Origin of the sequence: Halomonas nitroreducens (assembly GCF_003966155.1) — a bacterium.
In the GTDB taxonomy this organism is placed as follows: Bacteria; Pseudomonadota; Gammaproteobacteria; order Pseudomonadales; family Halomonadaceae; genus Halomonas; species Halomonas nitroreducens.
Genome location: NZ_RXNS01000004.1, coordinates 111,635 through 165,468, shown reverse-complemented (window position 1 = coordinate 165,468; position 53,834 = coordinate 111,635). Strand labels below are relative to the sequence as shown.

Annotated in this window: 57 protein-coding genes (2 of these 57 running past the window's edge); 29 read left to right on the top strand and 28 right to left on the bottom strand. The window is 69.4% G+C overall.

Annotation, left to right across the window (positions count from 1 at the left end):
• The 3 genes from EKG36_RS05850 to gpmI form a co-directional block, all read right to left on the bottom strand.
• On the bottom strand, positions 1–985 hold the 5' portion of the coding sequence (locus EKG36_RS05850) for a S41 family peptidase (RefSeq protein ID WP_126481981.1). The gene continues 323 nt to the left of window position 1, outside the view; 985 of the gene's 1,308 nt are visible here — the first part of the coding sequence; its start codon is at positions 983–985; its stop codon lies beyond the left edge, outside the window.
• A 72-nt stretch (positions 986–1,057) separates the two neighbouring features.
• Positions 1,058–2,218, bottom strand: a complete 1,161-nt coding sequence (locus EKG36_RS05845; RefSeq protein ID WP_246007443.1) for a murein hydrolase activator EnvC family protein — start codon at positions 2,216–2,218, stop codon at positions 1,058–1,060.
• Positions 2,215–3,789 (bottom strand): 2,3-bisphosphoglycerate-independent phosphoglycerate mutase, encoded by a 1,575-nt coding sequence (gpmI, locus tag EKG36_RS05840; RefSeq protein ID WP_126481979.1) that lies wholly within the window; start codon positions 3,787–3,789, stop codon positions 2,215–2,217. The genes EKG36_RS05845 and gpmI overlap by 4 nt, the downstream gene beginning before the upstream one ends.
• 214 nt (positions 3,790–4,003) lie before the next feature.
• Here gpmI and EKG36_RS05835 point away from each other — a divergent pair, with 214 nt between their 5' ends.
• From EKG36_RS05835 to ruvX, 8 genes are all read left to right on the top strand, one after another.
• On the top strand, positions 4,004–4,426 hold the full coding sequence (locus EKG36_RS05835; RefSeq protein WP_126481977.1) for a rhodanese-like domain-containing protein: 423 nt from the start codon (positions 4,004–4,006) through the stop codon (positions 4,424–4,426).
• A gap of 45 nt (positions 4,427–4,471) precedes the next feature.
• Positions 4,472–4,987: a protein-export chaperone SecB gene (secB, locus tag EKG36_RS05830; RefSeq protein WP_126481975.1), complete on the top strand. Its 516-nt coding sequence runs from the start codon at positions 4,472–4,474 to the stop codon at positions 4,985–4,987.
• 10 nt (positions 4,988–4,997) lie between these two features.
• Positions 4,998–5,723, top strand: coding sequence for a 16S rRNA (uracil(1498)-N(3))-methyltransferase (locus tag EKG36_RS05825; RefSeq protein ID WP_126481973.1), 726 nt, complete (start codon positions 4,998–5,000; stop codon positions 5,721–5,723).
• 66 nt (positions 5,724–5,789) lie between these two features.
• Positions 5,790–6,521 carry a CvfB family protein gene (locus tag EKG36_RS05820; protein WP_425459577.1) on the top strand — a complete coding sequence of 244 codons (732 nt, stop codon included), beginning with the start codon at positions 5,790–5,792 and terminating at the stop codon, positions 6,519–6,521.
• 305 nt (positions 6,522–6,826) lie between these two features.
• Positions 6,827–7,783, top strand: a complete 957-nt coding sequence (gene gshB / locus EKG36_RS05815) for a glutathione synthase (RefSeq protein WP_126481971.1) — start codon at positions 6,827–6,829, stop codon at positions 7,781–7,783.
• Positions 7,784–7,801: 18 nt separating this feature from the next.
• Positions 7,802–8,725, top strand: a complete 924-nt coding sequence (locus tag EKG36_RS05810; protein WP_126481969.1) for an energy transducer TonB — start codon at positions 7,802–7,804, stop codon at positions 8,723–8,725.
• A 17-nt stretch (positions 8,726–8,742) separates the two neighbouring features.
• Positions 8,743–9,300 (top strand): YqgE/AlgH family protein, encoded by a 558-nt coding sequence (locus EKG36_RS05805; protein WP_126481967.1) that lies wholly within the window; start codon positions 8,743–8,745, stop codon positions 9,298–9,300.
• On the top strand, positions 9,300–9,746 hold the full coding sequence (gene ruvX / locus EKG36_RS05800) for a Holliday junction resolvase RuvX (RefSeq protein ID WP_126481965.1): 447 nt from the start codon (positions 9,300–9,302) through the stop codon (positions 9,744–9,746). Before EKG36_RS05805 ends, ruvX begins: the two co-directional genes overlap by 1 nt.
• Positions 9,747–9,814: 68 nt before the next feature.
• Here the strand turns inward: ruvX and pyrB are convergent, their stop codons facing one another.
• From pyrB to EKG36_RS05785, 3 genes are all read right to left on the bottom strand, one after another.
• A complete protein-coding gene (gene pyrB / locus EKG36_RS05795; protein ID WP_126481962.1) occupies positions 9,815–10,843 on the bottom strand; it encodes an aspartate carbamoyltransferase in 1,029 nt (342 codons plus the stop codon).
• 159 nt (positions 10,844–11,002) lie between these two features.
• A complete protein-coding gene (gene bhcR, locus EKG36_RS05790; RefSeq protein ID WP_126481961.1) occupies positions 11,003–11,839 on the bottom strand; it encodes an HTH-type transcriptional regulator BhcR in 837 nt (278 codons plus the stop codon).
• 106 nt (positions 11,840–11,945) lie between these two features.
• Positions 11,946–12,734, bottom strand: coding sequence for an enoyl-CoA hydratase (locus EKG36_RS05785; protein WP_126481959.1), 789 nt, complete (start codon positions 12,732–12,734; stop codon positions 11,946–11,948).
• 92 nt (positions 12,735–12,826) lie between these two features.
• On the opposite strand from EKG36_RS05785, the gene EKG36_RS05780 reads away from it, so the two are divergent.
• The gene (locus EKG36_RS05780) at positions 12,827–14,044 is read left to right on the top strand and encodes an amino acid deaminase (RefSeq protein WP_126481957.1); all 1,218 of its coding nucleotides are present in this window, start codon (positions 12,827–12,829) and stop codon (positions 14,042–14,044) included.
• A gap of 30 nt (positions 14,045–14,074) precedes the next feature.
• Here the strand turns inward: EKG36_RS05780 and EKG36_RS05775 are convergent, their stop codons facing one another.
• The 4 genes from EKG36_RS05775 to serA form a co-directional block, all read right to left on the bottom strand.
• Entirely contained in the window at positions 14,075–15,421 is a 1,347-nt protein-coding gene (locus EKG36_RS05775) for a uracil-xanthine permease family protein (RefSeq protein ID WP_126481955.1), read from the bottom strand.
• Positions 15,422–15,474: 53 nt separating this feature from the next.
• Entirely contained in the window at positions 15,475–16,830 is a 1,356-nt protein-coding gene (locus EKG36_RS05770; RefSeq protein ID WP_126481953.1) for an 8-oxoguanine deaminase, read from the bottom strand.
• Between the two features lie 211 nt (positions 16,831–17,041).
• Positions 17,042–17,932, bottom strand: a complete 891-nt coding sequence (locus tag EKG36_RS05765; protein ID WP_126481951.1) for a DMT family transporter — start codon at positions 17,930–17,932, stop codon at positions 17,042–17,044.
• 121 nt (positions 17,933–18,053) lie between these two features.
• Positions 18,054–19,304 carry a phosphoglycerate dehydrogenase gene (serA, locus tag EKG36_RS05760; RefSeq protein WP_126481949.1) on the bottom strand — a complete coding sequence of 417 codons (1,251 nt, stop codon included), beginning with the start codon at positions 19,302–19,304 and terminating at the stop codon, positions 18,054–18,056.
• A gap of 284 nt (positions 19,305–19,588) precedes the next feature.
• Between serA and EKG36_RS05755 the strand changes: the two genes are divergently transcribed.
• From EKG36_RS05755 to EKG36_RS05735, 5 genes are all read left to right on the top strand, one after another.
• Complete coding sequence (locus EKG36_RS05755) at positions 19,589–19,873, top strand: exodeoxyribonuclease VII small subunit (RefSeq protein WP_126481947.1); 285 nt, start codon at positions 19,589–19,591, stop codon at positions 19,871–19,873.
• A gap of 1 nt (position 19,874) precedes the next feature.
• Positions 19,875–20,747: a farnesyl diphosphate synthase gene (locus tag EKG36_RS05750; RefSeq protein ID WP_126482186.1), complete on the top strand. Its 873-nt coding sequence runs from the start codon at positions 19,875–19,877 to the stop codon at positions 20,745–20,747.
• A gap of 51 nt (positions 20,748–20,798) precedes the next feature.
• Positions 20,799–22,715: a 1-deoxy-D-xylulose-5-phosphate synthase gene (gene dxs / locus EKG36_RS05745; RefSeq protein WP_126481945.1), complete on the top strand. Its 1,917-nt coding sequence runs from the start codon at positions 20,799–20,801 to the stop codon at positions 22,713–22,715.
• A gap of 25 nt (positions 22,716–22,740) precedes the next feature.
• Positions 22,741–23,502 (top strand): co-chaperone DjlA, encoded by a 762-nt coding sequence (djlA, locus tag EKG36_RS05740; RefSeq protein ID WP_126481943.1) that lies wholly within the window; start codon positions 22,741–22,743, stop codon positions 23,500–23,502.
• A 256-nt stretch (positions 23,503–23,758) separates the two neighbouring features.
• Positions 23,759–25,312, top strand: coding sequence for a Na+/H+ antiporter NhaC family protein (locus EKG36_RS05735; protein WP_126481941.1), 1,554 nt, complete (start codon positions 23,759–23,761; stop codon positions 25,310–25,312).
• 77 nt (positions 25,313–25,389) lie between these two features.
• On the opposite strand, the gene trhA is transcribed toward EKG36_RS05735, so the two are convergent.
• Entirely contained in the window at positions 25,390–26,064 is a 675-nt protein-coding gene (trhA, locus tag EKG36_RS05730) for a PAQR family membrane homeostasis protein TrhA (protein ID WP_126481939.1), read from the bottom strand.
• A 59-nt stretch (positions 26,065–26,123) separates the two neighbouring features.
• Positions 26,124–26,759 (bottom strand): GTP cyclohydrolase II, encoded by a 636-nt coding sequence (ribA, locus tag EKG36_RS05725; protein WP_126481937.1) that lies wholly within the window; start codon positions 26,757–26,759, stop codon positions 26,124–26,126.
• Between the two features lie 140 nt (positions 26,760–26,899).
• Between ribA and hemE the strand changes: the two genes are divergently transcribed.
• The 3 genes from hemE to speE all read left to right on the top strand — a co-directional run bounded on the left by hemE (position 26,900) and on the right by speE (position 29,280).
• Positions 26,900–27,976 carry a uroporphyrinogen decarboxylase gene (gene hemE, locus EKG36_RS05720; protein WP_126481935.1) on the top strand — a complete coding sequence of 359 codons (1,077 nt, stop codon included), beginning with the start codon at positions 26,900–26,902 and terminating at the stop codon, positions 27,974–27,976.
• Positions 27,969–28,349, top strand: coding sequence for a VanZ family protein (locus EKG36_RS05715; RefSeq protein ID WP_126481933.1), 381 nt, complete (start codon positions 27,969–27,971; stop codon positions 28,347–28,349). The genes hemE and EKG36_RS05715 overlap by 8 nt, the downstream gene beginning before the upstream one ends.
• A 67-nt stretch (positions 28,350–28,416) precedes the next feature.
• Positions 28,417–29,280: a polyamine aminopropyltransferase gene (gene speE / locus EKG36_RS05710; protein ID WP_126481931.1), complete on the top strand. Its 864-nt coding sequence runs from the start codon at positions 28,417–28,419 to the stop codon at positions 29,278–29,280.
• Positions 29,281–29,345: 65 nt separating this feature from the next.
• On the opposite strand, the gene EKG36_RS05705 is transcribed toward speE, so the two are convergent.
• A complete protein-coding gene (locus EKG36_RS05705) occupies positions 29,346–29,837 on the bottom strand; it encodes a hypothetical protein (RefSeq protein WP_126481929.1) in 492 nt (163 codons plus the stop codon).
• A gap of 225 nt (positions 29,838–30,062) precedes the next feature.
• Here EKG36_RS05705 and EKG36_RS05700 point away from each other — a divergent pair, with 225 nt between their 5' ends.
• On the top strand, positions 30,063–30,491 hold the full coding sequence (locus EKG36_RS05700) for a host attachment protein (RefSeq protein ID WP_126481927.1): 429 nt from the start codon (positions 30,063–30,065) through the stop codon (positions 30,489–30,491).
• Positions 30,492–30,556: 65 nt separating this feature from the next.
• Here EKG36_RS05700 and EKG36_RS05695 read toward each other — a convergent pair whose 3' ends face one another.
• Positions 30,557–31,483, bottom strand: coding sequence for a LysR family transcriptional regulator (locus EKG36_RS05695; protein WP_126481925.1), 927 nt, complete (start codon positions 31,481–31,483; stop codon positions 30,557–30,559).
• Between the two features lie 144 nt (positions 31,484–31,627).
• Between EKG36_RS05695 and EKG36_RS05690 the strand changes: the two genes are divergently transcribed.
• Positions 31,628–32,404 carry a ferredoxin--NADP reductase gene (locus EKG36_RS05690; protein WP_126481923.1) on the top strand — a complete coding sequence of 259 codons (777 nt, stop codon included), beginning with the start codon at positions 31,628–31,630 and terminating at the stop codon, positions 32,402–32,404.
• A 190-nt stretch (positions 32,405–32,594) separates the two neighbouring features.
• Here EKG36_RS05690 and glnK read toward each other — a convergent pair whose 3' ends face one another.
• The 3 genes from glnK to EKG36_RS05675 form a co-directional block, all read right to left on the bottom strand.
• Positions 32,595–32,933, bottom strand: a complete 339-nt coding sequence (glnK, locus tag EKG36_RS05685) for a P-II family nitrogen regulator (RefSeq protein WP_126481921.1) — start codon at positions 32,931–32,933, stop codon at positions 32,595–32,597.
• 136 nt (positions 32,934–33,069) lie between these two features.
• Entirely contained in the window at positions 33,070–34,392 is a 1,323-nt protein-coding gene (locus tag EKG36_RS05680; RefSeq protein WP_126481919.1) for an ammonium transporter, read from the bottom strand.
• Between the two features lie 40 nt (positions 34,393–34,432).
• Positions 34,433–34,771, bottom strand: coding sequence for a P-II family nitrogen regulator (locus EKG36_RS05675; protein ID WP_126481917.1), 339 nt, complete (start codon positions 34,769–34,771; stop codon positions 34,433–34,435).
• Between the two features lie 294 nt (positions 34,772–35,065).
• Between EKG36_RS05675 and EKG36_RS05670 the strand changes: the two genes are divergently transcribed.
• Together EKG36_RS05670 and EKG36_RS05665 are read left to right on the top strand one after the other, a co-directional pair.
• Positions 35,066–35,419, top strand: a complete 354-nt coding sequence (locus EKG36_RS05670) for an accessory factor UbiK family protein (RefSeq protein WP_126481915.1) — start codon at positions 35,066–35,068, stop codon at positions 35,417–35,419.
• Positions 35,420–35,483: 64 nt separating this feature from the next.
• A complete protein-coding gene (locus EKG36_RS05665) occupies positions 35,484–36,989 on the top strand; it encodes a YifB family Mg chelatase-like AAA ATPase (RefSeq protein WP_126481913.1) in 1,506 nt (501 codons plus the stop codon).
• A 20-nt stretch (positions 36,990–37,009) separates the two neighbouring features.
• Here EKG36_RS05665 and EKG36_RS05660 read toward each other — a convergent pair whose 3' ends face one another.
• Together EKG36_RS05660 and EKG36_RS05655 are read right to left on the bottom strand one after the other, a co-directional pair.
• On the bottom strand, positions 37,010–37,495 hold the full coding sequence (locus EKG36_RS05660) for a hypothetical protein (RefSeq protein WP_126481911.1): 486 nt from the start codon (positions 37,493–37,495) through the stop codon (positions 37,010–37,012).
• A complete protein-coding gene (locus tag EKG36_RS05655) occupies positions 37,492–38,484 on the bottom strand; it encodes an alpha/beta hydrolase (protein WP_126481909.1) in 993 nt (330 codons plus the stop codon). The genes EKG36_RS05660 and EKG36_RS05655 overlap by 4 nt, the downstream gene beginning before the upstream one ends.
• Before the next feature lie 240 nt (positions 38,485–38,724).
• Here EKG36_RS05655 and EKG36_RS05650 point away from each other — a divergent pair, with 240 nt between their 5' ends.
• Positions 38,725–40,899, top strand: coding sequence for a malate synthase G (locus tag EKG36_RS05650; protein ID WP_126481907.1), 2,175 nt, complete (start codon positions 38,725–38,727; stop codon positions 40,897–40,899).
• A gap of 146 nt (positions 40,900–41,045) precedes the next feature.
• Positions 41,046–41,459: a PaaI family thioesterase gene (locus EKG36_RS05645; protein WP_126481905.1), complete on the top strand. Its 414-nt coding sequence runs from the start codon at positions 41,046–41,048 to the stop codon at positions 41,457–41,459.
• A gap of 215 nt (positions 41,460–41,674) precedes the next feature.
• On the opposite strand, the gene EKG36_RS05640 is transcribed toward EKG36_RS05645, so the two are convergent.
• Complete coding sequence (locus tag EKG36_RS05640; protein ID WP_126481903.1) at positions 41,675–42,070, bottom strand: DUF423 domain-containing protein; 396 nt, start codon at positions 42,068–42,070, stop codon at positions 41,675–41,677.
• A 96-nt stretch (positions 42,071–42,166) separates the two neighbouring features.
• Between EKG36_RS05640 and thiS the strand changes: the two genes are divergently transcribed.
• The 3 genes from thiS to trmB are packed head-to-tail and all read left to right on the top strand — an operon-like array spanning position 42,167 to position 43,997.
• Positions 42,167–42,367: a sulfur carrier protein ThiS gene (gene thiS, locus EKG36_RS05635; protein ID WP_126481901.1), complete on the top strand. Its 201-nt coding sequence runs from the start codon at positions 42,167–42,169 to the stop codon at positions 42,365–42,367.
• A gap of 48 nt (positions 42,368–42,415) precedes the next feature.
• Positions 42,416–43,213 carry a thiazole synthase gene (locus EKG36_RS05630; protein WP_126481899.1) on the top strand — a complete coding sequence of 266 codons (798 nt, stop codon included), beginning with the start codon at positions 42,416–42,418 and terminating at the stop codon, positions 43,211–43,213.
• A 28-nt stretch (positions 43,214–43,241) separates the two neighbouring features.
• The gene (gene trmB / locus EKG36_RS05625; RefSeq protein WP_246007442.1) at positions 43,242–43,997 is read left to right on the top strand and encodes a tRNA (guanosine(46)-N7)-methyltransferase TrmB; all 756 of its coding nucleotides are present in this window, start codon (positions 43,242–43,244) and stop codon (positions 43,995–43,997) included.
• On the opposite strand, the gene EKG36_RS05620 is transcribed toward trmB, so the two are convergent.
• Entirely contained in the window at positions 43,924–44,985 is a 1,062-nt protein-coding gene (locus EKG36_RS05620) for a DMT family transporter (protein ID WP_126481897.1), read from the bottom strand. The two genes, trmB and EKG36_RS05620, sit on opposite strands and share 74 nt — an antisense overlap.
• A 93-nt stretch (positions 44,986–45,078) precedes the next feature.
• Between EKG36_RS05620 and EKG36_RS05615 the strand changes: the two genes are divergently transcribed.
• Positions 45,079–45,963 carry a LysR substrate-binding domain-containing protein gene (locus EKG36_RS05615; protein ID WP_126481894.1) on the top strand — a complete coding sequence of 295 codons (885 nt, stop codon included), beginning with the start codon at positions 45,079–45,081 and terminating at the stop codon, positions 45,961–45,963.
• Positions 45,964–46,145: 182 nt separating this feature from the next.
• On the opposite strand, the gene EKG36_RS05610 is transcribed toward EKG36_RS05615, so the two are convergent.
• Positions 46,146–47,060 carry an AEC family transporter gene (locus EKG36_RS05610; RefSeq protein ID WP_126481892.1) on the bottom strand — a complete coding sequence of 305 codons (915 nt, stop codon included), beginning with the start codon at positions 47,058–47,060 and terminating at the stop codon, positions 46,146–46,148.
• Between the two features lie 110 nt (positions 47,061–47,170).
• Between EKG36_RS05610 and EKG36_RS05605 the strand changes: the two genes are divergently transcribed.
• Positions 47,171–47,677, top strand: a complete 507-nt coding sequence (locus EKG36_RS05605) for a hypothetical protein (RefSeq protein WP_126481890.1) — start codon at positions 47,171–47,173, stop codon at positions 47,675–47,677.
• Entirely contained in the window at positions 47,674–48,270 is a 597-nt protein-coding gene (locus tag EKG36_RS05600; RefSeq protein ID WP_126481888.1) for an SCO family protein, read from the top strand. The genes EKG36_RS05605 and EKG36_RS05600 overlap by 4 nt, the downstream gene beginning before the upstream one ends.
• A gap of 14 nt (positions 48,271–48,284) precedes the next feature.
• Here EKG36_RS05600 and EKG36_RS05595 read toward each other — a convergent pair whose 3' ends face one another.
• The 6 genes from EKG36_RS05595 to EKG36_RS05570 form a co-directional block, all read right to left on the bottom strand.
• On the bottom strand, positions 48,285–49,334 hold the full coding sequence (locus EKG36_RS05595; protein ID WP_126481886.1) for an alpha/beta hydrolase family protein: 1,050 nt from the start codon (positions 49,332–49,334) through the stop codon (positions 48,285–48,287).
• 6 nt (positions 49,335–49,340) lie between these two features.
• Positions 49,341–50,039: a BamJ family beta-barrel-assembly machinery protein gene (gene bamJ / locus EKG36_RS05590; protein WP_126481884.1), complete on the bottom strand. Its 699-nt coding sequence runs from the start codon at positions 50,037–50,039 to the stop codon at positions 49,341–49,343.
• A 138-nt stretch (positions 50,040–50,177) separates the two neighbouring features.
• Positions 50,178–50,621 (bottom strand): universal stress protein, encoded by a 444-nt coding sequence (locus EKG36_RS05585; RefSeq protein WP_126481882.1) that lies wholly within the window; start codon positions 50,619–50,621, stop codon positions 50,178–50,180.
• A gap of 166 nt (positions 50,622–50,787) precedes the next feature.
• Positions 50,788–52,071, bottom strand: a complete 1,284-nt coding sequence (locus tag EKG36_RS05580) for a TRAP transporter large permease (protein WP_126481880.1) — start codon at positions 52,069–52,071, stop codon at positions 50,788–50,790.
• A gap of 30 nt (positions 52,072–52,101) precedes the next feature.
• Positions 52,102–52,680 (bottom strand): TRAP transporter small permease, encoded by a 579-nt coding sequence (locus EKG36_RS05575; protein ID WP_126481878.1) that lies wholly within the window; start codon positions 52,678–52,680, stop codon positions 52,102–52,104.
• A 184-nt stretch (positions 52,681–52,864) separates the two neighbouring features.
• Positions 52,865–53,834: the 3' portion of a TRAP transporter substrate-binding protein gene (locus EKG36_RS05570; protein WP_126482182.1), read on the bottom strand. Its footprint extends 56 nt past the window's final position; only the last 970 of its 1,026 coding nucleotides appear in the window; its start codon lies off the right edge, out of view — the gene reads right to left on this strand; it ends in the stop codon at positions 52,865–52,867.

Below are 53,834 nucleotides of genomic sequence, written 5' to 3'. Positions count from 1 at the left end.
GCACCGAGCCCTTGCCGAAGCTCTCGGTGCCCATCACCACGCCTCGCCGCTGGTCCTGGAGGGCGCCGGCGACGATCTCCGCCGCCGAGGCGCTGCCGCCATTGATCAGCACCACCAGGGGCACCTCGGGCGCGGCGGTCTGGCGACCGGCGGAGAAGCGCATCGCGCTGTCGGCAAGGCGACCCTCGGTGTAGACGATCAGGCCGCTGTCGAGGAAGGCATCGGCCACGTCCACGGCAGCCTGGAGGACGCCCCCGGGGTTGTTGCGCAGATCCAGCACCAGGCCCTCCAGCGGGCCGTCCTCGTCCAGCGCCTCGAGGGCCTCGACGACCTGTTCGCCGGTGCGGGACTGGAACTGGCTGATGCGCAGGTAGCCGTAGCCGGGCGCCAGCCGTTCGTGGCGCACGCTCTGGGTGCGGATGATCTCGCGCTCGATCTCGACGTTGCGCGGCGCATCCTCGCCCTGGCGCATGATGGTCATGCGGATGGCGGTGCCCGGCTCGCCGCGCATCAGCTCCACGGCGTCCTGTAGCGACAGTCCCTCGGTAGGGGTGTCGTCGATGCGCAGGATCATGTCCTGGGCCTGGAGGCCGGCGCGGGAGGCCGGGGTGTCGTCGATGGGGGTGATCACGGTCAGCTGGCCGTCACGCTTGCCCACCTCGATGCCCACGCCGCCGAACTCGCCTTCGGTGGACTCGCGCAGGCTCTGGTAGGCCTCCGCATCCAAGTAGGTGGAGTGGGGGTCCAGTTCGCTGAGCATGCCGCGGGTAGCGTTACGCAGCAGGGTCGCGTCGTCGACCTCCTCCACATAGGCTCGCTTGATGCGCTCGAAGACCTCGGCGAAGGACTGGATCTCGGCCACCGGCAGCTCGTCCTCGGGGGCCGCGGTGGCGGGCAGTGACAGGGACAGCAGGGTGACGACGGGGACCAGCACCGAACTCAGGCGCCGCAGCGGGGCGGTCAGGCCGGCGGGAGGTAAGGGCATGCAGGCTCTCGCAGTTCCGGTATGGGAGCGTCCAGCATAGCGTGGCCGCGCCCGGCAATGGAATAGCGGGGCCTAGCGCCGGGCGACCCAGCCGCTGGGGTCGATGGGGTCACCGTTGCGGCGTACCTCGAAGTAGAGGCCTGGAGTGGACTGGCCGCCGGAAGCCCCCACGGCGCCCAGGGCGTCGCCCCGGGACACCGCCTGGCCCACCTGGACGGCGAAGTGCTGCAGGTGGGCGTGCAGGGTCATGACCCGGTCGCCGTGGTCGATGATCAGCAGGTTGCCGAAGCCGCGCATCCAGTCGGCGAACACCACCCGGCCGGCGTGTACCGCCGCGACCGGCGTGCCCTCGGCGGCCCGGATCAGCAGGCCGTTGCGATGCACGCCGCGGCCGCCGCCGAAGCCGGACACCACCTTGCCCTGCACCGGCCAGGGCAGTTCGCCCCGGGTGGCGGCGATGGCCGTCGACGGCGGCGGCTGCTGCAGCCGTGCCAGGCGCTCCTGCACCTGACGCAGCACGCGCGCGGCATGGGCCCGGTCCTGGTCGAGGGCTGCCAGGCGTGCCTCCTCGGAGGCGTAGCGGGCCTCGAGCTCGGCCACCAGGGTCTGGCGCTCGTCGATGCGCGTGGCCAGTTCGGCACTGCGCCGCTCCAACTCGCCGGCCAGGGCATCGAGCCGCTCGCCGCGGGTCTCCAGCGCCCGGCGGTTATCGGCCAGCGCCGCCTCCAGCCGGGCAATCTCGTCCAGCCGCGCATGGCGGGCCTCGGCGAGATGGTTGAGGTAGCGCTGCAGGCGGTCCAGACGGGCCGGGTCGTCCTGGTTGAGCAGCAGCTTGAGCTGGGGGGTGAGGCCCAGGCGATAGAGGGCGTCGAGCTGGTCGCCGAGGGCGGCCAGCTGATCGTCGTGCTCCGCCTGGAGCGTCTCGCGGCGCGCCTCCAGGGCTGCGACCTCGTGGTTGAGGTCGCGTCGCTCGGCCTGCAGGGCATCCAGCTGGCGATGGGTCTCGGCCAGGGCGGTCTCGACCTCGCGCAGTGCCTCGCTGGCCTCGCTGCGGGCTCGGCCAGTGGCGGACAGCTCCCGGGTGGCGGACTGGATCTGCTCGCCGATGGCATCCAGCCGCGCCCGGGCCTCCTGCTCCCCGGTCGGCGCGGCCAGGGCCGGGGCCAGGCCCAGCCACAGCAGCAGGGACAGCCAGCGGGCGGCCCCGGCGCCCGGGCGCAACACCGCTCTCACGCGTCGTCGATCAGCACCCGGCCCGTCATCTCCTCGGGGACCGGCTGGTTCATCAGGGTCAGCAGGGTGGGGGCGATATCGCACAGCCGGCCGTCGTCGTGCAGCCGCACGGGGCGGGGCCCGACATAGATCAGCGGCACGTCGAAGGTGGTATGGGCGGTCTGGGCGACACCGGTCTCGGGATGGACCATCTGCTCGGCGTTGCCGTGGTCGGCGGTGATCAGGCAGGCGCCGCCGACCGTCTCGATGGCCTCGACCACGCGGCCGACGCAGGCATCCACGGCCTCGATGGCCGCCACGGCGGCAGCGAAGTCGCCGGTATGGCCGACCATGTCGCCGTTGGCGTAGTTGCACACGATGAGGTCGTGGGCACCGGACTCGATAGCCTGCACCAGGCGGTCGGTGACCTCCACGGCGCTCATCTCGGGCTTCTCGTCGTAGGTCTTCACGTCCTGGGGGGAGGGCACCAGGATGCGCGTCTCGCCCCGGTATTCCGCCTCGCGGCCGCCGGAGAAGAAGAAGGTCACGTGGGCATACTTCTCGGTCTCGGCGATGCGCAGCTGGGTGAGGCCGCGGCGTTCCATCACCTCGCCCAGGGTGTTGGGCAGGTCGGCCGGCGGGAAGGCGGCCGGCGCGGGGATGTCGGCGGCGTACTGGGTCATGGTCACCAGGCTGCCGCCGGCGAGCCGTGGCTGCTCCCGGCGTGTGAAGCCGGCGAAGTCGTCCTCGACGAAGGCGCGGGTCAGCTCACGGGCGCGGTCGGCACGGAAGTTCATGAACAGCACGGCGTCGCCGTCCGCGACCGTCACCGGCCGACCATCGACGGTGACGGCGGTGGCACTGACGAATTCGTCGGTCTCGTCCCGGGCATAGGCCTGCTGCAGGCCCTGCTCGGCGCAGGCGGCAGTGTAGTCGCCCTCACCCTCGGTGATCAGCCGGTAGGCCTTCTCCACCCGGTCCCAGCGGTTGTCGCGGTCCATGGCATAGTAGCGGCCGATGATCGAGGCCACGCAGCCGTTGTCGGGGCCGACCAGCTCGGCGAGCCGTGCGTTGGTGCGCTCCAGGGAGGCCAGGGCGCTCTTGGGGGGAGTATCGCGGCCATCGAGAAAGCCATGCACGTAGATGCGCTGGGCACCGCGGCGCGCGGCCAGCTCGGCCATGGCCAGGATATGGTCCTCATGGCTGTGGACGCCGCCCGGCGACAGCAGGCCCATCAGATGCACGGCCTTGCCCGCGGTGGCGGCGGCATCGAGGGCGTCGGTGAGGATCGCATTGCGCTCCAGGTCGCCGTCCTCGATGGCCTTGGTGATGCGGGTGAAGTCCTGATAGACGATGCGTCCGGCCCCGAGGTTCATGTGGCCGACCTCCGAGTTGCCCATCTGGCCGTCGGGCAGGCCCACGTAACGGCCGTCGGTGTGCACCAGGGCATGGGGCTGCTGCGCCCACAGCCGGTCCATCACCGGGGTCCGCGCCGCCTGGATCGCGTTGTCGGCGGCGTCGGGGTTGTAGCCGTAGCCATCGAGGATGATCAGTGCCACCGGGCGGGGCGTCGGGGTCGGAGCGTCGGTCATGGGGTCTGGGCCTCTTGATTGGGCGCGACGCCGCGACGACCTGGCGGCCGTCGACGGGGTCGCGACTTGCATCAGCTTGCGGCATCATATCGCACGGCCCCACCGGGCGTCATTTTGGCCGTCCTCGAAGGCCGCGGGCTTCATGTATACTGGCCGCCCGTCGGCGGCCGCCGGCCCCGTTCACCGTGCACCCGACAAAGAGTTACCCCAAGCCATGATCGATCAGCTGTTCGAATTCGTGCAGAACCACCCGCTGCTGGTGGGCGCCTTCCTGCTGGTGCTGGTTGCCTGGATCCTCTACGAGGTTCGCAACAGCACTGCCAGTGGCGTGTCCGCCAGCGAGGCCACCCAGCTGGTCAATCGGGAGGATGCCGTGGTGCTCGATATCCGCGAATCCAGCGACTTCAAGGCCGGCCACATCGCTGGCGCCCGCAACATTCCCCAGAGCCGGCTCGACGAGCGCCTGGGCGAGCTCGACAAGTTCAAGAGCAAGCCGATCATCGTGGTCTGCAAGCATGGACAGAGCTCCGGCGTTGCCCTGGCCAAGCTGACCAAGGCCGGCTTCGAGCGCGTCTTCAAGCTCCGGGGCGGCATGACCCAGTGGCAGGCGGACAGCCTGCCGGTGGTCAAGAAGTAACCACCGCCTTCACCCTCTCATCACCGACCCAAAGGACCCTTTACCATGGCGGAAGACAACAACCAGAGCGGCGGCGCCAACGGCCAGGCCGCCGGCCAGCAGGACAAGCCCCAGGTGCAGTTCGCCCTGCAGCGTATCTATGTCAAGGACCTTTCCTTCGAGGCGCCGAACTCCCCGGCGGTGTTCCAGCAGCCGTTCAAGCCGAAGGTCGGCCTGGACCTGAACACCACCCACCAGCAGGTCGGCGAGGAACTGTACGAGGTGGTGATCAAGGTCACCGCCCAGGTGACTCACAGCGAGGAAGGCACTACCTCCTTCCTGGCCGAGATCGAGCAGGCCGGGCTGTTCCGCATCGGCGGCATCGAGGGCGCGCAGCTGGATCACACCCTGGGCGCCTTCTGCCCCAACGTGCTGTTCCCCTATGCTCGCGAGTGCATCGACAACCTGGTCAACCGTGGCGGCTTCCCCCCGCTGATGCTGGCGCCGGTGAACTTCGAGGCGATCTACGCCCAGAAGAAGCAGCGCGAGGCCCAGCAGCAGGGCGAGCAGGCCACCCAGTAAGCGCCCGCTCATGAAGGCTCCGCGTATCCACGTCGCCGCCGCGCTTGACGCCGGCGGCGACGTCGTCCTGCCCGAGGGGGCCGCGCGCCACGTCGCCCGGGTGCTGCGGCTCGGCGAGGGCGCGCTGCTGGTGCTGTTCGACGGCGCCGGCGTCGAGGCCGAGGCGGTGCTGGTCGAGGCCGGCCGCAAGCGCGTGGTGGCCCGGGTCGAGGCGCTGTACCAGGGCCGCAGCGAGTCGCCGCTGGCGGTCCACCTTGGCCAGGCCATCTCCAAGGGCGACCGCATGGATTACGCCATCCAGAAGGCCGTGGAGCTGGGGGTGACCGCCATCACGCCGCTGTATACCGAGCATGGCGACGTGCGCCTCAAGGGCGACCGCGAGACCCGGAAACTGGCCCACTGGCAGGCGGTAGCCGCCAGCGCCTGCGAGCAGTGCGGCCGGGCCACCCTGCCGCCGGTGCACCCGCCCCTGGCGCTGGCCGACTGGCTGGCCGGGCGCGAGGAGGCCCTGCGCCTGGTGCTGCATCCCGGGACGCCCGGCGCCCTCGATCGTCAGGCGGCGCCCCCCTCGGCGGCGCTGCTGATCGGCCCCGAGGGCGGTCTGTCGCCGGGGGAGGTGGAGACCGCCACTGCCGCCGGCTTCGCGCCCCTCTCCCTGGGCCCGCGCATCCTGCGTACCGAAACCGCCCCGGTGGTCGCGCTGACCCTGCTGCAGGATCGCTTCGGCGACCTGTGATCGACGCTTTTCCCGCCCAAGGCCCGCGCCCATAATGGCGGGATACTTCCCTATGGAACCCGCTCCATGTCCGACTCTCGTGATCGTCGCGCCGGCACGCCCCGCCGGGACCCCATGCGCCGCCCCCGTGAACCCAAGGCTCGCGTCGGCGAGGTGGCCTATCTGCCGGTGGTAACGGTCAACGACACCGGCGCCTTCCTCGACTGGGGGCATGCCCGGGACCTGCTGCTGCCCTATGGCGAGCAGCGCTTCCGGCCAGCGGTGGGCAAGCGGGTGCTGGTGATGGTCCGCGAGGACGACCGTGGTCGGCCGGTCGCCACCCAGCGCCTGGACCGCCATCTCGCCGACCAGGCCACGGGGCTTGCCGCCGGGGATGCCGTGGACCTGGTCATCGCCGAGGCGACCGACCTGGGCTTCAAGGCGGTGGTCGACCACCGCTTCTGGGGGCTGCTGTACCGCGACGACGTGACCCGGCCACTGCGCCGCGGCCAGCGTCTTCGGGGGTACGTCAAGCGCCTGCGCGAGGATGGCCGGCTGGACCTGTCGCTGCTGCCGCCGGGGCCGGCGCGCCTCGACGTGGTGGGCGAGGCGGTGCTCAAGGCGCTGCGCGAGAGCGGCGGCTACCTGCCGCTGTCCGACGCCAGCCCGGCCGCCGAGATCAAGTCGCGCCTCGGGGTCAGCAAGAACGCCTTCAAGCAGGCCATCGGCCGGCTCTACAAGAAGCGCGTGATCACCATCGAGGCCGGCGGTATCCGCTTTTCTCCCGGTGGCGACCAGGACTCACACGGCGCCTCATAGCGAAGAGCGCCGGGGGCAGGCCGTAAAGGAGGTCCTACGCCAGGGGTGAGGAGGATTCCTCCGAACGGGCTGGCCATGGATGGCCAGCACCGGCCCTGCAAGCGGAGCAGGATGCGAGAGCGCCGCAGGGCGTCGGTAGCGCCCAGGGATGGGTTTACAGCACCTCCTTGATGGTCCGGCACCCCGGGGCCTGCCGACGGATCAGCGCTTCGCGACATTGATCGCCTTGGAGTCCGTTGCGGCCCTGCGGCATACTGCAGGCCTCCATTCCTTGCCGAGCATGCCCGGCGCAGACGAGTAGACCGATGAGCGAACGCCCCCTCAGGGTCGGTGTGGTGATGGACCCCATCGCCGACCTCAGCTACAAGAAGGACACCAGCCTGGCCATGCTGTGGGCCGCCCAGGATCGGGGCTGGTCGCTGCACTACATGGAGCAGGAAGATCTCTTCCTGCGCGATGGCCGGGCCCATGCCCGCCTCAGCGCGTTGGAGGTGTTCCGCGATGCCGAGCGCTGGTATGCGCTGGGCGAGGCCGAGGCGCGTCCGCTGGCCGAGCTGGACGTCATCCTCATGCGCAAGGATCCGCCGGTGGACGGCCACTTCCTGAATGCCGTGCACCTGCTGGGCTTCGCCGAGCGCGAGGGCGTGCTGGTGGTCAACCCGACCCGTGCCCTGCTCGAATGCAACGAGAAGCTCTTCGCCCAGCAGTTCCCCCAGTGCTGTGCCCCGACCCTGGTCTCCTGCCGAGAGGCCGAGCTGCGGGCCTTCCATGGCGAGCATGGCGACGTCATCCTCAAGCCGCTGGACGGCATGGGCGGCAGCGGCGTCTTCCACGTCCTCCCCGACGGCCGCAACCTGGGGGCGATCATCGAGACCCTCACCGAGCGGGGCACCCGACAGGTCATGGCCCAGCGCTACCTGCCGGAAATCAAGGATGGCGACACCCGTATCCTGCTGGTGGACGGCGAGCCGGTGCCCTACGGCCTGGCCCGGGTGCCCATGGCCGGCGAGACCCGCGGCAACCTGGCGGCCGGCGGCCAGGGCAACAGTCGTGAGCTGACCGACCGCGACCACTGGCTGATCGCCCAGGTACAGCCGATGATCCGCGAGAAGGGCCTGATGTTCGTCGGCCTGGACGTCATCGGCAACTACATCACCGAGATCAACGTCACCAGCCCGACCTGCGTGCGCGAGATCGACGACCAGCGCGGCACCGACATCGCCGGCCAGCTGATGGACGCCGTCGCGCGCCGTCGGCACTGACCCGGGAGGCCGGCCGCCATGGCAGCCCCCCTCAGCGACCCCATCCGCTACGCGCCGGTCACCCGCCCCCACCGGCGCTGGCTGGCGGTGTCGGTATCGCTGCTGCTGCACCTGGTGATCATCGGCGTGGTGGCGAGTCGCCAGTTCGCGCCGTCGCCGCCGGAGCGCAGCAGTCTCGACGTGGTACTGGTGAGCCGTGCCACCGAGGCTCCGGTGGCGGCCGAGGCGCTGGCCGAGGCCGCCCAGCAGGCCGCCGGCGAGGTCACCGAGACACCGCCGGCCGAGGCCCGGGCCGCGCCGATGGAGACCCTGCCCGACCACCAGGCGGCGGAGCGGGCCGTGGATCCCGCCACCCCGGCCGAAGCCGAGGTCCCGGCCCGCCAGGCCGACGAGGCGCCCCCCGAGGAGACCGCGCCTCCCACCGCCGAGCGGCCCAGCGAGGACCAGGTCACCCCCGACCCGCGGGAGAGTGCGCCCCAGCCTGCCGAGACCCCCGCCACGCCCTCGGCCACGGCGCCTTCCGCCTCAGGACGCGACCTGCTGGCCCAGGCCACCTCCAGCATCCGCGAGCAGGGCCTGTCCGCCGACCATGCCGGGGAGGCCGCCGGGCGGCCGCGGCCGGCTGCCCAGCAGGCCGCCGAGGCCCGCTATATCGACGACTGGACCCGGCGGGTGGAGGACTACGGCAATCGAGTGCACCCCGCCCCCCGCGAGCTCGATGGTCAGCTGCGGATTCGCGTGGTGATCGGCCGCGACGGTCAGGTTCGCCGGGCAGAGGTGATACAATCCTCGGGACATGCCGAGCTCGACCAGGCCGCCCTGGACACCATCCACGGCGCCGCGCCCTATCGTCCCTTCGATGCGGGCATGGGCGATCTGGACAGCCTGTCCATCACCCGTGTCTGGCGGTTCGGCGAAGGCAACCACTACGGCGTGCACTAGCTCCGCCGGGGAGTCCCATGCAAAGCTTGAAAAACCACTTCCTGATGGCGATGCCGCACCTGGAAGACCCCAATTTCGCCGGCACCCTCAGCTATCTCTGCGACCATGACGACAACGGCACCATGGGCGTGATCGTCAATCGTCCCCTGGAGCTGACCCTGGATGCCCTGTTCGAGCAGCTCGAGCTGGAGGCCGCCCAGAGCCCCCACCTCAACGCCCCGGTCTACTACGGCGGCCCGGTGCACAAGGACCGCGGCTTCATCCTCCACCGCGGCGACAGCGAAGCCTGGGACTCCAGCCTCCAGGTGGCCGAGGACATCGCCCTGACCACCTCCATGGACATTCTCCAGGCGCTGGCCGCCGGCGGCGGTCCCGAGCAGTTCCTGGTCTGCCTTGGCTGCGCCGGCTGGGAGTCCGGCCAGCTCGAGGTCGAGCTCAAGGACAACGCCTGGCTGACCGTGGAGGGGCGCCCCGACATCCTCTTCGACGTGCCGCCGGAGCAGCGCCTGGGTGCCAGCGCCAACCTGCTGGGCATCGACCTGAACCTGATGACCCGTGAGGCGGGCCACAGTTAATGGCGGAAACGGGCCAGCGTCTGATCCTGGGCTTCGACTTCGGCACGCGGCGCATCGGCGTGGCGGTGGGCAACGAGCTGACCCGCAGCGCCCGGGCCCTCGAGCCCCTGCCGGCCCGCGATGGCATCCCCGACTGGACGCGGGTGGCACGGCTGGTGGAAGAGTGGCAGCCGGACCTCTTCGTGGTCGGCCTGCCGGTCAACATGGACGGCAGCGAGAGCGTGATGAGCACCCGGGCGCGCAAGTTCGGCAAGCGCCTGTTCGGCCGCTACGGCATCCCCTGCGAGATGGCCGACGAGCGCGGCTCCACCCGCGAGGCCAAGGCCATCGCCCGCGAGGCCGGCCACCGTGGCAACTACCGCGAGGACAGCGTCGACGGCCTGGCAGCGGTGCTGATCCTCGAGGCCTGGCTGGCCCGGACCGAGGGGTTGCCGCCCCGCCCCTGAACGACGTCGGGCCGGCGTTCGCCGGCCCGCTTCCTTCTGGCCCTGCTGACGTTCGCTACAGGCGCCGCTCAGTCCCGGGCGTCGTCCACGCCGAAGGTCCCGGGCACGAACCAGCGCACGTCGCGCAGGTCCTGCTCCACCAGGTCCTCCACCTGCAGCAGGGTGGCGAAGATCGCCATGCGCACGGGAATGCCGTTGTCGGTCTGGCGGAAGATCGCCAGGCGTGGGTCGCCGTTGAGGTCGACGTCCAGGTCGTTGGCGTCGGCCCGGCTGTCCCGAGGCAGCGGGTGCATGACGATGGTGTGGTCATTGCAGCGGCCGTCGAGGAAGGCCTTGTCCACGGTGTAGTCCCGCGACAGGCTGAACCCCTCGCTCATCTCGGCGGTGAAGCGCTCCTTCTGGATGCGGGTGGTGTAGACCACGTCGACGTCGCCGAAGTCGCTGGCCAGACTCTCGCGGACCTGTACCTCCAGGCCCTGGCGAGCCACCCGCTCGATCAGCTGGTGCGGCATCTCCAGGCCCGGCGGGGCCACCAGAGTGACGCGCATGGGGCCGTAGAGGGCCAGCAGCTTGATCAGCGAGTGCACCGTGCGGCCGTACTTGAGGTCGCCGGTCATCAGCACATGGGCCCCTTGCAACGTCTTGCCCTGGCGGGCGAACTCCTTGTCGATGGTGTAGATATCGAGCAGCGCCTGGCTGGGGTGTTCGCCGGGGCCGTCGCCGCCGTTGATCACCGGCACGTTGGTGGCCTGGGCGAACTCGGCCACCGAACCCTGCTCCGGGTGGCGCATGACGATGGCGTCGCAATAGCCGCTCATCACCCTGCTGGTGTCGTAGAGCGACTCGCCCTTGGCCATGGACGAGAAGGTGAAGCCGGTAGTGTCGCAGACGGTGCCGCCCAGCCGGCAGAAGGCCGCGTTGAAGCTGACCCGGGTACGGGTGCTGGCCTCGAAGAACAGGTTGCCGAGCACCGCGCCCTCCAGCACCCGGGTGACCTTGCGGCGACTGGCGATCGGTTCCATGCGCGCCGCGACGCGCATCAGGTGATCGATATCATCGCGTGACAGGGAATCGATGGAGAGCAGGTGGGAACTCATCGCGGGCCTCGGCTGGCGGCTGGTGGACGGCCGCTAGTGTACCTCCCGCGGCCGCCGGCTTCAGCCTCCGTGTCGGCGCCGCGATTCACGGCCGAGGTCGCCATGGTGCGTGGCAGTTCGGCCGGGCCGGCCTTCGGCAAGGGGGCGCGGGGCGCCGGTTCAGGCCGGTAGTTCGTCCGCCAGGGGGATGCGGCCGCCCAGGCGGGCGGTGATTTCGGCGGCCGCCTCACACACCAGCTCGCCGAGCTCGGTGAGCCGTTCCTCGGGAATCCGCGCCACCGGGCCGGAGACGGAGATTGCCGCCAGCGGGACGCCATGCTCGTCGTGGATGCAGGCCGCCACGCAGTGCAGGCCGATGGCATGCTCCTCGCGGTCGCAGGCATAGCCCTGGCGGCGGATCTCGGCCAGGCTTGCGTCCAGGGCCGCGGGGTCGTGCAGGGTATTGGTGGTGACCCGGGCCAGGCCGCGTTCTTCCAGCACCCGTGCCAGCTCGTCGTCGGGCAGCCAGGCCATCAGGGCCTTGCCCACGCCGGAGGCGTGCAACGGTGCCCGGGAGCCCAGGCGGGTGATCATGCGCATCATCTGCGGCGACTCGCTCTGGGCCAGGAAGACCGCGGTGCTGCCGTCGCGCACGCCGAGATTGGCGGTCTCCCCGGTCAGCGCGGTCAGCCGGCGCAGGAAGGGACGGCTGGTGCCGACGAAATCCCGGGCCTCGAGAAAGCTGTTGCCGATACGGAAGGTCTTGACGTCGATCTTCCACACGCCGAGCTCGTTGTCCTGGGTGACATAGCCCTGACTCTGCAGGGCCTGGAGCAGGCGGTGGGTAGTCGAGGGGGCGAGCTCGGACTGCTCGGCGATCTCGGACAGGGCCAGGCCGCCGGGGCTGCCCGCCAGGCGCTCGAGCAGGTTGAGACCGCGCACCAAGGACTGGCTGTGGCCACCACTGCTCTTTCCCGATGCCGGGCGTCCCGCCGTTCTGCGCTTGCCTTCACTCACTGCCTGCTCTCCCGCGTCGATGACTCCCAAACCCCCAGCATACCCTGTCAGGGAGCGACTGTCTTGCCTTCGGAAATGGTTTCCATAGCAGCCTGGCGGGCGCGCCTCACCGGTGCCGCCACTGCGGGCGGCGCTTGGCCAGAAAGGCCGCGATGCCTTCGTCGACATCCTCGGCCATCATGTTGGTCGCCATCATCTCGCCGGCGTAGTCATAGGCGCGGGACAGCGGCATCTCCTGCTGGCGCTGGAACATGGCCTTGCCGGTGCGCAGCGCCACGGCGCTCTTGGCGCAGAGGGTCGCGGTCAGTGACGCGAGGACCTCGTCGAGCCGGGCGTCGTCGGCAACCCGGTTGACCAGCCCCCAGTCCCGGGCCTGGTCGGCGTCGATGAACTCCCCGGTGAACAGCATTTCCAGGGCCCGCTTGCGGCCGATATCGCGGCTCAGGGCCACCGCCGGCGTGGAGCAGAACAGCCCGACCTCGATGCCGGAGACGGCAAAGCGGGCGCTGCGTGCCGCCACCGCCAGGTCGCAGCTGGCCACCAGCTGGCAGCCCGCGGCGGTGGCCAGGCCCTGTACCCGGGCGATGACCGGGACCGGCAGGGCGACGATGGCCTGCATCAGCGCTCCGCAACGACTGAAGAGGTCGCGGTAGTAGGCCTCGTCGGGCCGCGCGCGCATCTGGCGCAGGTCGTGACCGGCACAGAAGGCCCGGCCCCGGGCGGCGATCACTACGCAGCGCAGCGACGGATCGTCGGCCAGGGAAGCCAGGGCATCGGTCAGGGCCTCGAGCATCTCCTCGGAGAGGATGTTGAAGCGCTCGGGCCGGTTCAGGGTAAGGGTGGCCACGCCGTCGGCGTCGTGGCGCAGCACCGGGGCATCGTCCGCGTGTTGCATGGTCGGGTTCCTTGGGGGCAAAACCCTCAGCCTAGCGCCCGCTGCCCCGGCCCGGTTAGGCTTGCGACCAAAGATGACCTTCGGAGAGTGCCATGACCGTCGCCGACCTTTCGCTGGACAAGGGACAGCCCGAGACCGGTAAGCGGCTGCTGCAGGACGTCAGCCTCCCCGCTGCAGTGCTCCACGAGGCGCCCCTGGCCCACAATCTGGCCTGGATGCAGGCCTTCTGTGCCGCCCACGGTGCCAGCCTGGCGCCCCACGGCAAGACCACCATGGCGCCGGCGCTGTTCCAGCGACAGCTCGCCGCCGGCGCCTGGGCCATCACCCTGGCCACCGCCCCCCAGTGCCGGGCGGCCTTCGCCCATGGCGCCAGGCGGTTGCTGATGGCCAACCAGCTGGTGGGACAGGCGAACATGGCGATCGCCGCCGGACTGATCGAGGCCGGCGCCGAGCTCTACGTGCTGGTGGATTCCGCGGCCAATGTGCGCCAGCTGGATGCCTTCTTCGGGGCGCGGGGGCTGCGGCTGCCGGTGCTGGTCGAGCTCGGCGTGCCCGGCGGGCGCTGCGGTTGCCGCGACCGCGGCGAGGTGATGGCGCTGGCCGAGGCGGTGGCCCAGGCGCAGGCGCTGGAACTGGCCGGCCTGGAGGGTTACGAGGGGGTAGTGCGGGCCGAGGGGGACGACGACCCGGCGGCGGCGGTGGCCGCCTACGCCGGGACCCTGGTGGCCACGCTCGAGGCCCTGGATGCCGCGGGCAGGCTGCCGGTGGCCCGCCCGCTGGTCACCGCCTCCGGCTCGGCCTGGCACGACTTGATCGCCGAGGCCTTCCGCGATGCGGGCCTGGACGAGCGGGTGCATCGGGTGATGCGCCCGGGCTGCTACCTGACCCACGACCATGGCCTCTACGCCGAGGCCCAGGCCCGCCTGCTGGCGAGGCGTCACGATATCGGTGCGGGGCTGCGTCCGGCCCTGGAGGTCTTCGCCCAGGTCCAGTCGCTGCCCGAGCCGGGGCTCGCCATCGTCGCCATGGGGCGGCGCGACGTCGGCGGCGACCGCCCGCCGCTGGCGCTGCGTCGCTACCGGGAAGGCGGGACGGCCCGGGCGACCCTGGCGGTGGACGGCTGGCGGGTCGAGAAGCTGATGGACCAGCATGCCTTCGTGGCCCTGCCGGCGGCGTCGGATGACGTGGCGGTGGGGGATGTGGTGGCGTTCGGCATCTCCCACCCCTGCCTGACCTTCGACAAGTGGCGGCGGTTGTGCCGGGTGGACCAGGACCTCGCGGTGCTCGAGACCCTGGCCACCTGCTTCTGACCGCCCCGGGCGGGGCGGTCGGCGGGCGCTTCAGATGTCGTCGCGGAAGGTGCGGTCCTGCTTGGGCAGCACCAGGTTGAGGAGGATGGCGCACAGTGCCCCGGGGATCAGGCCGGACTCGATGATCGCCTGGACGTTCTCGGCGAGCCCGGCGTAGAGGCCCTCCTGGGCCGGCAGGCCCACCGCCGCCGACAGCGAGACGCCGATGATCACCATGTTGCGCTTGTTGAAGTCGATGTGGGACAGCATCTTGATGCCGGCGCTGGCGATCATGCCGAACATGATCAGCACCGCCCCGCCCAGCACCGCGTTGGGGATGCTCGAGATCACGGCGCCGAGCTTGGGCAGCAGACCGGCCAGCAGCAGGAAGACGCCGCCGATGGCCACCACGAAGCGGCTGACCACGCCGGTCAGGGCCACCATGCCGACGTTCTGGCTGAAGCTGATCTGCGGGAAGGCGTTGAAGATGGCGGCGAAGACGCTGGCCAGGCCGTCGGCCATCACCCCGCCGGAGAGCTCCTTGTGGGTCGGCTCGCGGTCCATGCCACCGGCTGTGGTGCCGACGATGTCGCCGATGGACTCGGCGCAGGTCACCACCGCCAGCAGCACCACCGGCAGGATGGCGGCCAGGTGGAACTCCAGGCCGATGGTCAGCGGCATCGGCAGCGAGATCCAGTCGGCGGCGCCGATCTCGCCGAAGCTCACCAGCCCGAAGGCCACGGCAGTGCCGTAGCCCACCACCAGGCCGACCAGCGGGGCGGTCTCCGACCAGATCCCGCGGCCATACTGGTGCAGGGCCAGGGTGACGATCAAGACCAGCCCGGCCAGCACCAGGTTGTGGGTGGCCCCGAAGTCCTCGGCACCGAAGCCGCCGCCGGCATAGGCGAAGCCCACCGGCATCAGCAGAGTGCCGAGCATGATCACGAAGGTGCCGGTGACCACCGGCGGGAAGAGGAAGCGGAACCAGGGCAAGAAGAGCCCCACCAGGGCCATGGCGATCCCGCCGCACAGCGCCGCGCCCAGCGCCGCCGGCAGGCCCATGCCCACGGCGATGGGAATCAGCACCGGCACGAAGCCGAAGCTGGTGCCCATGACGATGGGCAGGCGCGCACCGATCGGGCCGAGGCCAAGGGATTGCACCAGGGTGGCCACCCCGGCCACGAACATGGCGGCCTGGATCATGAAGGCCGTCTGGTCCGCCGGCAGGTCGGCGGCCCCGGCGATGATGATGGGCACCGTGACGTTGCCCACGAACATCGCCAGCACATGCTGCAGTCCCAGCGGGATGGCCCGGCCAAGCGGCGGCATGGCATTGACGTCGTGGGTGGAGCGCACCTTCGGCGAGGTGACCTCGGTGGCGGTGTCGGTCGTCGACATGGGTGGTTTCTCCTGTTGTCGTTGTTGGAAACCCGGTGGTGTGTCCTGCCGCCCTAGCGGGCGCGTCTCAGCGCCCGGGCAGCCTGGTCATGGCGGGCCAGCAGGGCGTCGAGGTCGACGCCCACCGGCTGGCCCTCGGTCACCCGCCACTGTCCGGCGACCATGACCCGGTCGGCCCGGTGGGCGCCACACAGCAGCAGGGCGGCAATGGGGTTCTCGGCGCCGGAAAAGCGTGGCTCGTCGAGGCGGAACAGGGCCAGGTCGGCCTGCTGGCCGGGGGCGAGGCCGCCGATGTCGTCGCGACCGAGGCAGGCCGCGGAGCCCCGGGTCGCCCAGCGGATCACGTCGTCGTGGGTCACCCGGCTCGGCGCGTAGCGCAGCCGGCCGAGAAGCAGCGCCTGGCGCATCTCCTCGGCGAGGTTGGAATGATCATTGGACGCGGAGCCGTCCACGGCCAGGCCCACCGGGCAGCCGGCGGCCTCCAGGTCCAGGGTGCGGCACAGCCCCGAGCCCAGCACCATATTCGACGAGGGACAGTGGGCGATGCCGGTGCCGGCGGCGCCGAGCCGGGCTACCTCCGCGTCGTCGAAGTGGATGCCGTGGGCCAGCCAGGTCCGCGCCGTAAGCCAGCCCACGGCCTCCAGGTAGTCCAGCGGGCGCATGCCGAACAGCCGCTGGCAGTAGGCCGTCTCGTCCTCGGTCTCGGCGAGGTGGGTGTGCAGGCGTACGTCGCAGTCCTCGGCCAGGCGGGCGCTTGCCTGCATCAGCTCGCGGCTCACCGAGAACGGCGAGCAGGGGGCCAGGGCGATGGTGGTCATGGCGCCGTCGCCGCGCTGGTGATAGGCGTCGATCAGCCGCGCGCTCTCGTCGAGGATGGTGGCCTCGTCCTGGACCACCGACTGCGGCGGCAGGCCGCCGTCGTCGCGGCCCACGCTCATCGAGCCCCGGGTCAGGGCGGCGCGCACGCCGAGCCGTCGGGCGGTCTCCACCTGGACGTCGATGGCATGCTCGAGCGCCCCGGAGAACACGTAGTGGTGGTCGGCCACGGTGGTGCATCCCGACATCAGCAGCTCGACCATGGCCAGCTCGCTGGCCACCGCCAGCTGCGCCTCGTCGAGGTTCGCCCAGACCTCGTAGAGCGTCGTCAGCCAGGGGAACAGCTCCTTGTTCAAGGCCGGCGAGTAGGCCCGGGTCAGGGTCTGGTAGAAGTGGTGGTGAGTGTTCACCAGCCCCGGCAGCAGCACATGCTCAGAGGCGTCGAAGGTGGCGTCGATCGGGGTGGCGGGTCTGTCGCCCGCGGGCACCGCCTCGACGATGCGGGCGTCCCGGACCACCACGCCGCCGGCGGCGCGGGCATCGCTGCAGGCGCGGGGGTGTCGGATCCATAGGGTCTGTTGCTGCGGGGTCATGCTGTCCTCCCGGGTGTCCGCGCGCGGCGGCCCCTGCCATGGGCAAAGGGTTACCCAAGTCTCGCGTCGGACCAGAGCCTTGGTTCAGGTGCCTTCGACGTTGTGTGTACGCAGTGTGTCATCCAATGATCAATATGGATTGTGTACAAAATGAGAGGGTTTTGCGCCCCTGTCAAGCCGGCGCCTGAGGGTGGGTCTCCGCCCCTGCCGCTCAGCCCGTCGAGGCGGCCTTGAGGCGGGTCAGCCGATCGCCGAACAGGTAGGCACCGAGGGCCACCAGGATCAGGGCGGCGCCGAGGAGCATCGAGGCCGAGGGCCGTTCCTGGTTCAACACCATGCCGAGCCCCAGCGCCAGGATCGGGGTGATCAGGGTCACCAGGGCCACGGTGGCGGCATGCAGGCGCGAGAGGATCAGGTAGTAGCAGAGAAAGCCGATCAGCGAGCCGAACACCGCCAGGTAGAGCACCGCCCAGCGGCCCCGTTCGCTGAGTGGGATAGTCAGCGGCTCGCCGCTGGTCAGCCACAGGGCGAGGAAGCAGGGCAGGCTCAACGCCAGGGCGCCGACGGTCTGTTCCAGGGGGCCGAGGCCGGCCGCCACACGTTGCACGGCGATGCCGCTGCCGCTGAACAGGGTGACCGCGCCGAGCATCATGGCCAGGGCGTCGAGCTGGCCTCCTCCGACGGCGAGGCTGTCGAGGAACACCACTCCGAGCCCCACCACGCCCAGGGCGCAGCCGAACCAGTGCCAGCGGCGCAGCTGGCGCGCGCCGGGCAGGGCCTGGAGGATCAGCCCCGAGATCAGTGGCGCCATGCCGAACATCACCGAGAGCAGCCCCGAGGGCAGCTGCTGGGAGGCGTGATAGCTCAGTGCCATGGCCCCGAACACCCCGGGCACCGCGGCGGCATAGCTGGCCAGCGCCCGGCGGTCGCGACGCAGGCCGCGCCTGAGGATGGCCAGGATCAGCGCCCCGGCGACCAGGGCGATCAGCATGCGCAGCATCACGCTGCCGATGGGCGCGCCGGCCTCGGCGCTCCACTTGATGCCCAGCGGTGTGGTGGCCCACACCAGCACCACGACGAGATACGCCGGTCCGGTCGGCATGGCAGGTCCTTGAGAAGATGAATCGGCAGGCAGGAAAAACGTCGTCAATGAATCATTAACACGAAAAAAACCGCCGCGTCGATAACGCGGCGGCAGCAGGTCCGTTGGCCAAGAGCGCGATTCAGCCCTCGAAGCTGGTCTCGGAGTAGAGCACCCGGACGCGCTTGGTGTGGGCCACCTGGCTCAACGCCTCCAGGGCGCGCGGCCCGTAGTCCTTGTCGACGTCGATGACCACGTAGCCGATGCGCTCGTTGGTCTGCAGGTACTGGCCGAGGATGTTGATGTCGTTCTCGGAGAGTACCCGGTTGATCTCGGACATCACGCCCGGGACGTTGTCGTGGATGTGCAGCAGGCGGTGCTTGCCCGGGTGCGCCGGCAGGGCGACCTCGGGGAAGTTGACCGAGGTGATGGTGGTGCCGTTGTCGGAGTAGGTGACCAGCTTCTCGGAAACCTCGATGCCGATGTTCTCCTGGGCTTCCAGGGTGGAGCCGCCGATGTGTGGGGTGAGGATGACATTGGCCAGGCCGCGCAGCGGGCTGACGAACTCCTCGTTGTTGCCCTTGGGCTCCACCGGGAAGACGTCCACCGCGGCACCGTTGAGGCGGCCGGCCTTGAGCGCCTCGGCCAGGGCCTCGATGACCACCACGCTGCCCCGGGAGGCGTTGATCAGGATGCTGCCCGGCTTCATCAGGGCGATCTGTTCCTCGCCGATCATCCAGCGGGTGGAGGGCAGGTCCGGCACGTGCAGGCTGACGATGTCGGCGCGGGCCAGCAGCTCCTCGAGACTGGCCACCTGGCGAGCGTTGCCCATGCCCAGCTTGGTCACCACGTCGTAGTAGATGACATCGAAGCCGAGGGATTCGGCCAGTACCGAGAGCTGGGCGCCGATGCTGCCGTAGCCGACGATGCCCAGGATCTTGCCGCGGGCCTCGTGGGCGTTCTTGGCCGACTTCAGCCAGCCGCCCTGGTGCGCACTGGCACTCTTCTCGGGGATGCCGCGCAGCAGCATGATGGACTCGGCCAGTACCAGCTCGGCCACCGAGCGAGTGTTGGAGTAGGGGGCGTTGAAGACTGGAATCCCGCGGGCCAGCGCGGCGCCCAGGTCAACCTGGTTGGTCCCGATGCAGAAGCAGCCCACCGCCACGAGCTTCTCGGCGGCCGCGAAGACCCGCTCGGTGAGCTGGGTGCGGGAGCGGATGCCGATGAAGTGGACGTCACGGATCTTGTCGATCAGCGTGGCCTCGTCCAGCGAGGTCGGTAGGTGCTCGATGTTGGTGTACCCGGCGTTGAGGAAATTGTCCACCGCGCTCTGGTGGACGCCCTCGAGCAGCAGGATCTTGATCTTGCTCTTGTCCAGGGACGTTTTGGCCATGGTCGAATCAACCCCTTCTTCGGTGCGCGCCGCTATCGGTTCAGGAAGGTGAGCCCGCCAGCGCGGAACATCGGGGTCCCGGCAGATGTCAGGCTCGAAACAAGGCCCCATATGGTATCACAGCCCGGCGGCCCCAAGATGAAAATGCTGCGCTGCGGGCATGAGTCGCATGCATGCCTGGACGCCACGCCTGCCGGCCGCGGCGCGCCGATGGGGCAGACGACCCCCCCCGGGGAGCGTGTATACTGTCGCCCTCATGGTGGGAGTGAGCGACGAGGGGAGCCATGGCGGAACAGCACAGGCAGCACCAGGGCGACGCCGATGAGGCGCCGGCGGACTTCGCCGCGACCGTCGAGCGACTCGAGACGCTGGTCGAGCGGCTGGAGTCCGGCGAGCTATCGCTGGAGGGCTCGCTCGAGGCCTTCGAGCAGGGCGTGCGCCTGACCCGCGATGCCCAGCGGCGACTCGACGAGGCCGAGCTCAAGGTGCGCACCCTGACCGAGGGTGAGGGGGGCGGCGTCGACCTGCAGCCCTTCGCGCCGCCGGCGGAGGACGACGGTGAACGCTGATATGCTGGCGGCCCGACTGGCCGCGGACCGGGCCCGGGTGGATGCCTGCCTGGAGGCCCTCTTCGAGACCCGGCAGGCGCCGGCCCCTCGCCTCGAGGCGGCGATGCGCCACGGCGTGCTGGTCGGCGGCAAGCGCCTGCGGCCAGTGCTGGTGTATACCGCCGGCCGCGCCCTGCGCGCCGCCGACGAGGCCCTGGATGCCCCGGCGGCGGCCCTCGAGCTGATCCATGCCTACTCGCTGGTCCACGATGACCTGCCGGCCATGGACGATGACGACCTGCGCCGTGGTCAGCCCACGGTGCACCGCGCCTATGACGAGGCCACTGCCATCCTCGCCGGCGATGCCCTCCAGGCCCTGGCGTTCGAGGTGCTGGCGGGAACCGCGCACCCCCGGCTGCCGGCGATGGTCGGCACCCTGGCTCGGGCGGCCGGCCGCGACGGCATGGTCGCCGGCCAGGTGCTGGACCTGGCCGCCGTTGGCGGTCATCCCGACGTGGCGGCGTTGGCCACCATGCACGGTCACAAGACCGGGGCGCTGATCCGTGCCGCGGTGCGCCTGGGCGGCCTGGTCGCGGTGACCGAGGACGACCCGCGGCTGGCGGCGCTGGAACGCTATGCCGCCGCCATCGGCCTGGCCTTTCAGGTGCATGACGACGTGCTCGACGTGACCGGCGACACCGCCACCCTGGGCAAGGCCTCCGGGGCCGATGCCGCCCGTGACAAGCCGACCTACCCCACCCTGCTGGGACTCGAGGGTGCCAGGGCCAAGGCCCGCGAGCTGGTCGAGGAGGGGGTGGCGTCACTCGCGCCCCTGGGCGCGAGTGCCGCGCCCCTGGCCGAACTGGCCCGATACATGATCGAGCGTGACCACTGAGGAAGTCTGCAGCGCTGCTGCGGTGCGGTTTCCCTGACAGACAGAGTCCACATGAAGCTGTTCGATGACATTCCGGTCGAGCGTCCGGCGACGCCGCTGCTCGACACCCTGGAGACGCCGGCCGCCCTGCGCGCCATGGACGATGCCCAGCTCGCCCAGGTGGCCGATGAACTGCGCGCCTACCTGCTCTACAGCGTGGGTGTCTCGGGCGGGCATTTCGGTGCCGGCCTCGGCGTCGTGGAGCTCACGGTGGCGTTGCACCATGCCCTGGAGACCCCCCACGACCGGCTGGTCTGGGACGTCGGTCACCAGGCCTACCCCCACAAGATCCTCACCGGGCGTCGCGAGGCGATGACGCGGATCCGCCAGTACGGCGGCCTGGCGGCCTTCCCGCGGCGTGCCGAGTCGCAGTACGACACCTTCGGCGTCGGCCATTCCAGCACCTCCATCTCGGCGGCCCTGGGCATGGCGCTGGCTGCCCGCACCCAGGCCGAGCCGCGACGGGTCTGCGCGGTGATCGGCGATGGCGCCCTGACCGCCGGCATGGCCTTCGAGGCCCTGGCCCATGCCGGCCATGTCGACGCCAACCTGCTGGTGGTGCTCAACGACAACGAGATGTCGATCTCCGAGAACGTTGGTGGCATTGCCAGCTACCTGGCGCGGATCCTCGCCAGCAAGCCCTACACCACTATGCGCGAGGGCGGCAAGCGAGTGCTCTCGCATCTGCCCGGGGCCCTGGAGCTGGCCCGGCGGACCGAGGAGCACATGAAGGGCATGGTCAGCCCGGCTACCCTGTTCGAGGAGATGGGCTTCAACTACATCGGGCCCATCGATGGCCATGACCTGCCGGCCCTGGTCCACACCCTGCGCAACATGCGCGACATGGAGGGCCCGCAGTTCCTCCACGTCAAGACCCGCAAGGGGCGCGGCTTCCTGCCCGCCGAGGCCGACCCGATCGGCTACCATGCGATCACCAAGCTGGAGAAGAACGGCGACACCCCGCCGCCGCTCAAGCCGACCGCGCCGGCGCCCAAGAAGGCGCCCAAGTACTGCAATGTCTTCGGCGACTGGCTGTGCGACATGGCGGCGGCGGATACGCGGCTGATCGGCATCACCCCGGCGATGCGCGAGGGCTCGGACCTGATCCGCTTCTCCCAGGAGTACCCCGAGCGCTACTACGACGTGGCCATCGCCGAGCAGCATGCCGTGACGCTCGCCGCGGGCATGGCCTGCGAGGCGATGAAGCCGGTGGTGGCCATCTACTCGACCTTCCTGCAGCGCGGCTACGACCAGCTGATCCATGACGTGGCCGTGCAGGAGCTCGATGTGACCTTCGCCATCGACCGCGCCGGCCTGGTCGGCGAGGACGGCCCCACCCACCACGGCGCCCTGGACCTCTCCTACCTGCGCTGCGTGCCGGGGCTCGTGGTGCTGGCGCCGGCCGATGAGGCCGAGTGCCGGGCCATGCTCAGCGCCGCCTACCAGCATCCCGGTCCCGCGGCGGTGCGCTATCCCCGTGGCACCGGTCCCGGAGTGGCGATCCCCGACCACCTCGAGCCCCTGGTGATCGGCCAAGCCGAGACGCGTCGGCGGGCCGGGGGAGGCGGCCCTCGGGTGGCGCTGCTGGCCTTCGGCAGCCTCAACGGCCCGGCGGCGGAGGTGGCCCAGGCCCTGGATGCCACGCACCTCAACATGCGCTCGATCAAGCCCCTCGACCGCGAGGCGGTAATGGCGGCCGCCGACGACCATGACCTGCTGGTGACCCTGGAGGAGAACGTGGTCGCCGGCGGGGCCGGCAGCGGGGTCAACGAGCTGCTGGCGGCCGAGGGCCGGCGGGTGAGCGTGCTCAACCTGGGCCTGCCCGATGCCTTCGTCGAACACGGCAAGCCGGCCGAGCTGCTGGTCGAATGCGGCCTCGACGCCGACGGCATCGAGGCCGCCATCCGGGCGCGCCTGACGGCTGCCTGAGATTCACGCGATACGGAGAGATGCCATGTTGATGGCCATGCTGATCGGTGCGGTAATCGGCTTCTTGATCGGTGGTCCCCTGGGGCTGCTGGTCGGCGGCGGCCTCGGCTACTGGCTGGTACGGCGGCTGCGCAAGAGCCTGCTGGGGAAGCTGGCCGGGGCCCAGGCGCAGTTCCTCGAATCGACCTTCGCGGTCATGGGGTGCATGTGCAAGGCCGATGGCCGGGTCACCGAGGACGAACTGGAAGCCTCCCGGCAGCTGTGGGATCGCCTGCGGCTCAACGAGGCACAGCGGGCCCAGGCCCGGGCCGCCTTCACCCGCGGCAAGGGGGCCGACTTCGACCTGGAGGCGGAGCTGGCCAAGGTCCGCCAGGTGGTGGGTCGCCAGCGTGCCCTGCTGCAGGTCTTCCTGCAGGTCCAGCTGGCGGCCATCGCCGCCGATGGCCAGCTGCATCCCGCCGAACATGACATGCTGCTGCGCGTGGCGCGTGGCCTGGGTTGCTCCGAGGCCGAGATCGCCCAGATCGAGGCCATGCTGCGCGGTGGCCCCGAGGCGGCCCGCGAGCAGGGTCCCTCCCTGGAGGATGCCTATCAGGTGCTGGGCCTCGACCCCGAGGCCAGCGATGCCGAGGTCAAGAAGGCCTATCGTCGCCTGATGAGCGAGAACCATCCCGACAAGCTCGCTGCCAAGGGCCTGCCCGAGAGCATGCGCGAGATGGCCAAGGAGCGCACCAGCGAGATCGGCAGCGCCTACGAGCGTATCCGCAAGGCCCGGGCCGCCGCCTGAGCCGGCGTCGATCCCCTGTCGGGAACGCCCCGGCCCCTGACACCCAGCGCCATTGTCGCCCTCCCGCCGCGGCCGGCCGGACTTTCGTCTCGTCGGCCGCGGCTTTTCGCGATGGGACATCATGGTTGCCGGATCGTCCCGGGCCGCCTAGGATGCCCGGCTGCCCGCCGCAGCCGGCGGCGGGCGCCACCCCTGATGCCGGATGGCCCCGTGGCCCGCGCACGGGGGGACACAAGAATTCCCTGGAGATCCCCTGATGTCTTTCGGTCTGTTTTCCCTGCTGCCGCCGGTGCTGGCCATCGTGCTGGCCCTGGCGACACGCAACGTGATACCGGCGCTGTTCTGTGGCGTCTGGCTGGGTGCCACCATGCTGGCGGGTGGCAACCCCGCCGCCGGCCTCTACAATAGCTTCGGCGATTTCATCATCCCCAGCGTCGGCGACGAGTGGAGTGTCACCGTCCTGATCTACTGTGGCCTGTTCGGCGTGCTGATCGGGGTGCTGCAGCGCACCGGCGGCGCCCAGGCCATCGCCCGGGCCATCTCGGCGCGGGTGGCTTCGCGGCGCGGCGCCCAGGGGGCGACCCTGGGCCTCGGTGTGCTGATCTTCTTCGAGGACTACTTCAATGCCCTGACCGTGGGCAGCGTGATGCGACCGATCACCGACCGCATGGGCGTATCGCGCGAGAAGCTGGCTTATATCGTCGACTCCACCTCGGCGCCGATGTGTCTGCTGGGCCCGGTCTCCACCTGGGTGGTCTTCGTGATGGGCCTGATCGGCACCCAGCTCGCCGCGATGGACGTCAACGGCTCCGAGTACCTCATCTATCTGTCCTCCATCCCGCTCAACTTCTATGCCTGGCTGGCGCTGGGGCTGATCGTCTTCATGGTCGTCACCCAGTGGGACTTCGGCCCCATGGCCCGGGCGGAGGAGCGTGCCCGCACCACCGGCGCGGTGATGGCCGAGGGCGCCCAGCCGCCCTCGGGCCATGAAGTCGAGGAGATGGCCACGGTACCTGAGCATCAGGCGCGCAAGCGCAACATGCTGGTCCCCATCGGCGTGCTGGTGGGAATGATCCCGCCGCTGTTCCTGTGGACCGGCGGCTTCCCCGAGAACGACCTGGTCACCGCGGTGGGCGAGGCCAACGGCGGCCAGTCGATCCTGATCGCCACCTTCATGGCGGTGGCCGTGGGTCTCGCCATGGGCATGGCGCAGAAGCTGTTCGACTTCCGCGAGGCCATGGACATCGTGGTGGACGGTATCAAGAGCATGACCCTGGTCTACATCATCCTCACCCTGGCCTGGTCCATCGGCAGCGTGACCACCGAGCTTGGCACCGCCGACTACCTGGTGACCCTGGCCGAGGCCAATATCGCGCCGAGCCTGGTGCCGGTGCTGCTGTTCTTGATCGGGGCACTGGTGGCCTTCACCACAGGCACCTCCTACGGTACCTTCGCGATCATGATCCCCATCGCCATGCCGGTGGCCATGGCCATGGACCTGTCGCTGTCGCTGGCCATCGCCGCGGTGCTCAGCGGCGGCATCTTCGGCGACCACTGCTCGCCGATCTCGGACACCACCATCCTGTCGTCGGCGGGGTCGTCCTGCGACCATATCGACCACGTGCGCACCCAGTTGCCCTATGCGATCACCGCCGGCGTGGCGGGCATCCTGGCCTTCTTCGTCGCCGGGCTCTCGGGGAGTGCCCTGGTCGGCGGCGGCGTCGGGGTCGTTGCCCTGGTGGCCACGGCGCTGGCCCTGCGCCTGCTGTGGACTCCCGCACCCCGCCAGCGGGAGGCGCTGGTCGACTGAACGTCGCAACGTTCGTCCAACCATGACAAGAGGCCCCCGATACGTCGGGGGCCTCTTGCGTGGTGCGGGCGCCTGGCTCAGGGTGGGAAGGGCAGCACGTCGGTGACCACGGCGAAGAAGTGGCAGGTGCTGCCGCCCATCACGCAGAGGTGCCAGATGGTGTGATTGAAGGGGATCGCTCGCACCGCGAAGAACACGATGCCCAGTGAATAGGAGGCGCCGCCGGCGATCAGCAGGCCGAGGCCGGTGAGGGAGAGGACGTCATCGAGCTCGCCGGCGGCGACCAGGATCAGCCATCCCATCAGCAGATAGATGGCCATGTGCAGGCCGCCGAGCGCCCAGGGGCGCCACAGCTTGAGGGCGATCCCGGCCACGGCCAGGGTCCAGATCACCGCCAGCAGGGGCTCGCCCAGGGAGTCCTGGAGGTTGACCATCAGGAAGGGGGTGTAGGTGCCGGCGATCAGGGTGTAGATGGCGCAGTGGTCCAGCACCCGGAAGGCCCGCTTGAGGCGGGGGTGGCGCGTGCCGTGATACAGGGTCGAGGCGGTATAGAGCAGCACCAGGGTGGTGCCGTAAAGCGAGACGGCGGCGACCTTGTGGGGTGTGGACTCCACGCCGCGGCTGCTCAGGGCGATCAGCACCACCATCCCGGCGACGCTGAGGATCGCCCCCAGGCCGTGGCTGGCGCTGTGCAGCAGCTCCTCGAGGAGCGAGTAGTCGGGGTCGCCGGGGTGCTCGGGTGGCCGATGCATGACGGGTCCTCCCTTTGTCCTTCGACGGCGGCGTCGAGGGGGAGGTTCCCGTCATGGGCTCAGGGCTTGCGTTCGATGTCCACGTCGCTGGCCTGGGTGAAGTCGCCCAGGGCCATCATATGGCCGAGCTTGCCGGCCTTGGTGGACAGGTAGTGCTCGTTGTGGGGGTTGAGGCCGGTGGTCAGGGCCACCCGTTCGCTGACGTCGACGCCGGCCCCGGTCAGGGCCTCGACCTTGCGCGGGTTGTTGGTCATCAGCCTGAGCGAGCCGATGCCCAGGGTCTCGAGCATCGGCAGGCAGAGGTCGTAGCGGCGCAGGTCGGCGGCGAAGCCCAGCTGCTCGTTGGCCTCGACGGTGTCGGCGCCCTGGTCCTGGAGGTGGTAGGCGCGGATCTTGTTGAGCAGCCCGATGCCTCGGCCCTCCTGGCGCAGGTAGAACAGCACCCCGCGGCCCTCCTCGGCGATGCGCTTGAGGGCTTCCTGGAGCTGGTAGCCGCAGTCACAGCGCATCGAGAAGAGGGCGTCGCCGGTCAGGCACTCGGAGTGCACGCGCCCCAGCACCGGCTCGCCATCGCCGACCTCGCCCAGGGTCAGGGCGATATGGTCCTTGCCGGTGGCCTCGTCCTCGAAGCCGTGCATGGTGAAGGTGGCCCAGGGCGTGGGCAGCCGGGAGGCGGCGATGTAGCGAATCGTCACGATGTACCTCGATGGAAGACCGGGCGTGGCCGTCGGATTCCGCTCATTCTATCAGGAAGCCGGGACGGGCTCACGACCACAGCCTGCGGCGTCGTGATGGGTTACAATGACGCCGACATTTTCCGTGGACGAGCGCCTGCATGGAACTCAAGAACGATCGCCTTCTGCGCGCCCTGGCGCGCCAGCCCGTGGACCGTACGCCGGTATGGATGATGCGCCAGGCCGGCCGCTACCTGCCCGAGTACCGTGAGGTGCGTGCCCAGGCCGGCAGCTTCATGGACCTGTGTCGCAACCGCGACCTGGCCTGTGAGGTCACCCTGCAACCCCTGGAGCGCTATCCGCTGGATGCCGCCATCCTCTTCTCGGATATCCTCACCATCCCCGACGCCATGGGGCTGGGACTGTATTTCGAGACCGGCGAGGGGCCGAAATTCCGCAAGCCGGTGCGCACGCCGGAAGCGGTAGCGGCGTTGGCCGTGCCGGATGCCGAGCGCGACCTCGACTACGTGATGAACGCCGTCTCGACCATCCGCGGCGAGCTCAACGGCCGGGTGCCGCTGATCGGCTTCTCCGGCAGCCCCTGGACGCTGGCCACCTACATGGTCGAGGGCGCCTCGAGCAAGGACTTCCGTCACGTCAAGGCCATGCTCTACGACACCCCGGACACCATGCACCAGCTGCTCGATACCCTGGCCCATGCGGTGACCGACTACCTCAACGCCCAGATTCGCGCCGGCGCCCAGGCGGTGCAGATCTTCGACACCTGGGGCGGGGCGCTGTCCACGCCGGCCTACCTGGAGTTCTCGCTGCGCTACATGGAGCAGATCGTCGCCGGCCTGATCCGCGAGCACGAGGGGCGCAAGGTGCCGGTGATCTTGTTCACCAAGAACGGGGGGCAGTGGCTCGAGGACCTGGCCGCGACCGGGGCCGATGGCCTGGGACTGGACTGGAGCACCGAGCTCTCCGTCGCCCGGGCCCGGGTCGGCCATCGTATTGCCCTGCAGGGCAACCTCGATCCCAACGTGCTGTTCGCGCGGCCCTCGGCGATCCGTGCCGAGGTGGCCCGCATCCTCGACAGCTACGGCGAGGGCCCCGGCCATGTCTTCAACCTGGGCCACGGCATCAGCCAGTTCACCGATCCGGACCACGTCACGGCCTTCATGGAGGCCCTGCACGAACTGAGCCCGGCCTATCACCGCAACATCGCCCATGCCTGAGACGGACTGGCTGCGGCGCTGGCACGACCGGCGTCGGCTGTGGGCCTGCCTGGCGGTGGCGGCGGCCCTGGTCGTTGGCTGGGGCAGCCTGACGCCCGCCAGCGAGCTGCCCCAGGCCCTGCCCTGGGACAAGGCCAGCCATTTCCTCGGCTATGCCGGGGTGGCTGGCCTGACCGGGCTCGCCGGGGTGCGGTTGCCGCTGGCTTTCCTCGCCGCCGTCCTCTACGGCGTGGCGATCGAGCTGGCCCAGATTCCCGTCCCCGGGCGCTTCGGTGGCGATGTCACGGACGTCCTGGCCAATGGCCTGGGGGCGGCGGTCGCCGTGCTGGCGCTCGCCGGCTTGCGCCGGGGCTTTCTTCCCGAGCGCGCTTAGGCTACCGTGCCGGCCGCCGCCCCATGTGGCGGCCACGGCACTCCATACGTCACCTTGAGGGTTCCCGATGAGCACGTCTCTCGATTCCGGCTGGTTCACCGAAGTCTTCGACAGCCATGGCAGCGCCTTCTCGCTGAAGGTCACCGAGAAACTCCACGAGGTGCAGAGTCCCTATCAGCACCTCGCGGTCTATGCCACCGAGACCTTCGGCAACCTGATGGTCCTCGATGGCTGCGTGATGCTCACCGACCGCGACAACTTCCTCTACCACGAGATGATCGCGCATCCGGCGCTGTTCACCCACGCGGACCCCAAGCGCGTGGTGATCATCGGCGGCGGCGACTGCGGCACCCTGCGCGAGGTGCTGCGCCATCCCGGCGTCGACAAGGTCACCCAGATCGACATCGACGAGGAGGTGACCCGGGCCGCCGAGCGCTTCTTCCCGGCGCTGACCGAATCCAACGACGATCCCCGCGCCGAGCTCAAGTTCGCCGACGGCGTGAAGTGGGTCGACGAGGCAGCCGACGCCAGCGTCGACGTGCTGATCATCGATTCCACCGACCCCGTGGGACCGGCCGAGGGGCTGTTCAAGACCGACTTCCTGCGTCGTTGCCATCGCGTCCTGCGCCCCGGCGGCGTGATGGTGCAGCAGAGCGAGTCGCCGCTCTATCACAGCGGCTCGATCATCCGTGATCTGCGCCGCGACATGGGCGAGGCCGGCTTCGACAGCGTGGCCACGCTGCCCTTTCCCCAGCCGGTCTACCCGTCGGGCTGGTGGAGCGTGACCCTGGCCGGCAAGGGCGCCGACGTCACGAGCTTCCGGGAAGTCGCCGCGGCGACCAGCGAGATGCCCCTCGACTACTATACCGCCGCGGCGCATCGCGGGGCCCTGGCGCTGCCGCCCTTTATGCGCCGGCTTCTCGAGGATTGAGCGAGCCCTCGGGCAGCACGAAAACGACGAACCCCGGCCACGGCCGGGGTTCGTCGTCTCGGAGCTCATAGTCGCGGTTCGCGCTCCGGGACCGGCTCCGCCTGGCCGCCGGCCAGGTCGAGGGTCGGCTCGTCCTGGGCGCGCGGGCGGCGCGGCGCCGCGCGGGTTACCCGGGCGCTGCCGAGGACGGTGTCTTCGGCCTCCATCGGCTGTGCCGCCGAGGTCCAGACCTGCTCGGCGGCGTGGACCGCGGGACGACGCTCGAAGGAGCGGGTGACCACGGCGGCGGGGGCGAAGCCGGTGCGCTGGTCGGCCAGGTGATACGGCAGCAGCCACAGCTCGGCAAGCAGGCGAAGCCCGATCATGGCCAGCAGCAGGGCACTGCCGCCCAGGGCGAGACGGGGGGCGGCGGTCAGCCAGTCGGTATCGGCGAGCCAGGGGGACTGGGAGGCCAGCCACAGGCCGCCGGCCGCCAGCAGGCCGACCTGGAGGACGGCGTGACAGAACAACAGGGTGCGTCGCGGCAGGGGATGACGGGGAAACAGAAAAGAGCGCATGGGGAATCCTCCGGGGCGGCGGGGATGGGCGTGCCGGGCGATGCACCGGCGATCCGTGCCGGTGGGCGGGCATCCTACCCCAGTCGACGGGCAGGCGGCAGTGTCCGCGGACGCCGACGCCGGGTGTCGCTCCACGCCGCCAGTTGACGCTCCGGGAGTGCCTTGCCAATGTTGAGGAGGCAGGCGGAGAGTCCTTCGCGTGCCTATCAGCATCAAGGAGCGACTATGACGACCTATATCGTGGTGGCCGATGCAGCCAGGGCTCGGGTGTTCACCCGGGATGCACTGAAGCTTGAAGAGAAGGACAGCCTGGTGCATGCCGAAGGGCGGCTGCATGAGGGCGACTTGGTGACCGACCGCAGCGGGGATGTCCACGAGTCGACATCCACGACGGCGCGCTCCGCCGGCGGCGAGAGCGTGGCGACCCAGCATCATGAGACGATCTTCGCCCGGGAAGTCGCCGATCGTCTCTATCGTGCGCGGGTCGAGAACACCCTGGAGAAGCTGATCCTGGTCGCCCCCCCGCGCTTTCTCGGCCAGCTGCGTGACAAGCTCGACCCCCCCACTGCCAAGCGGGTGATCCATACCCTGTCCAAGGACCTCACCAAGGCCAGCCTGGCCGATATCCAGGAAGCGGTGAGCGACCTGCGCTGACCCGCCTTCCCTTCCCGACGCTTCCGCCATGGGGTCGCACGGCCCTGTGGTGGCCTCGGCCATGCTCAGGAGTAGTAGGGCAGGTCGATCTGGTCGCTGCGGCGAATGCCCTCGGTCATCTGCCGGCAGAGCTTGAGAAATTCGCGCATGCCCGGTGCCAGGTACTTGTGACGGTGCCAGATGAAGGCGAACTGGCGGCTCAGGTCCAGGTCGGGGGTCGGAATCGGCGCCAGGCTGCCGCGGCGGAAGGCATCGCGCAGGGCCAGCTTGGAGACACAGCCGATGCCCAGCCCCGACTCCACGGCGCGCTTGATGCCCTCGGTGTGTTCCAGCTCGAGCAGGGTGTTGAAGCGACCACGCCGGTGGCGGGCGGCCTGCTCCAGGGTCAGGCGGGTGCCCGAGCCCTGCTCGCGCATGATCCAGGCCTCGCGGAGCAGCCGGTCGAGCTCCACCGGCCCCTGGTCGGCCAGGGGATGGCGCGGAGAGCAGAAGACCGCCAGCTCGTCTTCCACCCAGGGTTGGGTGATGACATCGTCCTCCTCGCACTGCCCCTCGATCAGCCCCAGGTCCAGCTCGTGGTGGCGCACGCCCTCGATGATGGTGCGGGTGTTGCGCACCTGCAGGCGGATGCGGCTGCCCGGGTGGTGCTGCATGAAGTCGCTGATCAGCAGGGTAGCCAGGTAGTTGCCGATGGTCAGGGTGGCGCCCACGTCGAGGGTGCCGATGCCCTGTTGGCCGCGCAGCAGCTCCTCCACCTCCTCGGCGCGGTCGAGCAGGGCCACGGCCTTGGGCAGCAGCTGGAAGCCCAGGGCATTGAGCTTGAGGCGCTTGCCGATGCGGTCGAGCAGGCGGCAGTCGAACTGGCGCTCCAGCTCCGCCAGGGCGGTGCTGGCGGCGGACTGGGACAGCGCCAGGGCGCGGGCGGCATGGGAGACGCTCTCGTGCTGGGCCACGGCCACGAACACCTCGAGCTGGCGCAGGGTATAGCGCATCCGGCGATCTCCACAGACTGATATCGGTAGTATAGATAAGCTTTATCCATACAACCCATTTAACAGATATTGTCGCTTCTCTTAGAATCAGCTGCAAAGACTTATCGACGCAACTATGCGTTTCGGGAATATATAGGAGCCGGCATGAGCAAGTTCGCCCTGGAAGAAGTCCTCAGCGTCCATCACTGGAACGACACCCTGTTTAGCTTCAAGACCACCCGGGAGCGCAGCCTGCGCTTCAAGAACGGTCAGTTCGTGATGATCGGCCTGGAGGTGGACGGCAAGCCGCTGATGCGGGCCTACTCCATCGCCAGCCCCAACTACGAGGACCACCTGGAGTTCTTCAGCATCAAGGTGCCGGACGGCCCGCTGACCTCGCGCTTGCAGCACCTCAAGGTCGGCGACCAGATCATGGTCAGCCGCAAGCCCACCGGGACCCTGGTTACCGACGACCTGCTGCCGGGGCGCAACCTCTACCTGCTCTCCACCGGCACCGGGCTGGCCCCGTTCATGAGCCTGATCCAGGATCCCGAGGCCTACGAGCGCTTCGAGAAGATCGTGCTGGTGCACGGCGTGCGCAGCGTCAGCGAGCTGGCCTACGCCAACTTCATCACCAAGGAGCTGCCGGCCCACGAGTACCTGGGCGAGGAGATCAGCGAGAAGCTGGTCTACTACCCCACGGTGACCCGTGAGGAGTTCCACACCATGGGACGCCTGACCGACCATATCCGCAGCGGCAAGCTCGCCGAGGACACCGGGCTGCCGGCCCTGGATCCCAAGCAGGATCGCGCCATGATCTGCGGCAGCCCGGCGATGCTCGACGACACCAGCGACCTGCTCGACGAGCTCGGCTTCAACATCTCGCCGCGCATGGGCGAGCCCGGCGACTACGTGATCGAGCGCGCCTTCGTCGAGAAATAAGCGCGACCCGGCTTCGCCGGGAGTTCTAAGCCATAAGCTTGAAGCGGGAAGACAAACCCTCCGAGGTGATGCCTCGGAGGGTTTGACGTTCATGGAGTGGAGCTCGGCATACTACTCTGCTTCGAGCTTCGAGCTTCGAGCTTCGAGCTTCGAGCTTCGAGCTTCGAGCTTCGAGCTTCGAGCTTCGAGCTCAGACCGCGTCCTTGTCGGTTTCCCCGGTACGAATCCGGATCACTTGTTCGAGCGCCATGACGAAGATCTTGCCGTCGCCGATCTTGCCGGTGTTGGCCACCTGGGTGATGGCATCGATCACCTGCTCGGCCATGCCGTCGTCGACGGCGACCTCGAGCTTCACCTTGGGCAGGAAGTCGACCACGTACTCGGCGCCGCGATAGAGCTCGGTGTGGCCCTTCTGGCGGCCGAAGCCCTTGACCTCGGTGACGGTGATGCCCTGGACGCCGATCTCGGAGAGCGATTCGCGTACGTCGTCGAGCTTGAACGGCTTGATGATCGCGGTCACCAGTTTCATGGTCCTGTCCTCGCGTTGTCTGTGTGTGATGGCGACGCTCGCCATCCGCATGGGTCTTAGTGCCAGAGGATACACCCGCGACGGGCGGATGAAAAAAATGGCCCCCTAACGGGGGCCAGGTTGGCTGTGGCCGGGGTCACTCGGCGCTCGACGTCAGCGGCTGGGAGTGGCCGATGCCCTCGCGCCGACCGCGGCCGGAGCCACCGCCATGCACCTTGGAGACGGTGAACTCGGGGTAGGCCTCCAGGCCGCATTCGGCCAGGTCGACGCCCTCGTACTCCTCTTCCTCGCTGACCCGGATGCCCATCACGGCCTTGATGATCAGCCACACGGCCAGGCTGGCGGCGAACACCCAGGTGAAGATACCGAGGATGCCGATCAGCTGGGCACCGAAGCCGGCGTCGGCATTCGACAGCGGCACCGCCAGCACGCCCCAGATGCCCACCACGCCGTGGGCGGAGATCGCACCGACCGGGTCGTCGAGCTTCAGCTTGTCGAGGCTGACGATGGACGCCACCACCAGCAGGCCGCCCACACCGCCGATCAGGGTCGCGCCCAGGGCGCTGGGCGACAGCGGATCGGCAGTAATGGCCACCAGGCCGGCAATGGCGCCGTTCAGGGCCATGGTCAGGTCGGCCTTGCGGAACCACAGCTTGGCCAGGATCAGGGCGGCGATGACCCCGCCGGCGGCGGCCGCATTGGTGTTGACGAACACCTGGGCGACGTTATTGGCGGAGGACACGTCGGACATCTTCAGCTCGGACCCGCCGTTGAAGCCGAACCAGCCCATCCACAGGATGAAGGTACCGAGGGTGGCCAGCGGCAGGTTGGCGCCGGGAATGGCGAAGATGCTGCCGTCCTTGCCGTACTTGCCCTTGCGGGGCCCGAGGACCAGCACGCCGGCCAGCGCCGCGGCGGCCCCGGCCAGGTGCACGATCCCGGAGCCGGCATAGTCGGAGTAGCCGACCTCGGCGAGCCAGCCGCCGCCCCAGGTCCAGTAGCCCGAGACCGGGTAGATGACCCCGGTCATGACCACGGCGAAGGCGAGGAAGGCCCACAGCTTCATGCGCTCGGCCACGGCCCCGGAGACGATGGACATGGCGGTGGCCACGAACACGACCTGGAAGAAGAAGTCGGAGCGCATGGAGTAGTAGGGGGCGTCGTCGCCGCCGGCCAGCACGGCGTCGACCGGGTTCTCGCCGCCGATCAGCATGCCCAGGTTGGGCAGGAAGCCGCCGGCACTGCTGGAGTACATGATGGCGTAGCCCACCAGCAGGTACATGGTGCAGGCGACGGCGAACAGCGCGATGTTCTTGGTGAGGATCTCCGCGGTGTTCTTGGAGCGGACCAGTCCGGCCTCGAGCATCGAGAAGCCGGCGGCCATCCACATCACCAGGGCGCCGCAGATCAGGAAGTAAAAGGTGTCGAGCGCATAGCTCAACTCGGCAAGTTCTGTCATGGCTCTCTCTCCGTGTCGGAAAAGGAAAGGCGGTCGGTGATCAGACGGCGTCGCCGCCACGCTCGCCGGTGCGGATGCGAATGACGTCTTCCAGGGGGGTCACGAAGACCTTGCCGTCACCGATCTTGCCGCTGTTGGCGGCACTGCAGATCGCGTCCAGCACGCTGTCGAGGCGAGCGTCGTCCACGGCGATCTCGATCTTGACCTTGGGCAGGAAGTCGACCACGTACTCGGCGCCGCGATAGAGCTCGGTGTGGCCCTTCTGGCGGCCGAAGCCCTTGACCTCGGTGACGGTGATGCCCTGCACGCCGTTGTCGGCGAGCGCCTCGCGCACGTCGTCGAGCTTGAATGGCTTGATGATGGCGGTGATCAGCTTCATCCCTAATCTCCCCTGCAGCTAGTGAGAGCGGCATGGTGCCGCACGGTGCATGTCACCAAGCTCCTGCGTAATCCATGCCAATAAGCTGATTACAATCGCCAATTCATGGGGTTGGAGAGATAGTGAAGGGGACGGTCACGCCGGCGCTGCGCGGCCGGGTCGCGCCGATGCACCGTCTTGGTGCCGATCCGCGGCGGGCCTGCGCCATGAAGAAGCGAGCGCGGGGAATGCGCGCCGCCAGCGCCTTGCGTATCCTGTCAGACAGCCATTCCACCACCGTTCAGGAGAGACACCATGGTCAGCCAAGATCGCATCAGTCGACTGGCTCAGCAGATCGGCGAACGCCTGCAGGGCGCGTCCCAGGCTCCCGAGGAGGTGCAGAAGGGTATCCAGCAGGTCGTGCGGGGCGCCTTCGACCGTCTGGAGCTGGTGTCTCGGGAGGACTTCGACATCCTGATGGACGTGCTGCAGCGTACCCGCGGCCGGGTCGAGGCCCTGGAGAAGCAGGTCGCGGCCCTCGAAGAGGCGCTGGAGACTTCCCGGCCGGGCGCCGACCACGAGGCACCGGCACCGGCCCCGGCCGTCGAGGCACCGGAGCCCCCCGAGGCGCCCGATGAGGATACCAGCGCCGGCGAGGCCGGCCGCTAAGCCATCGAGCGGTCCCCCCGGTGCTGGGCTAGCCTGAGGGCAGGCAACGCGCGAGGGACCGCCGATGACGCTAGCAATCATTCGCACCCGGGCCGGGCTTGGCCTCGAGGCCCCCGAGGTCCTGGTGGAGGTGCACCTGGCCAACGGCCTGCCCGGCATCACCCTGGTCGGCTTGCCGGAGGCGGCGGTCAAGGAGAGCCGCGAGCGGGTGCGCAGCGCCCTGATCAATGCCGGCTTCGACTTCCCCCTGCGACGCATCACCCTCAACCTGGCGCCCGCCGACCTGCCCAAGGACGGCGGTCGCTTCGACCTGCCCATTGCCCTGGGGCTGCTGGTGGCCTCCGGCCAGGTGCCCGCCGAGGCCCTCGAGGCGACCGAATGCGTGGGCGAGCTGGCCCTGGACGGGGCCCTGCGACCGGTGACCGGCGTGCTGCCCCTGGCCCTGGCATCGCGCCGCGCCGGGCGCCGGCTGATCGTGCCGGTTGCCAACGCCGACGAGGCGGCGCTGGCCGGGGAACTCGAGGTGCTGCCCGCTGCCCACCTGCTCGAGGTCGTGGCCCATCTGCTGGGCCAGGCGCCCATTCCCGCCCACCGGCTGGGCCGGCCGGCGACACGCGAGGCCCCCGGAGCCGACCTCTGCGAAGTGCGCGGCCAGCACCAGGCGCGTCGGGCGCTGGAGGTGGCGGCGGCCGGGGGCCACAACCTGCTGTTCGCTGGCCCTCCCGGCACCGGCAAGACCATGCTGGCCAGTCGGCTGCCGGGCATCCTGCCGCCGCTCGGCGAGGACGAGGCCCTCGAGGTGGCGGCGGTGCGCTCGGTGAGTGGCCTGCCGCTCACCGAGCAGTGGGGCCGCCGGCCCTTCCGCGCCCCGCACCACACCGCCAGCGCGGTGGCCCTGGTCGGCGGCGGCTCGCGACCACGACCCGGGGAGATCTCCCTGGCCCACCACGGGGTGCTGTTCCTCGACGAGCTGCCGGAGTTCTCCCGCCAGGTGCTCGAGGTGATGCGCGAGCCCATGGAATCCGGACGGATCCACATCGCCCGGGCCAATCACGAGCGCTGCTATCCGGCGCGCTTCCAGCTGGTGGCGGCGATGAACCCCTGTCCCTGTGGCCACCTGGGGGACCCCCGCCAGGCCTGCCAGTGCACCGCAGCCCAGATCCAGCGCTACCAGGCGCGCCTGTCGGGACCGCTGCTGGATCGCATCGATCTGCAGGTGGAGGTGCCCGCGCTGCCGCCCGAGCAACTGACCTCCCGGGAGCCCGGGGAGGGCTCGGCGACGGTACGCGCCCGGGTGCTGGGGGCCCGCGAGCGCCAGCTGGCCAGGGGGGCGCTCAATGCCCACCTGGCGGGGGGCGAGCTGGAGCGTGCCTGTGCCCTCGACGCCGGTGACCGCGTCTGGCTGGCCGGGGTGCTGGAACGGCTGAAGTTCTCGGCGCGGGCCTACCACCGGGTGCTGCGGGTGGCCCTGACCCTGGCCGACTTGGCCGGTCTGCCGCGTCCTGGCCGTGAGCAGCTGATCGAGGCCATCGGCTATCGCCAGCTCGATCGGTTGCTCAACGGTGGCTGAGGGCGCGGGCAGGGCGTTGCCTAGAGCGCGGAGGCATCCAGGGCACCGTCGATCTGGGACTCCCAGACGGCTCCTTCGTCGCCGGGGCGGCGCAGGGCCAGCTTCAGGCGGTAGGGGAGCAGCTGCCGGTCGGACAGCGTCAGTCGCGGGCCCGTGGCCATCAGCCGGCTGTCCAGGCGCCACTGGTTGCGGCCGGCGCCCTCGGACAGGGTCGGCTGCCAGTCGAGGACCTGGGGACCCTGCTCGATGCCGAGCAGGGCCCGGGTCAGGCTCTCGAGCAGGCGTGTGTCGTCCACCTGGAGGTCGGGATCGACCTCGGGCATGGCCAGCAGCAGGACCTGGTCGGCGGTGGGGCGGGGCAGCGCCGATGTGGTCGCCACTTGCTCGGCGGCCCGCTTGCCGAGGCCCAGCAGCGCCTGGCGCACCGTCTGAGGGGGTTCCGGGGCGCCGGCGCAACCCGCGAGCACCAGCAGGGGCAGAAGCAGCAGCGGCAGGCGTCGGGTCATGGGGCCGAGCGCCTCCGGCGCGATGCCAGCGACGGCCGGTCGTCGCGATGGGGCTCGAGGCCGGCGATGAACCGCTCCAGCTCATTGAACAGCGTGCGACGGATCGGCTCGGCCTCATTGACCAGGTGGTGACGGGCCTCGGGATGGCGGTGAATCTCGGCGTTGGGAAACTTGCTCTCCAGCACCTCGAGGTTCCACTCCCAGTCCACGGTCAGGTCCTGTTCGCCCTGCAGGATCAGGGTCGGTACCGAGCTGGCCGGCAGGGACAGCAGCTGCGGCATCCAGCGCCGCATGGCGTCGACCCACTCCATGGCCAGGCGGTCTGGCTGCAGCGGGTCGCCCTCGCGCAGGAAGGTGGCGAAGTCGCGGTCCGTGGAATTGTCGCGGAAGCGGCGCGGGACCGAGCGGACAAAGGGCCCTACCAGGCGATGCAGCCAGCTCGACTGGGACCAGCCCCAGGGGCGCACCAGCGGGGCGAGCAGGGCCAGGCCGGCCCAATGGCCATCATCGCCCCGGCGCAGGGCGTCGGTGGCGAGTATTGCCGCCCCGGTACTCTGACCGATGCCGAGCCAGGGCTGGGGAGCCAGGTCCCGGGTGGCCAGGTAGTGTTGCAGGCTGCGCAGGCAGTCGCCGTACTCGTCGAAGTCACCGATGGAAGCCCGCGTGCCGCTCGACAGCCCGTGCCCCGGCAGGTCCCAGAGCACCACCCGCCAGCCGCGATCCAGCAGGCACTCCAGCAGGTGACGGTAGAGCCCCAGGTGGTCATAGTAGCCATGCACCACGAAGGCTGTGCCGATGGGGGCCGGCGGGCTCCAGACCTGGGTCCACAGGCGGAAGCCGTGAGCGTCCACGTAGCCCACGTAGAGCCCCACGTGCTCGGCCAGCAGCGGCGCCAGGCCATAATGGCCGAGATAGCGCTCGAGATCCTGGCCGGTTCGGTCGGCCGGCGCAATCGGGCCCAGGGCCTGTAGGGGGCTGAAATCGCTCATCGAGTCCTCCGCAGTGACTGCTCATGCTAGCGCCTTGCTGAGAGCGGAACCACTGTTCATTAATGATGGGAGTCAGACTACCGGCTCTCGTCTTTTGGTCTACCCTGCGGGGATGTCCGCCGGCTTCGGGTTTACATGTGGAAGCAATTTCCACAAAATCTTGTCACGCAGTCACCTTTCCCTGTCCGGCTGTTCGGTGCCAAGGGGGCGCCGGATCGCCACGCATAGGAGAACGACCCCATGACCCAACGCATTACCCGCCACCGCCTTCAAGTGGCCGCCGAGCTGGACCGTTTCATCAACGAGCAGGCCCTGCCGGGCACCGGGGTCGACCCCGACGACTTCTGGCGCGGCGTGGACGCCCTGTTTCATGATCTGACACCGAAGAACCGCGAACTGCTCGCCGAGCGCGACCGCCTGCAGGGCGAGCTCGATGCCTGGCACCGCGAGAACCCGGGGCCGGTCCGTGACATGCCGGCCTATCGCGGCTTCCTCGAGCGGATCGGCTACCTCGAGCAGGCGCCCGCCCAGGTCCAGGTCACCACCAGCGATGTCGACCGCGAGATCGCCGTGCAGGCCGGGCCGCAGCTGGTGGTGCCGGTCAACAATGCCCGCTATGCCCTGAATGCCGCCAATGCCCGCTGGGGCAGCCTCTACGATGCCCTCTATGGCACCGACGCCATCGCCGAGGAGGATGGCGCCGAGAAGGGTGAGAGCTTCAACCCCAAGCGCGCGGAGAAGGTCATCGCCTACGCGCGTGGCGTACTCGACCGGGCCGCGCCGCTGGCGACCGGCTCGCACGGCGACGCGGTGAAATATGCCCTGCGTGACGGTCACCTCACGGTGACCCTGGACGGCGGCCGCGAGACCGGCCTCAAGGAGCCGGGCAAGTTGGTCGGCTACCAGGGCGAAGCCGACGCGCCCTCCGCCATCCTGCTGGTCAACAACGGCCTGCACCTGGAAATCCAGGTCGATGCCGGCCACCCCATCGGCAAGACCGACCCGGCGGGGGTCAAGGACGTGGTCGTCGAGGCGGCGCTGACCGCCATCATGGACTGCGAGGATTCCGTGGCCGCGGTGGATGCCGAGGACAAGGTCGGGGTCTATGCCAACTGGCTGGGCCTGATGAAGGGCGACCTCGAGGAACAGATCGAGAAGGGAGGCAAGTCCTTTACCCGCCGCCTGCACGATGACCGGACCTGGACCGCCCCCCAGGGGGGCGAGGTGACCCTGCCGGGCCGTGCCCTGCTGTTCGTGCGCAACGTCGGCCATCTGATGACCACCCCGGCGGTGCTCGATGCCGAGGGCAACGAACTGCCCGAGGGCATCCTCGACGGCATCGTCACCAGCCTGGTCGCCCTGCACGACCTCCAGAAGGATGCAGCGCAGCCGTGCAACTCCCGCCAGGGCTCGGTGTACATCGTCAAGCCGAAGATGCACGGCCCCCGGGAAGTGGCCTTCGCCAACGAGCTGTTCGGCCGCGTAGAGGACCTGCTGGGCATGGCCCGGGACACCCTCAAGATGGGCATCATGGACGAGGAGCGCCGCACCTCGGTCAACCTCAAGGCCTGCATCAACGAGGCGACCTCCCGGGTGGTGTTCATCAACACCGGCTTCCTCGATCGCACCGGCGACGAGATGCACACCGCCATGGAGGCCGGGCCGATGATCCGCAAGGGTGACATGAAGAACAGCACCTGGATCGCCGCCTATGAGCGCAGCAACGTCCAGGTCGGCCTGGCCTGCGGCCTGCGCGGCCACGCTCAGATCGGCAAGGGCATGTGGGCCATGCCGGATCTGATGGCCGCCATGCTGGAGCAGAAGATCGGCCATCCCAAGGCCGGCGCCAACACCGCCTGGGTGCCGTCGCCCACTGCCGCGACCCTGCACGCCCTACACTATCACCAGGTCAACGTGGCCGAGGTGCAGCGCGAGCTGGAGGCCCAGGGCGAGCCGGACTTCCTGGATGAGCTGCTCACGGTGCCGGTGGCCGAGACCCCGGACTGGTCCGACGAGGAGATCCAGCAGGAGCTCGACAACAACTGCCAGGGCATCCTCGGCTACGTGGTGCGCTGGGTCGAGCACGGCGTGGGCTGTTCCAAGGTGCCGGACATCCATGACGTGGGCCTGATGGAGGACCGCGCCACCCTGCGGATCTCCAGCCAGCACGTGGCCAACTGGCTGCACCATGGCGTGGTGGATGCCGACCGGGTCCGGGCGACCCTGGAGCGCATGGCCAAGGTGGTGGACGAGCAGAACGCCGGCGACCCGGACTACACGCCGATGAGCGCCGACTTCTCCGCCTCCCACGCCTTCCAGGCTGCCTCGGACCTGATCTTCAAGGGGCTCGCGCAGCCCGCCGGCTACACCGAGCCGCTGCTGCATCACTGGCGTGCAGTGCACAAGGCCGGCTGAGTCGGCCCCCGGCGCCCCCTGACAGGTCGCCCTCCGGTCGCCAGGCCGGGGGGCGACGCGCGTCGGGCTCGACCTTGGAGGACTGTGCGCCGCCGGGTGGCTGGGCTATCTTGGGGGCCATCGTCCATTGCCGCAGGGAGCGCCCCATGACCGTGATGACCGCCGCCGCCATCGAGGACTTCCTCGACGAGGTCTTCCCCCAGCGTTCCGGTACCATCGAGGGCGTCGACGAGATGCGGGCCACCATGAGCCTGGCCATCGAGGACGAGCACCTGAGGCCCGGCGCCAGCGTCTCCGGCCCCACCCTCATGGGGCTCGCCGATGTCTGCCTCTACGTGGCCATCCTGGCCCAGATCGGCCCCGAGCCGATGGCGGTGACCAGCGACCTGCACTGTCGCTTCCTGCGCCGTCCCCGCGGCGACCGCGACATCATCGCCAACGCGCGCCTGCTCAAGCTGGGGCGTCGCCTCGCCGTGGGCGAGGTCCAGCTGTTCTCCGCCGGCGACGAGGCGCCGGTGGCCCTGGTCACGGCCACCTATGTGCTGCCGGACAGCGACTGACCTTCGGGAAGCACGGTTTTACTGCTGCGCTCGACGGCCCACAGGGAAGTGGGAAGTGCGTGGGTTCGTCGTGAACGAACCTAGCCATCCTGACCGCCGGCGGTGCCGGTGCGCCGGCCCGGTCGTTCTCCTCATGTAGCAGGCTACACTCCGGGAACTGTGCTCCGGCGTCGGCCAGGCTAGGCGCCCCCGCCTCTCCTCGCTCGCGACATAAATCAGCGCTCCCCGGAGTCAAAACGAGGGGCGCGGAGTACACAGCTTGCCAGCGCCAGCCAGCCGCCGATCAGCAGCACGCCGCCCAGCGGCGTGACCAGGCCGAGCCGCCCCAGGCCCGACAGGGCCAGGGCATACAGCGAACCCGAGAACAGCAGCATGCCCACCGCCCACAGCCCCAGCACCAGGTGCTGCCCGGGGTGCGGGCAGGCGCTGCGCCAGGCCAGCACGCCGAGCATCGCCAGGGTATGCCAGGCCTGGTAGCGCACCCCGGTCTCGACGGCCGCCACCAGCCGCGGGGCCAGGCTGCCCTCCAGGGCATGGGCGCCGAAGGCGCCGGCCATCACCATCAGGGCGCCGGACAGCGCCGCCGCCAGCCACCAGGCTCGGTCCTGCATCTCGGGTCTCCTGCGATCGTCACGCGGTTACCGTACCCGGCCCGGCCCTGAGGCGCTACAATATGGGCCCGCGAATCCGCAGTCCCGGAGAGAGCCATGCAGATCCAGCTCAATGGCGAGGCCCGCACTCTGGAGGCCGATGCCTCGGTGGCTCGGCTGGTCGAGGCCCTTGGCCTGACCGGTCGTCGCATCGCCGTGGAGGTCAACGAGGAGATCGTACCCAAGAGCGTCCACGCCGAGACGCGCCTGGCCGAGGGGGATCGGGTCGAGATCGTCCACGCCATCGGTGGCGGCTGAGATGCCGAGGCGGTACCGCGAACCAGCTTCCACAGGAGCACAACAACCATGATCGATATCTTCCAGGATGCACCACTGCGCATCGCCGGCCGTGAATTCGCCTCGCGGCTGCTGGTGGGCACCGGCAAGTACCGGGACTTCGACGAGACCGGCGAGGCCATTGCGGCCAGCGGTGCCGAGGTGGTGACCTTCGCGGTGCGACGCACCAATCTGGGGCAGGACGCCGCCGCGCCCAACCTGCTCGACGTCGTCTCGCCGGAGCGCTACACCCTGCTGCCCAACACCGCGGGGTGCTACACGGCCAAGGATGCGGTACGGACCTGCCGGCTGGCCCGCGAACTCCTCGATGGCCACAACCTGGTCAAGCTCGAGGTGCTGGGGGACGACACCACCCTCTATCCCGATGTGGTGGAGACCCTGGCCGCCGCCGAGACGCTGATCAACGACGGCTTCGACGTGATGGTCTATACCAGCGACGACCCCATCGTCGCCCGCGAGCTGGAGCGCCTGGGCTGCTGCGCCGTGATGCCGCTGGGCTCGCTGATCGGTTCCGGCCACGGCATCCAGAATCCCCACAACATTCGCCTGATCATCGAGCAGGCCGCTGTGCCGGTGCTGGTGGATGCGGGCATCGGCACCGCCTCGGAGGCGGCTCTGGCCATGGAGCTGGGCTGCGACGGCGTGCTGATGAATTCCGCCATCGCCCACGCCCGCCAGCCGCTGCTGATGGCCAGCGCCATGAAGCAGGCGGTCCAGGCCGGCCGCGAGGCCTTCCTCGCCGGGCGCATGCCGCGCCGCCAGAGCGCCGAGCCGTCCTCGCCGCTGGCCGGCCGCATCAACGCCTGACGCCCTCTCCCCCGACCCACGAGACCCGATGCCGCGCATGAACGCACCGCACCACGACGACACCCCCTCGACCCCCGGCCCGGAAGGCCCCGACGCCCCGCTGCATCGCCGGGGCATCAAGAGCTACGTGCTGCGTGCCGGCCGCATGACCGCCGCCCAGACCCGGGGACTCGAGGAGGTCTGGCCGCGACTGGGGCTGACCCTCGCCGACGGCCGCCAGGACCTCGATGCCCTCTTCGGTCGCCAGGCTCCGCGGGTGGTGGAGATCGGCTTCGGCATGGGGGCCTCGCTGATCGAGCAGGCCGAGACCCATCCCGACACCGACTTCATCGGCATCGAGGTGCACGCCCCCGGGGTCGGCAAGCTGCTCGACGAGGCCGACAAGCGCGGCCTGACCAACCTGCGCGTCTATCGCGAGGACGCCCTGGCCGTGCTCGAGCAATGCCTGCCCGAGGCCAGCCTCGATACCCTGCAGCTGTTCTTCCCCGACCCCTGGCCGAAGAAGAAGCACCACAAGCGGCGCATCGTCCAGCCGGCCTTCGTCGCGCTGGTGCGCACCCGGCTCAAGCCCGGTGGCACCCTGCACATGGCCACCGACTGGGAGGCCTACGCCGAGTGGATGGCCGAGGTGATGGACGAGGCCCCCGGCTATGCCAACACCGCCTCGCCGGAGACCGCCCCCTATGTGCCGCGGCCCGACTTTCGCCCTCTCACCAAGTTCGAGGCCCGCGGCGAGCGGCTGGGGCACGGGGTCTGGGATCTGATCTACCGCCGCGTCGACTGAGGGGGCTTGCGGTGTCGGCGTGGCCGCCGGCCCCGCGCCCGTGGAGCCGGCCCGCCACCAGGGCGGCCCCGGCGCCGAGCAGTCCCAGCATCATGCCGGCGGCGCCGAGTCCGCCCGGCAGCTCCCCGAACAGCAGGGCCGTCCAGCCCAGGGTCACCGCCGGGGTCAGGGCAACCAGGGCGGCGCTGCGGCTCACGCCGAAACGGCGCAGGCTCTCGAGGAAGAAGCCATAGCCGCCGAAGGTGGCCAGCAGGATCAGCCAGGCCAGCGCCGTCAGCGTGTCCGGGGTGAGGGGTGGCAGTGCCGGCCAGCCCGCCTGCCGCACCATGGCGGCCAGCCAGAACACCAGTGTCGCCGCCGCCAGCTGGCTGGTCAGCCGGGCCTCCATTGCCAGGCCCGCCGGCCGCCGGGCGCCCAGCACGCTGCCCAGGGTCACGGCCGCCACCGCCAGCAGCGGCAGGCCGTAGGCCCAGACCGACGCGCCGCCCGCGCCCTGCAGGTCATCCAGCACGCACAGGCCGGCCCCCAGGGTCGCCACCGACATGCCCAGCCACTGGGCCGGGCGCGTGTGCTCGCCCAGCCACCAGCCGGCCAGACTGGTGGCCGCGAGGGGTTGCAGGGCGCCGATCAGGGCCGCCACGCCGGCGCTGACGCCGGCCTCCACCGCCAGCAGCATGGCCAGCAGGTAGCCCCCCACCGTCAGGCTGCCGACGAGGGCGTCGCGGGCCAGGACGCGGGCCGGCGGTCCCGGTTCCTGGCGTCGGGCGGCCCGCAACGCCCACCAGCTTCCCGCCAGCAGGGTGGCCAGCAAGAAGCGCCAGGCGTAGAGCGACAGCGGCGGCGTATCGACGGCCACGGCCAGGCGGCTGCCCACGAAGCCGCTGCTCCAGCACAGCACGAAGCCGACAGCCACGGCGAGGCCGGCCAGGGGGGCGGCTCCCGACCGCGGCCAAGCCGCTAGCGCCGACAGGCGTGAAAAGGCTCGCATGGCACCTCCCCGGGCAGCCGCTGACTTGTGGGGGAGAGTCTGGATCGCCTAGAGTCTTTCGGGAATCGAAACTTTTTTCAGCGAGTGTTCAATATGACTGAAGGCTCTTCGGACACCCTGGATCTGGAAGCCCTGCGCAGTTTCGTGGCGGTGGCACGGCTCGGGTCCCTGGCCGCGGCCGCCGAACAGCGGCATCGCACGGTCAGCGCCCTGAGCATGCAGATCAAGCGGCTCGAGACGCGGCTGGGGACCCGCCTGTTGCTGCGTGGTCCGCGCGGCATGACGCCAACGGCCGCCGGCGACACGCTGCTCGGCGAGGCTCGGGAACTGCTGCGTCACCACGATGGCCTGGTGGCCCGGATCAGCGGCCGGGGCCTGAGTGGCCGGGTACGCTTCGGCCTGCCGGAGGACTATGCCAGCCGTCTGGTGGGGCGGTTGCTGCCGGATTTCCTGGCCCACCACCCGGATGTGGTGCTGGAGGCGGTGACCGCCACCAGCGGCGACCTGGCGAGGCGGCTGGAGCGGGGCGAGCTGTCGCTGATCGTGGCCCTGGACCGCCCGCACCGGCTGATCGGCGGCGAGCCGCTGTGGCGCACCACGCCGGTCTGGGCAGGGGCGCGGGAACTCGCCCTGGCGCCGGACCACCCGCTGCCGCTGGCCCTGCACCCGGTGGACTGCCCCTATCGCCATCTGGGGGTCGAGGCCCTGGAAGCCAGCGGTCGCCCCTGGCACGCGGTGTTCACCAGCACCAGCATCCATGCCTTGGAGACGGCCGTGGAGGCCGGGCTGGCCGTGAGCATCCTCGAGCGAGACCGGTTGACGCCGGCGATGCGCGAGCTGGGCGAGGCCGAGGGCCTGCCTCCCCTGCCGGCCTGCGAGGCCCAGCTGCACTACGGACGCCGGGTGACCGCCGCTTCCTGGCCGGCGGTGGAGGCGCTGGGCGAGCTGTTGAAGCAGCGACTGGGACGGCGCGAGTGACGAACAAAAAAGAAAGCCGCCCCGGAGGGCGGCGAAAAGACCGTGACTAGCAATGAGGAGGAGAAACCGGGACAGGGACTGGCAGGCTCCCTGACCGGGATGGCGCCTCATCAACGCCATGTGCCAAGAGTAAATCGTTCTCATTTGCCTCGTCAACGTAAACGAGAACTTTTTTTATCTGTCTAGCCGGCGAGGCGTAGCCACAGGGGCAGGGTGAGCATGGCGAACAGGGTCTGGCCGGTGATCAGGGCGGCCATGAGCTCGGCGTCGCCGCCCAGCTGGCGGGCCAGGATATAGGCCGAGGTGGCGGTGGGCAGGGCAGCGAACAGCAGGGCCACGTCGCGGCTCACGGGATCGAGGCCGAGCAGCCGGGCCAGGGTCAGCACCGTCACGGGCATCAGCACCAGCTTGACCAGGTTGGCGGCCCAGACGCCCCGATCGCGGCGCAGCAGGGCCGGCGGGCGCAGGGCGACCCCGACCGCCACCAGGCCAAGCGGCAGCGCGGCCCGGCCGAGCAGGGCCACCGTGTCCTGGCTCCAGCCGGGCAGCCCGATGCCGGACAGGTTCAGGGCGATGCCGGCCAGGCAGGCCAGGATCAGCGGGTTGCGTGTCAGGGCGGCGAGGCTGGTCCTGAGCCCGGCCGCTCCCAGGGTGCCGGCGGCGATGAAGGCCGTGACGCACAGCACGTTGATCACCGGCACCATCAGGGCCACGGCCACCGCGGCCACCGTGGCGCCGGCCTGGCCATGCAGGGCCGCGGCCCCGGCCACGCCGACATAGGTGTTGAACCGCAGGCCACCCTGGAAGACCGAGGTGAAGGCCCCCGCGGCCAGCCCCAGGCGGTGACGCAGGCCCCACAGCAACAGGCCGAGCACGCCGATGGCCCCGAGCAGTACCAGGGCGAGCCGGCCCAGCGGGACCTGGTCGATTTCGGCCTCGGCCAGGGTGGCGACCAGCATGGCGGGAAACAGCAGGAAGTAGATCAGTTGCTCCATGCGCGGCCAGAAGTCGCCACCGGGTTGCTGGAGCCGGGCCAGCAGCGCCCCCAGCAGGATCAACAGGAACAATGGGCCCAGGGCCTGTGCCACGCCGTCCATGACGCCTCCTTGTCGGCTCGGCCCTGCGACATCCGTGCACACGGCGCCGCGGGCGAATGCTGTTAAGATCAAGTCTACCCTGCCACCGATGGAGGCGTCGCTTCACTGCCATGGCCCCTTCCGCCCCCGCCGAGCGCGCCCTGCGGCCGCCGCTGTTGCGCCTGCTGATCGTCATGACCCTGCTGACCCTGGGCGTGGCGCTAGGGTACCTGGCGCGGCATTCCCTGGACGGTGACGATGTCCGGTGGGTACCGCCGACGACGCCCTGCGACCTCCAGGCCGGGCCCTGCCGGGCCGCCCTCGGGGACGGCCGCACGCTGACCCTGGACCTCGCCGGCAAGGGGCCCATCCATGCCCTGACAGTGCTGCCCCTCGAGGTGCAGTTGGCGGGCACGTCGGCCGACGCGGCGGTGGTGACCTTCGTCGGCCGCGACATGGACATGGGGCTCCACCGCTTTCCCCTCGAGGCGGCCGGTGGCGGGGTGTTCCGCGGCGAGGGGCAGGTCGCGCTGTGTACCCAGGCGGTGATGCCCTGGCGAGCCGAGGTCGTGGTGGACACGCCGGGGGGGCGCCTGGGCAGCTGGTTCGACTTCGAGGCGACGAGGAGAGCACCATGACACGACGATGGCGACGCGCGATGGCGGCGGGGGCCGTCCTGTTGCTGGCGGTCATCGGCCTGTGGGCCTACCAGCAGCAGGCCGGTGGCGACGCGGGCCTGCCCGTTGGCGGGCCCATCGAGCTGCCCTCGACCCAGGGTGACTTCTCCCTGGCCCAGCTGGACGACGATCAGCTGGCAGTGGTGTTCTTCGGCTATACCTGGTGCCCGGACGTCTGTCCCATGAGCCTGGCGGTGGTGCACCAGGCGCGGCAGCAGATGGCGCCCGAGCAGCGCGACCGGGTGGTGCCGCTGATGGTCTCCGTGGACCCCGAGCGTGACACCCTGGCCCGGCTGGAGGAGTACCTGGCCTTCTTCGGTGAGGACTTCATCGGCGCCACCGGCAGCCAGGCCCAGCTCGAGGAGATCGCCGAGCGCTACGGCGTGGTGTGGCGCAAGGTCGAGACGCCGGACTCGGCCATGGACTATACCGTCGACCACAGCGCCTCGCTGTACCTGGTGGATCGCGACGGCGAGATCCGCCGCCGGGTCCTGCACTCCCCGACACCGGGGCCGCTCGAGGCGGCCCTCGCCGCGGAGTTCGGCGAGGGCTGAGCCGCGGTCCGGCGTCAGTCGCCGGCCGGGGCGGCCTGCAAGCGGTCGACCATGCCCATCAGGGACTCGACCTGACTCCCCCGGCGGGAGTCATGCAGCGGGTCGAGCTGCCAGGCGCTCTCGGCATAGCCCCACCAGTCCCAGCAGGCCTGGGGGTTGGCGAGGCTCGCCGCGGCCTGGGGATAGAGCACCACCCGCCGGTCGGCGGTCGCCCGGTCGTTCAGGCCGCTGTAACGCACGAAGGCCTCGTCGCCCTCCGCCGCGCTCATTTCGCAACCGTGCAGGGCCACGGTCAGTGCACAGCCGCCCTTCTCGCATCCCGTCGGGATGAACAGATAGCCGCTCTCGGCGAGTCCCCGGGCATCGAAGTCCGACTGGTCGAAGCGCACCAGCTTCCCGCCGCTCTCGTCCGACTCGCCGGGCGATGGCGTGCCGTGCAGCCAGGTCAACGCCGCCTCGGCGATATCCGGGTCGCAGGCCAGCAGGTGGCTGCCGCCGCCCTCGCCACAGCTCGCCAGGACATCCGCCGGAGCGTCGCTGTCGGCACCCACCGGCCAGCCATGGGCCACGTCCGCGCTTTCCCGGAAGCGTAGCTGCCGGTCCGGCGCTGCCAGCCAGTCCTCGAACTGATCGACCAGGGCGTGGCCCAGGGACGGGGCCACGGTCCCGTCGGCCCCGCCGTGCCAGACGAAGACGCGAAGGTCGGCCAGCGCCTCGGGGGCCCCCACCAGGTCGCGGGACAGGTAGTCGCGGTAGCGGGCCTGGATGGTCTCGAGGTCGGGAGGACCGAGGCGGGTAAACATGCACTGGCCCAGGGCCCGGCCGAGTTTCCCCCGGGCACAGGCCCAGGGCCCGGCGGCCACCACGCCGAGGCCGCTGAAGCGCGATGGCCAGGCCACGGCGAGCTGGGTCGCCATGTAGCCACCGCTGGAGACGCCGATCACGCTGGTGGCCTCGTTGCTGACACCGAGCGAGGGCAGGCCGGCGGGCGCCTCCTGGGCATGCAGCGGCGCGGCCAGCCCCAGGCCGAGACTGGCCGCCAGCAGTAGCGTGGCAACGCTCATCCGCACTTATTGGTCGTCGGCGGCGGTCACGTCGAGGAGCTCGACCTTGAACACCAGGGTTTCGTGGGGACCGATGGGGCCCTGACCTTCCGCCCCGTAGGCCAGGTCGGCGGGGATCACGATCTCCCAGGTGTCACCCACGCTCATCAGCTGCAGGGCTTCCTGCCAGCCCTCGATGACCTGGCCGACCCGGAAGCTGACCGGCTCGCCGCGCTCGTAGGAGCTGTCGAAGACGGTACCGTCGATCAGCTGGCCCTCGTAGTGGACCTCGACGGTATCGTCGGTGCCGGGCGTGGCACCATCGCCGGATTCGAGCTCACGATACTGCAGACCGGAATCGGTGACGGCCACGCCGTCCTGCGCCGCGTTCTCGTCGAGGTAGGCCTCGCCTTCGGCCTTGTTGGCCTCGGCCTTCTGCTCGGTCTCGGCGGCGCGGGCCTCCATGGCCTGCTGCTGGAACTTGGTCAGGGCGGCGGCCATTTCCTCGTCGCTCATGGCCAGCTCGTTGCCCTCGAAGACATCGCGGATGGCCTGGGTGAAGGTATCGACGTCCAGGTCCTCGACATCCTGCTGGATGCTCTTGCCGAGGGTCACGCCGAGGCTGTAGCCCAGTCGCTCGGCGTCGTTCTCGGGGGCGGCGGCCAGGGCCAGCGGGGCGGCGGTCAGCAGGGCCGTCAGGGAAGCGGTAGTCAGCAGTCTCTTCATGAAAAAAACCTTGGGCTCCGGCGCCTTGGCGCCATGGGTGTGAGGAATCCTTGGGACTCTAACAGGGCCGGGCCGGTTCCGCATCCGTCGCACGGAAGCGCAATCGGCCCGGTCTGGGGCAGTATCGGGGCGCCGGTCTCAGACGACCAGCGTGGGGCAGTGGGCGGATCCGGCGACTCGCTGAGCGACGCTGCCCAGCAGCAGGCCCTTTTCGCCGTTGGTACCCTGGGCGCCGATCACGATCAGGTCGCACTCCCGCTTGCGGGCAAAGCGCACGATGGTGCGGGAGGGACGCCCCCCCTTGACGAAGGCGCGGACCTTGTCCGACGGCACGCCGAGCTCGGCGGCATGGGCCTTGGCCTGCACCGCGATCTCGGTGGCGTATTCCTTGAGCACGTCATCGGGCAGCTCGAGCTTCTCGGGCCGCACCATGGAGAGCGAGGCCTCCAGCAGGCTGTGGTGCTTGAACACGCACAGCAGATAGAGTTCGGCGCCGGTCAGCCGCTGCAGGCCGACGGCCTTGTCCAGTGCCTTGATGGCGCCCTTGGAGCCGTCGACCGGCACCATGATCCTATTGAACATCGTCGCCTCCTCCTACGCTTTGTCTGAAAACTGCCTGCGCTCGCCCATCCGGCGTTAAAAATCGGCTCAAAGTACTCATTTACACCGCGTAAACTCCGTCTTTTCTCCGATTTTTGCCTTGTCTGGCCAGCGCTCGCCGACTTTTCAGACAAGGCTCCAGGGTCAGTTACCGAAAGGCCAGGTCGCGCAGGAACAGGGCGATCTGAGGGAACATGATAAGCAGGGCCGCGGCCAGGATCAGCAGGAAGACAAATGGAGGCGTGCCCTTGATCACGTCCAGGTAGGGCCGCTTGAAGATGGCGATGGCGGTGAAGATGTCGCAGCCGAAGGGCGGCGTCGCCGAGCCGATGGCCACCTGCAGGGTGATCAGGATGCCGACCAGCACCGGATCCAGGCCGGTGGCTTCCACGGCCGGGGCGAAGATCGGGGTCAGCACCAGGATGACCACGATGGGGTCGACGAACATGCAGGCCACGAAGAAGGCGATACAGATCGCGATCAGCACCCCGGTGGGGCCCGCCTCGTTGATGCCCACGGCCTCGAGGATCGTCTGGGGAATCTGGGCGAAGGAGATGATCCAGGAGAAGCCATTGCCCACGGCCACCAGGATGAACACCACGGCGGTGATCAGGCCGGTGGACTTGGCGATGGCGTAGATGTCGTTGATCTTCAGGGAGCGAAAGACGACGAATTCCAGCAGGATCGCATAGAGCACGCAGGCTGCGGCGGCCTCGGTGGGGCTGAAGATGCCGCCGTAGATGCCGCCGACGATGATCACCGGGAAGCCCAGCGGCCAGAGCGCCATGCGCACGGCCGTGAAGCGTTCGCGCCAGTTGGCGCGGGGCTCGGTGGGCACGTCCCGCACCACCGCATAGATCACGCAGTAGGTGGCGAACATCACCAGGATCAGCAGCCCGGGCCCGATGCCGGCGATGAACAGCTCGCCGATGGAGGTGCCGGAGATGACCCCGTAGATGATCATGCCGATGCTCGGCGGGATCAAGAAGGCGATGTCACTGGAGTTGATGATCAGCGCCAGGGTGAAGGAATCCGAATAGCCGGCCTTGAGCATTTTCGGGCGCAGCGGTGAGCCCACTGCCACCACGGTGGCCTGGGTGGAGCCGGAGACCGCCCCGAAGAGCGTGCAGGAGGCCGCGGTGCTGACCGCCAGGCCGCCCTTCACGTGACCGATGAAGGACATCACCATGTTGATCAGGCGGTCGGCCGACTGGCCCCGCGTCATGATATCGGCGGCGAGGATGAACATCGGCACCGCGATCAGCGAGGCCGGGCGGATGCCCGCCATCATCTGCTGGATCAGGGTCTCCATCTGCCCCAGGCCATTGAACATCATGTAGAAGCCGATGGCCGCCGCCGTGATCAGCGGGATCATCATCGGAAAGCCCAGCAGCAGCAGGGCGATCATGGTCACAACCATTACTGTCGTCATCTTGCGTTCCCCCGGGCTTGATGCCCTGCGTCAGACTTCCGTTTCCGTATCCTTGTAGCCGTCCAATACCGAGGTCGATAGGTAGACGTCACGGGAGGTCATGTTCTTGATGGCGGTGAGCAGGTACTGGATGCCGGTGATCAGAAAGCCCAGGGGAGCCCAGACGTAGATGATGTAGATGGGGAAGCCGAGCGCCGGCAGGATGCGTCCCTTGTCGTACAGATCGAGGATGTAGAGGACCGAGTAGTAGAGCAGGAAGAACATCACCAGGGAGGTGAACAGCGAGATCACGATCATCAGCACTCGTCGTCCACCCACCGGCAGGGCATCGTAGATGGCCGACATGCGGATATGCCGGCCGTGACGTGCCGCATAGCCGATGCCGGCGAAGGTGATCATGATGATCAGGATGCGGTTGATCTCGCCGGAGAAGAAGATGCTCTCGCCGAGCACGAAGCGGCCGATGACGTTGGCAATGGTATTGGCGGCCATCAGCAGCACGCCGACGGCGAGAATGACCGCCTCGAGCTTGCTGATGAAGGTATCGATGGTGCCGAGGAACCCCGGCAGCCCGGAGCGGTAGTGCTTCTCTGATTCTTCGTCGGTCATGGCCGTACTCCCTTGCAGCGGACATGGCGGAAAAACGGCATCCCTGTCGAGCAGCGTAAAGGCTCGCGCCGTGTCGGGGCGCCCGCGGGATCAACGTTGCGTGAACGCTGATGGACGGGGCCGCAAACAAAGCGGGGGCAGCATGGCTGCCCCCTCCCGTGGGTGCTGGCGGCCGTGGTCAGGATCAGCCCTCTTGCTGACCCTCCACGGCTTCAAGGTCGGACTTGAACTGCTCGAGCAGTGCCTTGCCGTCCTCGCCGGTCATCTCGAGGAACTTGTCCTCGACCTGGGGCGCGCGTTCCTTGAAGGTCTGGATCTGCTCGTCGCTGAGGCGCGTCACCGTGACCTCGTCGGAAGCCTCCTGGATCTTGGCCAGCGATTCCTGGGCCAGGCCCTGGATATGCTCGATGGTATGGCCATAGGCCGCATCGGTGGCATCCTGCACCAGCTGCTGGTCTTCCTCGGAGAGGCCCTCGTAGAAGTCCAGGTTGGCCATCATGGCGGTGGTGAACCAGCCATGCCCGGTGAAGGTCAGGTGCGGGGAGACCTCGTAGAGGCCACCGGACTCGATCCAGAAGATCGGGTTCTCCTGGCCGTCGATGATGCCGGTCTGCAGACCGCCGTAGACCTCACCCCAGGGCAGCGGCGTGGCGGTGGCACCGAAGGCGTTGTAGGTCTCGGCGAGCAGCGGGTTGGTCATCACGCGGATCTTCTTGTTGTCGAAGTCCGCGGGCTCGGTGATCGGCTCGTCGGCGGTGACCACCATCTCGCCTTCCGGATACATCTGGAGCAGCTTCAGGCCGTGCTCGGCGTAGAGCTCGGGGAACATCTCGTTGATGGCCTTGCTCTCGTCGAAGAACTCCAGCACCGTCTCCATGTCGGTGGGCATCAGATAGGGAATGAAGAAGATCTGCGCCGCCGGGATGAGGGAGCCGGTGAAACCGGGCGACTGGTTGACGAACTGCAGGATCCCGTTCTGGGTCTGCTCCATGATGTCGTCGGATTCGCCGAGCTCGCCGAAGCGGTAGACCTGCACGCTGTGGTCGGAGTTTTCCTCCACATAGCGCTTGAATTCCTGGGCGAAGACATCCTGTACATCGCCTTCGTACTCCTCATGGGCATAGCGCCAGTTGTCCGCATAGGCGGCGGTGGAC

What these genes read in the sequence shown, in the direction of transcription:
- EKG36_RS05580 (WP_126481880.1), bottom strand. Translation starts at nt 52,071, where the DNA reads ATGACGACAGTAATGGTTGTGACCATGATCGCCCTGCTGCTGCTGGGC.
- glnK (WP_126481921.1), bottom strand. Translation starts at nt 32,933, where the DNA reads ATGAAACTGGTGACCGCGATCATCAAGCCGTTCAAGCTCGACGACGTA.
- trmB (WP_246007442.1), top strand. Translation starts at nt 43,242, where the DNA reads ATGCCGCGCATGAACGCACCGCACCACGACGACACCCCCTCGACCCCC.
- secB (WP_126481975.1), top strand. Translation starts at nt 4,472, where the DNA reads ATGGCGGAAGACAACAACCAGAGCGGCGGCGCCAACGGCCAGGCCGCC.
- EKG36_RS05665 (WP_126481913.1), top strand. Translation starts at nt 35,484, where the DNA reads ATGACGCTAGCAATCATTCGCACCCGGGCCGGGCTTGGCCTCGAGGCC.
- EKG36_RS05690 (WP_126481923.1), top strand. Translation starts at nt 31,628, where the DNA reads ATGAGCAAGTTCGCCCTGGAAGAAGTCCTCAGCGTCCATCACTGGAAC.
- EKG36_RS05750 (WP_126482186.1), top strand. Translation starts at nt 19,875, where the DNA reads ATGCTGGCGGCCCGACTGGCCGCGGACCGGGCCCGGGTGGATGCCTGC.
- EKG36_RS05755 (WP_126481947.1), top strand. Translation starts at nt 19,589, where the DNA reads ATGGCGGAACAGCACAGGCAGCACCAGGGCGACGCCGATGAGGCGCCG.
- EKG36_RS05620 (WP_126481897.1), bottom strand. Translation starts at nt 44,985, where the DNA reads ATGCGAGCCTTTTCACGCCTGTCGGCGCTAGCGGCTTGGCCGCGGTCG.
- trhA (WP_126481939.1), bottom strand. Translation starts at nt 26,064, where the DNA reads ATGCATCGGCCACCCGAGCACCCCGGCGACCCCGACTACTCGCTCCTC.
- EKG36_RS05660 (WP_126481911.1), bottom strand. Translation starts at nt 37,495, where the DNA reads ATGACCCGACGCCTGCCGCTGCTGCTTCTGCCCCTGCTGGTGCTCGCG.
- EKG36_RS05820 (WP_425459577.1), top strand. Translation starts at nt 5,790, where the DNA reads ATGTCCGACTCTCGTGATCGTCGCGCCGGCACGCCCCGCCGGGACCCC.
- EKG36_RS05655 (WP_126481909.1), bottom strand. Translation starts at nt 38,484, where the DNA reads ATGAGCGATTTCAGCCCCCTACAGGCCCTGGGCCCGATTGCGCCGGCC.
- EKG36_RS05700 (WP_126481927.1), top strand. Translation starts at nt 30,063, where the DNA reads ATGACGACCTATATCGTGGTGGCCGATGCAGCCAGGGCTCGGGTGTTC.
- EKG36_RS05640 (WP_126481903.1), bottom strand. Translation starts at nt 42,070, where the DNA reads ATGCAGGACCGAGCCTGGTGGCTGGCGGCGGCGCTGTCCGGCGCCCTG.
- EKG36_RS05735 (WP_126481941.1), top strand. Translation starts at nt 23,759, where the DNA reads ATGTCTTTCGGTCTGTTTTCCCTGCTGCCGCCGGTGCTGGCCATCGTG.
- EKG36_RS05595 (WP_126481886.1), bottom strand. Translation starts at nt 49,334, where the DNA reads ATGAGCGTTGCCACGCTACTGCTGGCGGCCAGTCTCGGCCTGGGGCTG.
- ruvX (WP_126481965.1), top strand. Translation starts at nt 9,300, where the DNA reads ATGGCGGAAACGGGCCAGCGTCTGATCCTGGGCTTCGACTTCGGCACG.
- EKG36_RS05615 (WP_126481894.1), top strand. Translation starts at nt 45,079, where the DNA reads ATGACTGAAGGCTCTTCGGACACCCTGGATCTGGAAGCCCTGCGCAGT.
- EKG36_RS05805 (WP_126481967.1), top strand. Translation starts at nt 8,743, where the DNA reads ATGCAAAGCTTGAAAAACCACTTCCTGATGGCGATGCCGCACCTGGAA.
- EKG36_RS05630 (WP_126481899.1), top strand. Translation starts at nt 42,416, where the DNA reads ATGATCGATATCTTCCAGGATGCACCACTGCGCATCGCCGGCCGTGAA.
- EKG36_RS05775 (WP_126481955.1), bottom strand. Translation starts at nt 15,421, where the DNA reads ATGTCGACGACCGACACCGCCACCGAGGTCACCTCGCCGAAGGTGCGC.
- EKG36_RS05695 (WP_126481925.1), bottom strand. Translation starts at nt 31,483, where the DNA reads ATGCGCTATACCCTGCGCCAGCTCGAGGTGTTCGTGGCCGTGGCCCAG.
- EKG36_RS05780 (WP_126481957.1), top strand. Translation starts at nt 12,827, where the DNA reads ATGACCGTCGCCGACCTTTCGCTGGACAAGGGACAGCCCGAGACCGGT.
- hemE (WP_126481935.1), top strand. Translation starts at nt 26,900, where the DNA reads ATGGAACTCAAGAACGATCGCCTTCTGCGCGCCCTGGCGCGCCAGCCC.
- EKG36_RS05765 (WP_126481951.1), bottom strand. Translation starts at nt 17,932, where the DNA reads ATGCCGACCGGACCGGCGTATCTCGTCGTGGTGCTGGTGTGGGCCACC.
- dxs (WP_126481945.1), top strand. Translation starts at nt 20,799, where the DNA reads ATGAAGCTGTTCGATGACATTCCGGTCGAGCGTCCGGCGACGCCGCTG.
- EKG36_RS05600 (WP_126481888.1), top strand. Translation starts at nt 47,674, where the DNA reads ATGACACGACGATGGCGACGCGCGATGGCGGCGGGGGCCGTCCTGTTG.
- EKG36_RS05675 (WP_126481917.1), bottom strand. Translation starts at nt 34,771, where the DNA reads ATGAAGCTGATCACCGCCATCATCAAGCCATTCAAGCTCGACGACGTG.
- EKG36_RS05645 (WP_126481905.1), top strand. Translation starts at nt 41,046, where the DNA reads ATGACCGTGATGACCGCCGCCGCCATCGAGGACTTCCTCGACGAGGTC.
- djlA (WP_126481943.1), top strand. Translation starts at nt 22,741, where the DNA reads ATGTTGATGGCCATGCTGATCGGTGCGGTAATCGGCTTCTTGATCGGT.
- gpmI (WP_126481979.1), bottom strand. Translation starts at nt 3,789, where the DNA reads ATGACCGACGCTCCGACCCCGACGCCCCGCCCGGTGGCACTGATCATC.
- EKG36_RS05575 (WP_126481878.1), bottom strand. Translation starts at nt 52,680, where the DNA reads ATGACCGACGAAGAATCAGAGAAGCACTACCGCTCCGGGCTGCCGGGG.
- EKG36_RS05585 (WP_126481882.1), bottom strand. Translation starts at nt 50,621, where the DNA reads ATGTTCAATAGGATCATGGTGCCGGTCGACGGCTCCAAGGGCGCCATC.
- EKG36_RS05825 (WP_126481973.1), top strand. Translation starts at nt 4,998, where the DNA reads ATGAAGGCTCCGCGTATCCACGTCGCCGCCGCGCTTGACGCCGGCGGC.
- gshB (WP_126481971.1), top strand. Translation starts at nt 6,827, where the DNA reads ATGAGCGAACGCCCCCTCAGGGTCGGTGTGGTGATGGACCCCATCGCC.
- speE (WP_126481931.1), top strand. Translation starts at nt 28,417, where the DNA reads ATGAGCACGTCTCTCGATTCCGGCTGGTTCACCGAAGTCTTCGACAGC.
- EKG36_RS05835 (WP_126481977.1), top strand. Translation starts at nt 4,004, where the DNA reads ATGATCGATCAGCTGTTCGAATTCGTGCAGAACCACCCGCTGCTGGTG.
- EKG36_RS05650 (WP_126481907.1), top strand. Translation starts at nt 38,725, where the DNA reads ATGACCCAACGCATTACCCGCCACCGCCTTCAAGTGGCCGCCGAGCTG.
- EKG36_RS05610 (WP_126481892.1), bottom strand. Translation starts at nt 47,060, where the DNA reads ATGGACGGCGTGGCACAGGCCCTGGGCCCATTGTTCCTGTTGATCCTG.
- EKG36_RS05810 (WP_126481969.1), top strand. Translation starts at nt 7,802, where the DNA reads ATGGCAGCCCCCCTCAGCGACCCCATCCGCTACGCGCCGGTCACCCGC.
- bamJ (WP_126481884.1), bottom strand. Translation starts at nt 50,039, where the DNA reads ATGAAGAGACTGCTGACTACCGCTTCCCTGACGGCCCTGCTGACCGCC.
- serA (WP_126481949.1), bottom strand. Translation starts at nt 19,304, where the DNA reads ATGGCCAAAACGTCCCTGGACAAGAGCAAGATCAAGATCCTGCTGCTC.
- EKG36_RS05705 (WP_126481929.1), bottom strand. Translation starts at nt 29,837, where the DNA reads ATGCGCTCTTTTCTGTTTCCCCGTCATCCCCTGCCGCGACGCACCCTG.
- EKG36_RS05670 (WP_126481915.1), top strand. Translation starts at nt 35,066, where the DNA reads ATGGTCAGCCAAGATCGCATCAGTCGACTGGCTCAGCAGATCGGCGAA.
- thiS (WP_126481901.1), top strand. Translation starts at nt 42,167, where the DNA reads ATGCAGATCCAGCTCAATGGCGAGGCCCGCACTCTGGAGGCCGATGCC.
- EKG36_RS05715 (WP_126481933.1), top strand. Translation starts at nt 27,969, where the DNA reads ATGCCTGAGACGGACTGGCTGCGGCGCTGGCACGACCGGCGTCGGCTG.
- EKG36_RS05770 (WP_126481953.1), bottom strand. Translation starts at nt 16,830, where the DNA reads ATGACCCCGCAGCAACAGACCCTATGGATCCGACACCCCCGCGCCTGC.
- EKG36_RS05785 (WP_126481959.1), bottom strand. Translation starts at nt 12,734, where the DNA reads ATGCAACACGCGGACGATGCCCCGGTGCTGCGCCACGACGCCGACGGC.
- pyrB (WP_126481962.1), bottom strand. Translation starts at nt 10,843, where the DNA reads ATGAGTTCCCACCTGCTCTCCATCGATTCCCTGTCACGCGATGATATC.
- EKG36_RS05680 (WP_126481919.1), bottom strand. Translation starts at nt 34,392, where the DNA reads ATGACAGAACTTGCCGAGTTGAGCTATGCGCTCGACACCTTTTACTTC.
- EKG36_RS05605 (WP_126481890.1), top strand. Translation starts at nt 47,171, where the DNA reads ATGGCCCCTTCCGCCCCCGCCGAGCGCGCCCTGCGGCCGCCGCTGTTG.